We start from the raw sequence: 57,671 nt of genomic DNA on the forward strand, positions 1-57,671 counted from the left end.
CGTCGGACTTTGCATCAACACAAACACCACGTAGTAGGTAAACACGGCGTTAAAGACATCCTGCGCAATATAGCCACCCAGGTACATGCCAAGATGTTGACGGAAAATGCGGATGCGGAATGTTGAACTCAGTTCAATGATCAGTCGATGCAGGCTTTGACCGAGGGTCAGTTTTTGCGCCTGAGCAGCAAGCTCTTCCTCACTACGATCACGTTCCCAGGTAAAGCACCACACCAGCGTCAGCACGATGGCACACATGATGGAGAACACCAGGCTGGCGTAGAAGAAGGAGATCGCGTTGTCTTTACCGAAGTGGTTCAGCAATACGCCCGGCAGAAACGCCGCGAGGATCGCCGACAATTGCGCCATACCGATACGTGCGCCGGAAAATTTGGTTTTCTGTTTGAAATCATCGGTCATTTCCGGCACCAGTGTTTCATAAGGCACCAGAATCATTGTGTAAACCACATCAAACAGCAGATACGTCACCAGATAATACCAGTACCCCATATCGCCCATCCACATCAGGCTGTATGAAAAAACACAGGGAATGCCCAGTAAAATAAAGAACTTGCGGCGACCAAAACGCTTTCCTGCCCACGTATTGCCAAAGTTATCGGTAAGATACCCCATCAGCGGACTTACCACGGCATCCAGTATTCTTGCCATGGCAAAAATAAAAGTCGCCTCTATCGGCGTTAATCCGCAAAACGTTGTGTAGAAATAAAGTAACCATGCTGCGGTGAGCGCTGTCGTCCCTGCGCCCAGACAATCCCCTGAACCATAGGCCAGGTAATTGATAATACCAATTTTGCGCTTATTCATTTTTCTTTCCTGCTATATACGCAATAGAACCAGATACAGTGTCGTAACTTACTCGTTATTTAATAGCATCACGGGTCAGAAGTTATAACCAATCCCTACGCGATAACGGGTTTGTCGATCGGATGTCGTGGTGGTGTTATAGCCGGAAGAGACGTTGCCAATTTCAGCAAAGGGAACCCAGGAGCCAAATTTATAAGCAACGCGGAAGTTATATTCGTAATCTTCTTTTTTGTTGTTATATAAATCTTCGCTATCGGCAATTTTATAAATACCATTCAGCTCAAACATCCAGTTTGCGACGTTATAGCCGAGCCAGGCTTCAGGCCGGTACACCATACGGTCATCTTTGCCATCAGCGTTCCTGCGTGCATATTCCTGGCGATAGCGGAATGCGGTCCACCAGCTATCGTTAATGTTGTATTGTACGCGGATATAAGGCTTATAGATCGTGATGTTATCGCCTGTTTCAACCGCAACGCCAGGCTGCCAGACCAGATCCTGCCAGGTGAACTGATAGCTTGCCGTATACTCGTTACCATTACTTTCCATATTATTCCAGGCACTATTAGACTGTGCATCATCGGAACGAGAAATGGCTTCTACCGCAACACCGAATCCTGTTGCAAAACGATGGGACATATAAACACGGTCATAGTTACGTCCGTCATCGTAATATTCATGGCGGTAATCAACGTAACCAGCATGCGCGGCACAGGATAATACTGAAATAAGTAATAAGACATATTTTAATTTCATGACCAACCCTCTCAAAAAGTGAGATCCCAGCAATAGAATAAACCTGTGATTTACACCGAAGTGAAAATCACAAAGTCTGATTATAGAATTGAGTAGCGTCATGAACTTTATGGCAGCGCCATCATAAAAACCTTTTAAATTTTGCCACAAAATAAAATTGATGGCAGAAAACGAAAGATTACAAAGACGGAGATCAATAATAAAAACAATTTATCATAAAATGAGAAACATCGTTTCAATTAATAAAAATGAACGGTTTTATAACAGTTTCACTACAAAGACAGGAAAGGACCGTGACAGGAGGAAAAGCGGACACAAAAAAAGCGCCTTGCGGCGCTTTTTTCTGGGAGCAAAACTTATTTGCTGCCCGGGATGCTGAAACGCTTGTTGAAGCGGTCAACACGACCACCGGTTGCAACATCACGCTGCTTGCCAGTGTAGAACGGGTGGCAGTTGCTGCACACGTCCAGGTTCAGATCGTGACCCACGGTAGAATGGGTTTTGATCACATTACCGCAAGAACAAGTTGCAGTAATTTCTACATAATTCGGGTGAATACCTTTTTTCATGGGAAACCTCAGTTAAGGCCGCGTCGCTCTTCCAGCCCCAACGCCGGACACCACGCGATGTTAATAATATAGGTAGTTTAACGCGACTATTTCGCATTAAAGGCGGCGAATGATACAGAATTTAACCAGCGTATGCAAACTGATCCGCACTTCCCCTTCGTGTAATGTGTATACTAACGCGCCACTTTTCAAGTCAGGAAGATTCAATGCTCGTTGCTCACGTTGCCTTGCCCGTTCCGCTGCCCCGCACCTTTGACTATCTGCTGCCCGACAGCATGAGCGCCAAAGCCGGGTGTCGTGTACGCGTGCCGTTTGGCAAACAGGAGCGAATCGGCATTGTGGTATCGGTGAGTGACAACAGCGAGTTGCCGCTTGCTGAGCTGAAAAACGTGGTTGAGGTGCTGGATGGCGAATCCGTCTTTACCACTACCGTCTGGGGAATGCTGTTGTGGGCTGCGGAGTATTATCATCATCCTGTTGGTGATGTGCTTTTCCACGCGTTACCTGTCCTGCTGCGCCAGGGCAAACCGGCCAGCCATGCGCCGCTGTGGTACTGGTTCGCCACGGAACAGGGCCAGGCTATCGACATTTATAGCCTGAAGCGTTCGCCGAAACAGCAGCAGGCGCTGGCCGCACTTCGCCAGGGGAAAATCTGGCGCCATCAGGTGGCAGATCTGGAGTTTACCGACGCCACACTGCAAACGCTGAGAACAAAAGGATTGTGCGAACTGGCAAGCGAAACGCCGCCACTCGCCGACTGGCACAGTGAATATGCGGTGGCGGGCGAGCGTCTGCGGCTCAATACCGAGCAGGCCACCGCTGTTGGCGCCATCCACAGCGCGGCGGATCGTTTTTCCGCCTGGCTGCTGGCGGGCGTGACCGGCTCCGGCAAAACCGAAGTTTATCTGAGCGTACTGGAAAATGTGCTGGCGCAGGGGAAACAGGCGCTGGTAATGGTGCCGGAAATCGGTCTGACGCCTCAAACCATCGCCCGCTTTCGCCAGCGCTTTAACGCCCCTGTGGAAGTGCTGCATTCCGGCCTCAACGACAGCGAACGCTTGTCCGCCTGGCTGAAAGCCAAAAACGGCGAAGCGGCAATCGTCATCGGAACGCGCTCTTCCTTATTTACTCCTTTTAAAAATCTCGGCGTCATCGTCATCGATGAAGAGCATGACAGCTCCTATAAACAGCAGGAAGGCTGGCGCTATCACGCCCGTGATCTGGCGGTCTACCGTGCGCACAGCGAGCAAATCCCGATAGTACTCGGTTCGGCGACCCCCGCACTGGAAACCCTGCACAACGTTCGCCAGCGCAAATACCATCAGCTAAACCTGACAAAACGCGCCGGGAACGCGCGCCCGGCGAATCAGCATGTGCTGGATCTTAAAGGCCAGCCGCTGCAGGCCGGGCTGTCGCCGGCGCTGATGAGCCGCATGCGCCAGCATTTGCTGGCGAATAATCAGGTGATCCTGTTTTTGAACCGCCGTGGTTTTGCGCCTGCGCTGCTGTGCCACGACTGCGGCTGGATTGCCGAATGCCCGCGCTGCGACAGCTATTACACACTGCATCAGGCGCAACAGCAGTTGCGCTGCCATCATTGCGACAGCCAGCGTCCGGTGCCACGCCAGTGTCCGTCGTGCGGATCCACCCACCTGGTGTCGGTCGGGCTGGGGACGGAGCAACTCGAACAGGCGCTCGCGCCACTGTTTCCGGGTGTACCCGTCTCGCGCATTGACCGTGACACTACCAGCCGCAAAGGCGCGCTGGAGAAGTATCTGCAAGAGGTGCATCGCGGCGGCGCCCGCATTCTCATTGGTACGCAGATGCTGGCGAAAGGCCACCATTTCCCGGATGTCACGCTGGTGGCGCTGCTGGACGTCGATGGCGCGCTGTTCTCGGCCGATTTCCGCTCGGCGGAACGCTTTGCGCAGCTGTATACTCAGGTCTCCGGCCGCGCCGGTCGCGCCGGGAAACAGGGCGAGGTGATCCTGCAAACCCATCACCCGGAACACCCGCTGCTGCAAACGCTGCTGCATCAGGGTTATGACGCCTTTGCCCAACAGGCGCTGGCCGAGCGTCAGACCATGCAGCTCCCGCCATGGACCAGCCACGTACTGATCCGCGCGGAAGATCATAACAACCAGCTGGCACCGCTGTTTCTGCAACAGTTGCGCAATCTGATTCAGGCAAGCCCGCTGGCGGACGACAAACTGTGGGTGCTTGGCCCGGTGCCCGCGCTGGCGCCAAAACGCGGCGGTCGCTGGCGCTGGCAAATTTTGCTACAACACCCTTCCCGCATCCGCTTGCAACATATCGTGAGTGGCACGCTGGCGCTCATCAATACGCTGCCTGAATCGCGCAAAGTGAAATGGGTGCTGGATGTTGATCCGATTGAAGGCTAAGGCCTTTCCCTGCGAGCCAGATCGAGAAATTCAAGATTCATCACATTTTTCATGAAAATTCTGTAACTCTCATGACCCACTATCTGATAAAAATGTGAGCTGAAGTCAGAGACAGCGGATGTGTCTGCACCCGTCAGCGAGGAGAAACCAGGTGAAGCCTAAAAAAGAGGTCGTTGCTGCTACCATGAAGGACGTTGCCATCAAGGCCAACGTCTCAACGGCAACCGTGTCCCGTGCGTTAATGAATCCCGACAAAGTGTCGCAGGCAACCCGCAACCGGGTTGAACAGGCGGCGCTGGAAGTCGGCTATTTACCGCAGTCGCTCGGTCGCAACATGAAGCGCAACGAATCACGCACGATTCTGGTGATTGTCCCGGATATCTGCGATCCCTTTTTCAGCGAAACCATCCGCGGTATTGAAGTCACTGCCGCCAAACATGGCTATCTGGTGCTGATTGGCGACTGCGCGCATCAGAACCAGCAGGAAAAAACCTTCATTGATCTGATCATCACCAAACAAATTGATGGCATGCTGCTGCTGGGCTCACGGCTCCCCTTTGACGCCAGCATTGAAGAACAACGCAATCTGCCGCCAATGGTGATGGCCAACGAGTTCGCGCCTGAGCTGGAACTGCCAACCGTTCACATCGACAACCTGACCGCCGCCTTTGACGCCGTTAATTATCTCCACGAACTGGGCCATGAGCGGATTGGCTGCATCGCCGGCCCCGAAGAGATGCCGCTGTGCCACTACCGTTTGCAGGGCTACGTACAGGCGCTGCGTCGTAACGGCATCACAATTGATCCGCACTACATTGCGCGCGGTAATTTCACCTATGAAGCGGGCGGCCAGGCGCTGGAACAGTTGCTGGCGCTGCCGAAACCGCCCACGGCGGTATTCTGCCACAGCGACATCATGGCGCTGGGCGCGCTCTCATATGCGAAACGTCGGGGGCTGAAAATCCCGAATGATTTGTCTCTTATTGGCTTTGATAACATCTCGTTATCGGAGTTTTGCGACCCGCCGTTGACCACCGTCTCCCAACCGCGTTTTGATATCGGCCGCGAGGCGATGCTGCTGTTATTGGATCAGCTGCACGGGCAAAATGTCAGCAGTGGCTCGCGTTTACTTGACTGTGAACTGATCGTTCGCGGCACGACGCGTAAAATAAATCCCTAAAGCAAACGGCTTTCGGACACGGTCATCTGGTCAAAGCCCCGCCGCTTAAGTAACATGGCGGGCTGAGAAACGAATAAATACAGCGAAACGATAGTGGCACAACGAGATTATGTACGCCGCAGCCAACCGGCTCCTTCGCGGCGCAAAAAGAGCACCTCAAGGAAAAAGCAGAGCAGCTTTTCTTCCGTTTCACCCGCTATGGTCGCCATCGCTGCCGCTGTGCTGGTGGCCTTTATCGGTGGCCTGTATTTTATTACCCACCACAAAAAAGAAGATGCCGATACGTTGCAGAGCCGTCAGATGACGGGCAACGGTTTGCCGCCAAAACCTGAAGAGCGCTGGCGTTACATTAAAGAGCTGGAAAGCCGCCAGCCTGGCGTTCGCGCGCCAACAGAACCGTCTGCGGGCGGCGAAGTGAAAAATGCCGATCAACTGACGGATGAACAGCGCCAGTTGTTAGCGCAGATGCAGGCCGATATGCGCCAGCAGCCGACGCAGCTCACCGAAGTGCCGTGGAATGAGCAAACGCCGGAGCAGCGCCAGCAAACGCTGCAGCGTCAGCGTCTGGCTCAGCAACAGCAGCAGGCGCAACAGCAACAACAGTGGACGCAAACGCAGCCTGTCCAGCAGCCCCGTACGCAACTCCGCGTCGCGGAGCAGCCGCGCACCGCGCAAACGACCCAGCCGCCGCGTCAGACGCAGCAGCCGAAACAAACAACCTCCAGCCAGCAGCCTTATCAGGATCTGATCCAGACGCCGGCGCATACCACGGCGCAACAGCCGAAAACGCAGCAGGCAGCGCCGGTCACCCGTGAACCGGAAGCGCCGAAAGCGACGGCGGAGAAAAAAGACGAACGCCGCTGGATGGTACAATGCGGTTCGTTTAAAGGCGTCGACCAGGCCGAAACCGTGCGCGCCCAGCTCGCCTTTGAAGGCTTTGACTCCCGCATCACCACCAACAACGGCTGGAATCGCGTCGTTATCGGCCCGGTAAAAGGCAAAGATAACGCCGACAGCACCATCAACCGCCTGAAGCTGGCCGGTCACACAAACTGCATTCGTCTCGGCGCCGGGGGTTGAAACCCCCAAATTGCCCCCCATCTATAATTGCATTCTGCCCCGTACACTGTGCGGGGCGCGTATTCTGAATTGCAACCAAGGGGTCTGCTCGTGACAACAATAGTAAGTGTTCGCCGTAACGGTCATGTGGTTATCGCCGGTGATGGTCAGGCCACGCTGGGCAATACCGTCATGAAAGGCAACGTGAAAAAAGTCCGCCGTCTGTACAACGACAAAGTGATTGCTGGTTTCGCGGGTGGCACTGCAGACGCGTTCACGCTGTTCGAACTGTTTGAACGTAAACTGGAAATGCACCAGGGCCATCTGGTCAAAGCGGCCGTTGAGCTGGCAAAAGACTGGCGCACCGATCGCATGTTGCGCAAGCTCGAAGCCCTGCTGGCTGTCGCGGACGAAAACGCCTCTCTTATCATCACCGGTAACGGTGACGTCGTTCAGCCTGAAAACGATCTGATCGCCATTGGCTCCGGCGGCCCTTATGCGCAGGCTGCAGCTCGCGCGCTGCTGGAAAACACCGAAATGGGCGCCCGCGACATCGCGGTCAAAGCGCTGGATATTGCAGGTGATATCTGCATTTATACCAACCATTTCCACACCATCGAAGAATTACCCTCTAAAGCGTAAGGATCTCCCATGTCTGAAATGACCCCACGCGAAATTGTCAGCGAACTGAACAAACACATTATCGGCCAGGACGCGGCGAAGCGCTCCGTGGCTATTGCCCTGCGTAATCGCTGGCGTCGTATGCAGCTGGATGAAGAGCTGCGCCATGAAGTAACGCCAAAAAATATTCTGATGATCGGCCCGACCGGTGTCGGTAAAACGGAAATCGCCCGTCGCCTGGCGAAGCTGGCTAACGCGCCGTTTATCAAGGTCGAAGCCACTAAATTCACCGAAGTGGGCTACGTCGGGAAAGAGGTGGATTCCATCATTCGCGATCTGACCGATGCCGCCGTGAAAATGGTGCGCATGCAGTCGATCGAGAAAAACCGCTATCGCGCGGAAGAGCTGGCGGAAGAGCGCATTCTTGATGTGCTGATCCCCCCGGCGAAAAATAACTGGGGCCAGAACGAAGCGGCACAGGAACCGTCTGCCGCGCGTCAGGCATTCCGCAAAAAACTGCGTGAAGGCCAGCTGGACGACAAAGAAATCGAGATAAACCTGGCGGCAGCGCCGATGGGCGTTGAAATCATGGCGCCGCCGGGAATGGAAGAAATGACCAGCCAGTTGCAGTCCATGTTCCAGAACCTGGGCGGGCAGAAACAGAAACCGCGTAAGCTGAAGATCAAAGACGCGCTGAAACTGCTGGTGGAAGAAGAAGCCGCGAAACTGGTGAACCCGGAAGAGCTGAAGCAGGACGCCATTGATGCCGTTGAGCAGCACGGGATCGTATTCATCGACGAAATCGACAAAATCTGTAAGCGCGGCGGCAACACCTCCGGCCCGGACGTCTCCCGCGAAGGTGTGCAGCGCGACCTGCTGCCGCTGGTGGAAGGCTGCACCGTCTCTACCAAACACGGCATGGTGAAAACCGACCACATTCTGTTTATCGCCTCCGGGGCGTTCCAGGTGGCCAGCCCGTCTGACCTGATCCCGGAACTGCAGGGTCGTCTGCCGATCCGCGTTGAGCTGCAGGCGCTGACCACGGAAGATTTCGAGCGCATCCTGACAGAGCCAAACGCCTCCGTTACCGTGCAGTACAAAGCGCTGATGGCGACTGAAGGGGTCAACATCGACTTTACCGACGATGGTATCAAGCGCATCGCCCAGGCCGCGTGGCAGGTTAACGAATCCACCGAGAACATCGGTGCGCGTCGTCTGCACACCGTGCTGGAACGTCTGGTGGAGGAAATCTCCTTTGATGCCAGCGAACTGGGCGGCGAAACCATTACCATTGACGCAGATTATGTGAGCAAACATCTGGATGCGTTGGTGGCAGATGAAGATCTGAGCCGTTTTATTCTATAATCGCGGTAAATGCATTTTCATCTTTGTTGATGGGGGCTTTCGCCCCCATTTTTTTGGCTGGAACTATGACTGAAATTAGCCGCACTCAGGCCTGGCTGGAAAGCCTCCGCCCTAAAACGTTGCCCCTCGCGTTTGCCGCGATTGTCGTCGGTACTGCGCTCGCCTGGTGGCAAGGATATTTCGATCCGCTGGTCGCTGTGCTGGCGTTGATCACCGCGGGTTTACTGCAAATCTTATCCAACCTGGCAAACGACTACGGCGATGCCATGAAGGGCAGCGACAAGCCTGATCGCCTCGGGCCGTTGCGCGGTATGCAGAAAGGGATGATCACCCAGTCGCAGATGAAGCGGGCGCTGATTGTCACCGTCGCGCTGATTTGCCTCTCCGGTCTGGCGCTGCTGTTTGCCGCGTATCAGGGAATTGGCGACTTTATCGGCTTTCTGGTGCTTGGCGGGTTGTCGATCATCGCCGCCATCACTTATACCGTCGGCACGCGTCCGTACGGTTATATCGGGCTTGGCGACATTTCAGTGCTGATTTTCTTCGGCTGGCTGAGCGTGATGGGTAGCTGGTATCTGCAGGCGCATAACATCCACCCGGCGATTTTCCTGCCCGCCACCGCTTGTGGTCTGCTGGCGACGGCAGTGCTGAACATCAATAATCTGCGCGACATTACCAGCGACAGCGAAAACGGCAAGAACACGCTCGCCGTACGCCTCGGTCCGGTTAATGCGCGCCGTTATCACGTCTGTCTGCTGATGGGCGCCCTGCTCTGTCTGGCGCTGTTTAACCTGATTTCACTGCACAGCCTCTGGGGCTGGCTGTTTATTCTCGCCGCGCCACTGCTGGTGAAACAGGCCCGTTATGTGGTGCGTGAACGCGATCCGGCAGCCATGCGTCCGATGCTCGAACAGACGGTAAAAGCGGCACTGCTGACTAACCTGCTGTTTGTGATTGGGATTATCGGCAGCAGGCTCGCAGCGTAACTGACAAATATCAATTAACAATTGATGATTTTGCCAACAACGCACTTAGCGCGATATACTGAAAACTCTTGCAGCAACTGAACGTAAATCCTATGAAATACGATACTTCCGAGCTTTGTGACATCTATCAGGAAGATGTCAACGTCGTGGAACCGCTGTTCTCCAACTTTGGAGGACGTTCGTCGTTTGGTGGGCAGATCATCACGGTGAAATGTTTCGAGGATAACGGGTTGCTGTACGATATGCTCGAACAGAATGGCCGTGGCCGCATTCTGCTGGTCGATGGCGGTGGTTCTGTCCGTCGGGCATTACTTGATGCCGATCTCGCCCGTCTTGCCGTTCAGAATGAATGGGAAGGCATTGTCATCTATGGCGCGGTGCGTCAGGTGGATGACCTGGAAGAGATGGATCTGGGCATTCAGGCGCTGGCGGCAATCCCGGTGGGTGCTGCGGGTGAAGGCATTGGCGAAAGCGACATTCGCGTCAATTTCGGCGGTGTGACCTTCTTCTCTGGTGATCATCTGTATGCCGACAATACTGGCATTATCCTGTCCGAAGATCCCCTCGATATCGAATAATGACCGACAAAAAAGCCTTCTCAATGAGAAGGCTTTTTTTATTCTGCCGACAGGCTCAGCCCATCAGTACAATTTCTTCGCGCAGTCCAGCAGGTCAGTCTTGAACGGACGCTTCATATTTTCGATAGCATCGATGATGTCGTGGTGAACCAGTTTCTCGTTCTGGATACCAACGCAGCGACCACCGTAACCCTGCTGCAGCAGTTCAATGGCATAAGCGCCCATACGGGAAGCGAGAATACGGTCGTAAGGCACCGGAGAACCACCACGCTGGATGTGACCCAGAACGGTTGCACGGGTTTCACGGCCGGTTTCTTTCTCAATGAAATGCGCCAGTTCGTCAACGTCGCAAACGTGCTCAGTAATCGCCACAATCGCGTGTTTCTTGCCTTTCGCAATACCCGCTTTGATTTCAGCAACCAGATCGTTACGGTTGAATTCCACTTCCGGCACCACAACGAACTCACAGCCGCCAGCAATTGCCGCCGCCAGGGTCAGGTCGCCGCAGTAACGGCCCATCACTTCTACGATGGAAATACGCTGGTGAGAAGAAGAGGTGTCACGCAGGCGGTCAATCGCTTCAACCACGGTACCCAGTGCGGTGAAGAAACCGATGGTGTAGTCAGTGCCTTTGATGTCGTTGTCGATGGTGCCCGGCAGACCGATGCACGGGAAGCCCATTTCGGTCAGACGTTGCGCACCGAGGTACGAACCGTCACCGCCAATAACCACCAGCGCGTCGAGCCCGCGTTTTTTCATGTTTTCGATAGCCACAGCACGAATATTTTCATCGCGGAATTCCGGGAAACGCGCTGAACCGAGGAAGGTGCCGCCACGGTTGATCATATCGGAGACACTGTAACGGTCGAGCTGAACCATACGATCTTCATACAAACCCTGGTACCCGTCGTAGATACCAAAAATTTCCAGACCTTCTGACAAGGCTGCGCGCACAACGCCACGGATCGCCGCGTTCATGCCCGGAGCATCACCGCCACTTGTCAACACACCGATTTTTTTAATCATGACTACCTCTGAACTTAGGAATGCTAAAAATTAATTCTTTTGCCCGAAGCGCTCCCGGACCGGGGAGTGAACGACTCTATTAGTAGCAATAGTATATCAAGCTCTTCGTGCTGAATTGATTCAGGTCAGACCAAACGGCGGTAATTTATACAAAAAATGCCAGTCCGGCCGGTAAATTTACAACCGATTACGAAAGTTCAAACTGCCCCTGGTGGCCCTGAGGTACCACTGAGCAGGGATCCTGGTGAATAATCACATCAGACCCCGGGAAACGCTGCAAAATTGCCTGCTCCACCTGCTCAGCCACTAAATGCGCCTGAACTAATGGCAAGTTATCTTCCATTTCCAAATGAATCTGAATAAAGCGGGTCGGCCCTGACTGCCGCGTTCGAAGATCGTGCGCGCCGCTGACGCCGGGCCAGCTTGTCACGATACTGATTATTTCGCTACGTTCATCGTCCGGCAGCGCACGATCCAGCAGCGACTGCACCGCATCATAACCCATACGCAACGCGCTATATAAAATATAGATGCCAATGCCCAGCGCAAACAAGGCATCGGCGCGATGCCAGCCATGCCAGGCAAGCCCCAGCGCCACCAGAATCGCACCGTTCATCATAACATCAGACTGATAATGTAGCATATCGGCGCGAACGGCCTGGCTTTGCGTCTTGCGAACCACCCAGCGCTGAAACGTGACCAGCATCAGGGTGCTGATGAGCGCAATAATCGTCACAATCACCCCGATGCCCGGCTGGTTCATCGGCTCTGGTTGCACCAGATGCTGAATGCCGGTGAGGAACAAAAACAGCGCCGATCCGGAAATAAACATGCTTTGCGCCAATGCCGCCAGCGACTCCGCTTTGCCGTGGCCGAAGGTGTGCTCTTCATCTGCAGGCTGTAGCGAATAACGCACCACCAGCAGGTTGGTCAGCGAGGCGGCGATATCCACTAATGAATCTACCAGCGCCGCCAGAATACTGACGGACCCGGTAAACCACCACGCGAAAATTTTAATTACCAGCAGCACGGTAGCCATGATCGTCGCCGCGATCGCCGCCCTGCTGACAAGTCGTCCATAGGATTGGTTCATAGACACTCCAGCTCGTTTCTGCGGCTAGTATAGCGGATAGCGGTGAAGGATTAATTTCCTAATTAACAGGCAAAAAAAACCCCCTCATCATGAGGGGGAAGACAGGGATGGTGTCTATGGCAAGGAAAACAGGGTTTGTTACTGGTGACTCAGGGTACTACTGCTACTGGAAAGCGCCATGGCTGCGTTTTGCTGCATCCTGGCAATCTCTCGCAACTGGTCCATTCGTTGCTGATGCTTGTCATTTAAAACCGCCTGCTGCTCCGGGGTTAACAGGTGGTACATCTGATTTCGTACCTTCGCCATTTCGACCTGGCGAGCGACCTGTTCTTGCGCCATCTTTTCAGCCTGGGCGCGCACAGCGGTTTCATCAAAACGGTTTGCGGTGATAAGGCGATGCATTATCTCCTGTTCGCTAACATTAACGGGGGGCTGGTCATGCCGCGCTCGTTGCATAAGATCCCGCATCTGTTGGCGCTGATGTTCGGTTAAACTTATGCCGTCGAACATGTGGTTCTGACCGTTTCGCTGGGCGGGGCCGACATTCGGCTGCCCGTTAACGCTGGTGTCGACTTCAGCAGCCTGGCTATAAGCACTTAGCGCCAGCGTTGAGGCCATGACGGCAGCGATAACTTTGCGCATCACTTGCTCCCAAAAACTTTAATGTCGCGATTCAACGAGAGACAGTCTACGATTCAGGCTGCAAACATGCGTCAGGGGGTGTAAAACAACGTAAAGTCATGGATTAGCGAGCCTTGATGACGTACTTTCTGCCTCGGAGGTATTTAAACAATGAATAAAATCCTGTTAGTTGATGATGACCGGGAGCTCACCTCCCTGTTAAAGGAGTTGCTGGACATGGAAGGCTTCAACGTTCTGGTCGCCCATGATGGCGAACAGGCGCTGGCGCTGCTCGACGACAGCATCGACTTGCTTTTACTCGATGTGATGATGCCGAAGAAAAACGGTATCGACACACTTAAAGAGTTACGACAGACACACCAGACCCCCGTCATTATGCTGACCGCGCGCGGTAGCGAGCTGGATCGCGTGCTGGGCCTTGAGCTTGGCGCGGATGACTATTTACCGAAACCGTTCAATGATCGTGAACTGGTGGCGCGTATTCGCGCGATTTTGCGCCGTTCCCACTGGAGCGAACAGCAACAGAACAGCGACAACGGTTCGCCGACACTCGAAGTCGACGCATTAAGCCTCAACCCGGGGCGCCAGGAAGCGAGCTTCGATGGCCAGGCGCTGGAACTGACCGGCACCGAATTCACGCTGTTGTACCTGCTGGCGCAGCATCTCGGCCAGGTGGTTTCTCGCGAACATTTGAGCCAGGAAGTGCTGGGCAAACGCTTAACGCCGTTCGATCGCGCGATCGATATGCATATCTCCAACCTGCGCCGCAAACTACCTGAGCGCAAAGATGGTCATCCCTGGTTTAAAACCCTGCGTGGCCGCGGCTATCTGATGGTATCCGCTTCATGATAGGAAGTTTGACCGCACGTATCTTTGCCATCTTCTGGTTGACGCTGGCACTGGTGCTGATGCTGGTATTGATGTTGCCGAAACTGGATTCGCGTCAGATGACCGAATTGCTGGAAAGTGAGCAACGTCAGGGACTCATGATTGAACAGCACGTTGAAGCTGAGCTGGCCAACGATCCTCCTAATGACCTGATGTGGTGGCGCCGACTGTTTCGCGCTATCGATAAATGGGCGCCTCCGGGGCAGCGCCTGTTGCTGGTCACCAGTGAAGGACGTGTGATCGGCGCCGAGCGTAGCGAAATGCAGATCATCCGTAACTTCATCGGTCAGGCGGATAACGCCGATCACCCGCAGAAGAAAAAGTATGGTCGGGTAGAGCTGGTCGGGCCCTTTGCCATCCGCGATGGGGAGGATAATTACCAGCTCTATCTGATTCGCCCTGCCAGCAGTTCGCAATCCGATTTTATCAACCTGCTGTTTGACCGCCCGCTGCTGTTGCTGATTGTCACCATGCTGGTCAGCTCACCGCTGTTGCTGTGGCTGGCGTGGAGCCTGGCGAAACCCGCCCGTAAGCTGAAAAATGCGGCGGATGAAGTGGCGCAGGGGAATTTACGCCAGCACCCGGAACTGGAAGCCGGACCGCAGGAATTCCTGGCGGCTGGCGCCAGTTTTAACCAGATGGTGACCGCGCTGGAACGCATGATGACCACCCAGCAGCGTTTGCTGTCGGACATCTCCCACGAGCTTCGCACGCCGCTGACGCGCTTACAGCTCGGCACAGCGCTTCTGCGTCGCCGTGCGGGCGAGAGCAAAGAGCTGGAGCGCATTGAAACGGAAGCGCAGCGTCTGGACAGCATGATCAATGATCTGCTGGTGATGTCGCGCAATCAGCAGAAAAACGCGCTGGTCAGTGAAACGCTGAAAGCAAACCAGTTGTGGAGCGAAGTGCTCGACAACGCCGCGTTCGAAGCGGAACAGGTCGGCAAATCCTTCACCGTGGAATACCCGCCGGGCCCGTGGCCGCTGTACGGTAACCCGAATGCGCTGGAGAGTGCATTTGAAAATATCGTTCGCAATGCGCTGCGCTATTCGCACACCAAAATCTCGGTGGCGTTTGCGGTGGATAAAGACGGCATCACCATTAACGTGGATGATGACGGCCCGGGCGTGAGCCCGGAAGACAGAGAGCAGATTTTCCGTCCATTCTACCGTACCGACGAGGCGCGGGATCGTGAATCCGGCGGTACCGGTCTGGGGCTGGCGATTGTGGAAACCGCCATCCAGCAGCATCGCGGCTGGGTAAAAGCGGACGACAGCCCGCTCGGGGGTTTACGTCTGACGATCTGGCTGCCGCTGTACAAGCGCGCGCCGTAATAAAACCCCTCTCTCCATCGGAGGGAGGGTTATTTCCCCGTCAATCGCCGCGAATTATCCTCAATCTCACCGCTTAAACGCCGCTTCTGCATTGTCCTCGCCCAACTGACCGATAACCCCGCCGCCGACAGCAAACGGTGATACTGTTCATCATCAAACGGCAGATGCCAGGCAATGGCCGCCGCCTCATAAACTGATATTTCGCTCAGCCGCGATACCAGCTCCAGCGGCGATTCACTGGAGACCTTTCCCGGCGCAATCACCCGATACAGCCAGCCCACGTTGCCGCTGCTCTGCATCTGCGACGCCATGTCGCTGATATTAAAGTGATAATTCAGCTTGTAACAGGGAGAGCGCGGCTGCGTGATTTGAATCAGCGCATCACCCCAGCGAAAAATATCACCGATAAAGGCGTTCTGCTCAGTCAGCCCCTCGGTCGACAAATTCTCGCCAAACGCCGGGGCGCAGAACTGCTCTGCCAGTTCGGGAAACTGCCGCGCCCAGTCGGCGTAATGCTCACGCGGATAATGGCACAGCGCGCGATCGGGCCCGCCGTGATACTTCTTTTCAGCCTGCTCGTCGCCTTCCAGCCCCAGCTCCGTCAGCATCAGTTCGCCGTCGAGCTGAATCTTGGCGATAGCACTCGGCCCGCTACCTGCGTAGTCGCGGATCCTGCCTGTAAAAACCTCCACCGGATATCGCATGTGTTCTCCCTTCCGTTTTGTCGTCGCAGACGATAGTAGAACACATTTTTTTGTTCATTGACTAAGCAAAATGCGACCGGCGTAAACCTTATGTTTCAATGTTCGTGCTATTCATGAAGATTATTTGAAACGCCATTTCACAACAAGGAGTCAACGACATGACCACGCATTCTCGTTTTTCTGGCGTCTGGTGCCCTTCGATAACGCCGATGGATGCACAGGGCGCGCTCGACATGAACGGTCTCTCTCAACATCTCGCTCGCCTGACTGCGGCGAGAATTGACGTCATTTTGCTGATGGGCAGTATCGGTGAATTTGCCTCGCTCAGCCTTGAGGAGCGCCTGCAGCTCATCCGCGAGGCGCGCGCCATGTCGCCGCTGGCAATGGTTGCTAACGTCTCTTCCACCTGCGTGGCGGATATCGTGCGCATGGCGGAGGAAGCGTTCCGCACCGGCTATGATGGCGTGATGGTGCTGCCACCATACTATTACGGGCAGACGTCAAATCAGCTGTTGAGCTATTTCAGAGCGCTCGGCAAGCAGTTCAGCGGTAAATGGTTCGCCTACAATTTCCCGGCGCGTACCGGCTGCGATATCACCCCGGAAATCACCGCTACGCTGGCGAAAGAGTTCCCGAATTTCGCCGGGATTAAAGACACAGTGGATTGCCAGTCGCACACGCGCAATATCATTATCGCCACCGAAGCTGTACGTAACGATTTCGCGGTGCTCTCCGGTTATGACGAATACTTCATTCCTAACCTGCTGGCGGGCGGTGCGGGGATTATTTCCGGGCTGAATAACATCATGCCGGAGCTGTTCGTGCAGGCGCGGGAAGCCTGGGCAGCAGGCGATTTCCAGACGCTGCATAATGTCCAGCGGGAGATTGGCCGCTTCATGTCGATCTATTCGATTGGCGACGATTTTGTCACCACCATCAAAACCGTAGTATCACGTAAGTTTGGCTACTGTCAGCCCCACTCCCGCAACTTTGGCGGCGAGCTTAGCGCCGCACAGTGTCAGCACATCGACAGCGTGTTCGGCATCCAGTAACGACAAAAAGCCCGGCAATGCCGGGCTCCTTTATGTTCCATAACAAACAGTTATTTAACCGTTTCGCGGATCTCCGCTACCGCCGCCTGGCCTTTCACTTTACGCGACCAGATGGAGGTCAGGATAGGCACCAGAATAGAGGTCACAATCACCGAGGTTGCGACCAGCGAGGTAGCTGCCGGTGCCATCGGTTTGAATGCCGGGATCATTTCCGCAATCAGTACCGGTGTTGCCACCGCCGCACCTGCGGAGCTGGACGCGGCAAGACCCGCGGTACCGTCGCCGCCACCGATGTACTTGTCAGCGATAATCAGCGGAATACCCGTCACCACAATGACCGCCAGACCCAGCAGGACACCCAACAGACCGGTCTGTGCAATCACGGTCAAATCGATAGTGTTACCCAGCGCGAAGGCGAAGAAAGGGATCAGCGTATGGACGGCGTTACTGAAGAAATCGCGCAGATCAGGGTCAAGGTTGCCCAGCGCGAAACCGACCAGGAACGGCAGTACCGCACCGACAAACACATGTGGTTCAAAGGAGGCGATGCCCGCGGTACCGAGGATAATCATGGTCATCAGCGGACCAGACTCCAGCGACATCAGAACAAACGCGCCCGCTTCTTCTTTGGTGCCGTACTGCTGCATGATAGACGCGTACAGACCACCGTTGGTCATATCCATTGCCGCCACCAACGCCAGCGTGGACATCCCGGCAAAGAACCCGACCTCAACACCATGTTCCGGAATAATGCGTGACGCAATAGCAGCCACTACCCACGCCACGGCAATTTTGGTCACCACCAGCGTCCCGGATTTACGTAATACCGTACCGGTCGCGCTCAGTTTGATGGACGCCCCCATGCAGAAGAACCAGACGGCCAGAATTGGCACGGTGCCGGTGATCAACCCATTGGTAAAGGAACCAAAATATTTGCCCGCACCGGGGGAGAAGGTATGGCAGAGCGCGCCCAAAAACAACGGAACAAGCATCATACCACCCGGTATTTTTTCTATCGCACGTTTGATCTGCATATTCTCACCTTAACTCACTGAATTATAAATTGTTGCCGCCGATTTCTGCTTTCCACACACCCATCAGCAGTATTTGATGCAGCCACAATAGACATTCTTGCAAGAGAGAAAAGTGATCTAAATTACAAATTGAAACTCCATTTTAAATTTATCAGATCAATGTTTCTAAAGGTGATAAACATCACATGAGACAGGCTTCAGGCAATAAAAAACCCCGCCGTGAAAGGCAGGGTTTCGTTCATGCCCGAAGGCAATGAAAACTTATTTTTTCGCCGCGAAACGGGCAGCAGCCTCGTCCCAGTTGACGACGTCCCAGAACGCTTTGATGTAGTCCGGACGGCGGTTCTGGAATTTCAGGTAGTAAGCGTGTTCCCACACATCCAGACCCAGGATCGGGAAACCGGACGTGCCAGAAATGGTTTCACCCATTAACGGCGAGTCCTGGTTCGCGGTAGAAACCACCGCCAGTTTGTCGCCTTTCAGCACCAGCCACGCCCAGCCAGAGCCGAAACGGGTGGCAGCCGCTTTCTCGAATTCTTCTTTAAATTTCTCAACAGAGCCGAAATCACGCTCGATAGCCGCTTTCAGATCGCCCTGCAGGGAGGTACCTTTTTTCAGACCTTTCCAGAACAGGCTATGGTTGGCGTGACCGCCCGCGTTGTTACGCAGTACGGTTTTTTTGTCCGCTGGCAGCTGATCCAGTTTGGTGATCAGTTCTTCAACCGGCAGGCTGGCGAATTCCGGCAGGCTTTCCAGTGCCGCATTCGCATTGTTCACATAGGTCTGATGATGCTTGGTGTGATGGATTTCCATCGTTTGTTTGTCGAAATGCGGTTCCAGTGCATCATAAGCGTATGGCAGCGATGGTAATGTATAGCTCATAGTCATCTCCATTATTGTCGGGCGGCAGAGGTGTTAACGCCGCGTAATCAGTTGGTTCATTATAGTTAATTAAATGATATTGAAAATGTTTATCAATGCCGTAGTTTTAATAAGGTTATAACTTTTGGTTATGACGTTGTTTTTGTGAGGCCGCTCACCCCCATCATGCGCTCATTGCCAGTGTGGCGCGTATCGCGGCAACCGGTCGAAGGTTAATGCGCTGTACAATTTTTACACTCATCCCGTCAGATGAAGATTCATCGACTTCAACGGTGAGGATAAAAACAATGAGTCACGCGATTACGATGGGTATTTTTTGGCATTTGATAGGCGCAGCCAGTGCGGCCTGTTTCTATGCCCCGTTTAAAAAAGTCAAACACTGGTCCTGGGAAACCATGTGGTCAATCGGGGGTATCGTCTCCTGGCTGCTCCTGCCCTGGGCCGTCAGCGCCATGCTGCTTCCTGATTTCTGGGCCTATTACGGCTCCTTCTCCTCCTCCACGTTGCTGCCGGTATTCCTGTTTGGCGCCATGTGGGGCGTGGGTAACATCAACTATGGCCTGACCATGCGCTATCTTGGCATGTCGATGGGGATCGGTATCGCCATCGGCATCACCCTGGTGGTCGGGACACTGATGACGCCGATTATTAACGGCAACTTTGATGTGTTGATTCACACCCCCGGCGGTCAGATGACGCTACTGGGTGTTCTGGTTGCGCTCATCGGCGTGGGAATCGTGACCCGCGCAGGGCAGCTAAAAGAGCGCAAAATGGGCATCACGGCGGAAGAGTTCAATCTGAAGAAAGGCCTGGCGCTGGCGATCATGTGCGGGATTTTCTCAGCAGGCATGTCATTTGCCATGAACGCCGCCAAACCGATGCATGAAGCCGCCGCCGCATTAGGCGTCGACCCGCTGTATGTCGCATTGCCGAGCTATGTCGTTATCATGGGCGGCGGGGCGATCATCAACCTGGGTTTCTGCTTCATTCGTCTGGCAAAAGTGAAAGAACTGTCGGTAAAAGCCGATTTCTCGCTGGCAAAACCGCTGATCATCAGCAACGTTCTGCTCTCCATGCTGGGCGGTCTGATGTGGTATTTCCAGTTCTTCTTTTATGCCTGGGGCCACGCCCGCATTCCGGCACAGTATGACTATATGAGCTGGATGCTGCACATGAGTTTCTATGTGCTGTGCGGCGGTCTGGTGGGGCTGGTGCTGAAAGAGTGGAACAATGCAGGACGCCGTCCGGTGGGCGTACTGAGCCTCGGTTGTGTGGTGATTATCATCGCCGCCAATATTGTGGGCCTCGGTATGGCGAACTAAGCGGCACGACTGCGATGACGCCACTGCCCTGGCGTCATCCCCACTTCCCGGTTAAACACCACTGAAAAATAGTTACTGTCTTCAAAGCCGCACAGCATCGCGATGTCGCTGATCATCTGCTCGGTATGCTGGAGCAGATACTGCGCGTGGCAAATCCGCAACTGACGCAGATACTGGCTGATGGTCATGCCAGTCTGGCTGCGAAACTGCTGGCGTAATCCCCGCTCGCTACACCCTTCCTGAACACAAAACGCGTCCAGCACGAATGGCCTGTTGAGACTGCCCGCCAGTGCGGTAATCAGTTTATCCAGCAGCGCTTCGCGGTGCGTCGCGGCGAGGTTATCCGTGGCATAGCGGTGACGACTCAGGGTGAATACCAGTTGTGCAAACAGCAGTTCCGCCATTCCGCCGGACAACACATCCTGCCGGTTGCTTTCGTGTTCGAGCTGGCTAATCACCTGCCGGGCCTGCGCCATCCCGCTGCTGCCGATCCGCCAGTGCGGCGACCAGCGCGAGCCATGCAGACCGGGAATATGTGCCGCCCAGTCGAGATTCAGCGTCAGCCTTTCCGGACAGTAGATGATGTTCTGTAAAACCAGATCGTGCACTGAGGCGTACGCATGTTTGTCTTCGGCACGGATATAAAACAGATCGCCGCGGGTGATGCGGTAAGGACGGTCGTTGAGGATATGCAGGCCGTTGCCACGCCACACCAGCACCAGCTCGCAAAATTCATGGGTATGTTCGGCAAACACGTTTTGCGGATAACGGTCGGCCACCGCCACCGCCTGGTCGGGCGACGCAAAAAAGTCCGCTTTGCGAAGAATAAGCTCACCAGGCATGATGCCACCTCATTGCTAACCACCCGCCATTATTGACTTTTTCACTAGCAAAAAACGGTGACTGGTTTCGCGTTACTGGAGGCTGGCGTCTCGCCCCTGGCGAATATCCCGCGGTGACCAGTTAAATTCCCGGCGAAACAGCGTCGAAAAGTGGTTACTGTCGCCGAAACCGCAGCGAAAAGCGATATCCGTCACGCTCTCGTCACTGTGACGCAACAGATGGCGCGCTTTCGTCAGACGCACCCGGTTCAGATAGCGCTGCGGCGTCAGTCCGGTATGCTGTTTGAGCTGCCGGTGCAGCGTGCGCAGCGACAACGAAAAGCGCCCGGCGACGCCTTCCCAGCAGACCTCTTCTGCAAAATGGTCGTCCAGCCAGGCGATCAGCTGATTCAGGCGGGCATCGTTATTGGTGGCCTCCGCCGCGAGACTGCTTTTGCGCAGCTGGATCAGCAACTGCATAAACAGAATTTCGCGATTGGCGATGGTATGCGCGTCGTTGTCCTCGTCCTGCCTTTCCATTTGCGCCACGATCTGCCGCACCTGTTGCAACGCGCTCTGATTAACCCGCCAGTGGGAGGGATACACGCCGTCCTGTTCCTGGGGTAACAATCGGTGCAGCCCGGCGAGAAACTGGAACGCTTCCGGCGAGCGGTACAGCACGTTGGTCAGGCAGAGGTTATCGGTGTGCTCATAAAGATGCCGGTCGTGATCACGCACAAAGCAGACCGTCCCACCGCTGATGGTGTAGGGCTGACCGTTAAAAACGTGAATGCCCGTACCATGCTCAACGATAACAATTTCATGAAAATCATGGTGATGCTCGGGAAATTCGGGCTGGGGGAGCCGCGGCTCGATCGCCACCGAAGAGATGCCCGACGGGAAAAAATCCACACAGTGCAACACGGTCATAACGCCTCCCACCCGATGAGAAAAGTTATCAGGATAATAAGTGTGGTGCGGCAATCTCACCTTGAATTTTTGACAACAAAGCGCGCAAAGCCTGCCGTTTTTTCAAGAAACGTCCGGAAAAATCAGGAAATGCGGCGACCGTCACACCAGGCCAGATCAGGCTCAAAACTGGAAACTGTGAGCTATCTCACCTTCACCTTTGCTTTCTTGCCAGCGCCAATTTTCGTCTGTCAGTAACGAGAAGGTAGCGCCGTTGCGCTCTTTTTAGACTGGATGCACTGATTATCTGAAGGACCCCTGAGATGACTTTTCGCCATTGTGTCGCCGTAGATTTAGGCGCTTCCAGCGGGCGTGTGATGCTTGCCAGTTACGACCGCGAACAACGTACGTTGTCGCTTCGCGAGGCGCATCGCTTTGTGAACTGCCTGCAAAAAAGAGACGGCTTTGACTGCTGGGATATCGACAGTCTCGAGGCGGGCATTCGTTGCGGGCTGGAAAACGTCTGTGCCGAGGGCATTCTCATCGACAGCATCGGCATCGACACCTGGGGCGTCGACTATGTCCTGCTGGATAAGCAAGGCCAGCGCGTCGGGCTGCCGGTTTCCTATCGCGACAGCCGCACGCAGGGCGTGATGCAGCAAGCGCAAACGCAATTGGGTAAAGCCGATATCTACCAGCGTAGCGGCATTCAGTTTCTGCCGTTTAATACGCTCTATCAGCTCCATGCGCTGGCAGCACAACAGCCGGAACTGCTCGACCGCGTCGCCCATGCCCTGTTGATCCCCGATTATTTCAGCTACCGCCTGACCGGCAAGCTGAACTGGGAATATACCAACGCCACCACCACGCAACTGGTCAACATCAACACCGACAGTTGGGATGAGAAGCTGCTCGACTGGACAGGCGTTCCACGCCACTGGTTCGGTACGCCGACGCATCCTGGCAACGTCATCGGCCACTGGCGCTGCCCGCAAGGAAATGCCATTCCGGTGGTGGCGGTCGCCAGCCACGATACCGCCAGCGCGGTCATCGCCTCGCCGCTGAACGGCAACGATGCGGCGTATCTCTCTTCCGGCACCTGGTCGCTGATGGGTTTTGAGAGCAAAACACCCTGCACCAGCGATGCGGCCTTGCAGGCCAACATCACCAATGAAGGCGGAGCGGAAGGTCGCTATCGCGTGCTGAAAAACATTATGGGCCTGTGGCTGCTGCAACGCGTGCTGCGGGAACAAAACGTTAAGGATCTGCAGGCGCTAATCACCGAAACCGCAGCGCTTCCGGCCTGCCGCTTTGTGATCAATCCCAACGATGATCGCTTCATTAACCCCGACAACATGAGCGTGGAAATCCAGGCTGCCTGCCGCGAAAGCCAGCAGCCGGAACCCACCACGGCGGCGCAACTGGCGCGCTGTATTTTCGACAGTCTGGCGCTGCTGTATGCCCGCGTGCTGGCAGAACTCACCGCCCTGCGCGGCCAGCCATTCAGCCAGTTACACATTGTTGGCGGCGGCTGCCAGAACCCACTGCTTAACCAGCTGTGCGCCGACGCCTGCGGCATCACCGTGATCGCCGGACCAACAGAAGCATCGACGCTCGGCAACATCGGCATTCAGCTGATGACGCTGGATGAGCTGAATAACGTCGACGATTTCCGCCAGGTGGTGAGCAAGAACTACGACCTGACCACTTTTACGCCCAATCCGAACCATGAAATTGCCCGCTATGTTGCGCAGTTTCAGCGGCAACCACAGACAAAGGAGCTTTGCGCATGACCACTCAAACAGAACAGGCATGGGAACTGGCTAAACAGCGTTTTGCCGCCGTCGGCGTGGATGTCGAGCAGGCGCTGCGCCAGCTCGATCGTTTACCAGTTTCAATGCACTGCTGGCAGGGCGACGACGTGGCCGGTTTCGAAAACCCGACCGGCGCATTAACCGGCGGGATCCAGGCCACCGGCAACTATCCCGGGAAAGCGCGCAACGCCACGGAACTTCGCGCCGATCTCGAACTGGCGTTAAGCCTGATCCCCGGGCCAAAACGCCTGAATCTGCACGCGATTTATCTTGAAGCCGACGCACCGGTCGCCCGTAACGACATTAAGCCAGAGCATTTCGCTAACTGGGTGAAATGGGCGAAGGCCAATCAGTTGGGTCTGGACTTCAACCCCTCCTGCTTCTCGCATCCGCTGAGCGCCGATGGCTTCACTCTCGCCCACGCCAATGACGAGATCCGCCAGTTCTGGATTGACCACTGCAAGGCCAGCCGCCGCGTGTCGGCGTATTTTGGCGAGCAACTGGGCACCCCGTCGGTGATGAACATCTGGATCCCGGACGGTATGAAAGACCTTACCGTTGACCGCTTCGCACCGCGCCAGCGTTTGCTGAATGCGCTGGACGAGATCATCAGTGAGAAACTGAACCCGGCGCACCACATCGACGCCGTGGAGAGCAAGTTGTTCGGTATTGGTGCCGAGAGCTACACCGTGGGCTCGAACGAGTTCTACATGGGGTACGCCACCAGCCGCCAGACCGCGCTGTGTCTCGATGCGGGCCACTTCCACCCGACGGAGGTCATCTCCGACAAAATCTCTGCCGCGATGCTGTTTGTGCCGCGCCTGTTGTTGCACGTCAGCCGCCCGGTGCGCTGGGACAGCGACCATGTGGTGCTGCTGGATGACGAAACCCAGGCCATCGCCAGCGAGATCATCCGTCACGATCTGTTCGACCGCGTTCATATCGGTCTGGATTTCTTCGACGCTTCCATCAACCGCATCGCGGCGTGGGTCATTGGTACCCGCAACATGAAGAAAGCGCTGCTGCGTGCGCTGCTGGAGCCGACCGCCGAACTGCGTCAGCTGGAGCTGGACGGCGACTACACCGCGCGTCTGGCGCTGCTGGAAGAGCAGAAATCGCTGCCGTGGCAGGCGGTATGGGAAATGTACTGCCAGCGCCATGACACGCCGGCAGGCAGCCAGTGGCTGGAAAACGTCCGCGCGTATGAGAAAGACGTACTGACCAATCGCAAGTAAACACATTGCCCGGCGGCGCTTCGCTTGCCGGGCCTACAAGTACAGAGTCACCCGGCATTTTCAAAGGAACCACAAGACTATGCAGACCATTATCAATTCCTGGTTCGTCCAGGGCATGATCAAAGCCACTTCTGACGCCTGGCTGAAAGGCTGGGACGAACGCAACGGCGGCAACCTGACGCTGCGTCTGGACGATGCGGATATCGCGCCGTACCGCGCTGATTTTCACCCACAACCGCGTTACATCGCGCTGAGCCAGCCGCTGCCGCAGCTCGCTGGGATGCCGTTTATCGTTACCGGTTCCGGTAAATTTTTCCGCAATGTGCAGCTCGACCCGACAGCGAATCTCGGCGTGGTGAAAGTCGATAACGACGGCGCCGGTTATCACATTTTTTGGGGACTGACGGACGACGCCGTACCGACATCGGAATTACCCGCACATTTCCAGTCCCATTGTGAGCGTATTATCGCCACAGGCGGTAAAGACCGCGTCATTATGCACTGTCACGCTACCAATCTGATTGCGCTGACCTACGTCCTGGAAAACCGGACTGACCTTTTCACCCGTAAGCTGTGGGAAGGCAGTACCGAGTGTCTGGTGGTGTTCCCTGACGGTGTTGGCATTCTGCCGTGGATGGTGCCGGGCACGGACGACATCGGTCAGGCCACTGCGAAGGAAATGCAAAAACACGCGCTGGTGCTGTGGCCCTTCCACGGTGTCTTTGGCAGCGGCCCGACGCTGGATGAAACTTTTGGCCTGATCGACACCGCCGAGAAATCCGCGCAGGTGTTAGTCAAAGTCTATTCGATGGGTGGCATGAAGCAGACCATCACCCGCGAGCAACTCATCGCGCTGGGTAAACGCTTTGGCGTCACCCCGCTGGCAAGCGCACTCGAACTCTATCAATAACCACGCGCCTGCTGCCGGAAAAATCACAGCAAACATTAAGGAGAGTTACATGAGTTTTATGCTGGCACTACCCAAAATCAGCCTGCATGGCGCGGGCGCTATTGGCGATATGGTGAACATGGTGGCAGGCAAGCAGTGGGGCAAAGCGCTGATTGTCACCGACGGGCAACTCGTCAAACTGGGGCTGCTCGACAGCCTGTTTGCCGCGCTGGATGCCCATCAGATGTCGTATCACCTGTTTGACGAGGTTTTCCCGAACCCAACAGAAACGCTGGTGCAACAAGGCCTTAGCGCCTATAAGGCGTCGCAGTGCGATTACCTGATCGCCTTCGGCGGCGGCAGCCCGATTGATACCGCCAAAGCCATTAAGATCCTGACCGCCAACCCCGGCCCGTCAACGGCCTATTCCGGCGTGGGTAAAGTGAAAAACCCGGGCGTACCGCTGGTGGCGATCAACACCACCGCCGGTACTGCGGCGGAGATGACCAGCAACGCGGTGATCATCGACAGCGAACGGCAGGTCAAAGAAGTGATCATTGATGCGAATATTATCCCGGATATTGCCGTTGACGATGCCAGCGTGATGCTGGAGATCCCGGCGTCCGTGACCGCAGCCACTGGCATGGACGCGCTGACGCACGCGATTGAAGCGTATGTCTCTGTTGGCGCGCATCCACTGACCGATGCTAACGCGCTGGAAGCGATTCGCCTGATCACCCTCTGGCTGCCGAAAGCTGTCGACGATGGCCACAACCTTGAAGCGCGTGAACAAATGGCGTTTGGCCAGTATCTGGCGGGAATGGCCTTTAACAGCGCGGGTCTGGGGCTGGTTCACGCGCTGGCGCATCAGCCGGGCGCCACGCACAACCTGCCGCACGGCGTCTGCAACGCCATCCTGCTGCCGATCATCGAAAACTTTAACCGCCCGAACGCTGTGGCGCGCTTTGCCCGTGTGGCACACGCCATGGGCGTGGAAACGCGCGGTATGAGCGACGAAGCCGCCAGCACAGAAGCCATCAACGCGATTCGTCAGTTAAGCGCCAGGGTGGGTATTCCGTCCGGCTTCAGCAAACTGGGCGTCACCCGAGCGGATATCGAGGGCTGGCTGGACAAAGCGCTCGCCGATCCGTGCGCACCGTGTAACCCACGCACCGCCAGCCGCGACGAAGTTCGTGACCTGTATCTGGAGGCGTTATGATCCGCAAAGCGTTCGTCATGCAGGTCAATCCTGACGCGCATGAAGAATATGCGCGCCGCCACAATCCGATCTGGCCAGAGCTGGAAGCCACGCTGAAGGCGCATGGCGCGCACCACTACGCGATTTACCTCGACAAAGCACGCAACCTGCTGTTCGCCAGTGTTGAGATTGAATCAGAAGAACGCTGGGATGCCGTCGCCAGCACTGAGGTTTGCCAGCGCTGGTGGAAACATATGCGTGATGTCATGCCCGCCAACCCGGACAACAGCCCGGTCAGCGCGGAACTGAAGCCAGTGTTTTATCTGGCGTAATACCCTACGCCGGGCAACATGATGTTTGCCCGGCGTTTTCTCATCAGAAGTAGTACTTAAAGCGCACGCGCCCGCCATAACGATTGTCATCGCTGCTACTGGCATTATCACCCTGCAGTTTCGACCAGTAAGCCCCCAGGTAGATATTAAAATTCTCCATATCCATCACATTCGGGATTTGGTAAGACGCATGAATGGTATGAATGTCATAGGTACCGGCATCATCAAACCAGACATCGTCATCGCGCGGGATATCACCGACCTCTTCCACTTTGTTGTGTGCATAGATATAGCCCAGCTCAAACCGTTTCCACAGCGCGTTCACCGCCGCCGTGAAGTCTTTTTCATCACTGGCATCCATGTAAGCCGTATTAAGATTGACCACCACACCGTTGTCCGGATCGTTCTGCAAACCGTTCCAGGTCATGGTCATGCCATAACCGGTGCGATCAGACTGATCGACAAAGTTGCCCTGACTGTCGGTGTATCCGTAGGCGTTACTGACCACGTTGGATTCCATAGCTGCCGCCACGGAGAAAGCCCCCTGCGACCAGGCCACCACCGGACGCAGATACGCGACGTTTCTCTGCTGTTCCATATCGCGGCCATGATAAGCGTTATCCTGATACAGTGAGGTTCCGTCTTCGAGCAATGTGTTCAGTTCGAAATACCAGTCGCCCATCTGTTTGCTCATCAGGAAGTTGCCACCGGCATCGGAGCGTCCGCGCCCTTCTTTCATCATGTAGATATAACCGCTGCCATCATCATAAAGATCGTTCGCTGTATTCCCGGAGTGTTCAACAAACGTATCCTGATTCAGCGGGAACATATCATAAGCTTCGAATCGCCCCACTTTTATTTGCCAGTCTTTCTCCTGACCGAAAAAGAAAACGGCATCATCGAGATCCATCGACCCTGTCATATCCGCCAGCGGCTGCGCGGAAAAGCCAGCAAAATAACCGTTGTCGAGTTTTCTTATTCCGTCAAACCCTAACAGAATTCGCCCATTGAGATCCCACCGTTCATTGCTGTTATCGGCATTAGAAATAAGCGAACCCTGACGGCTTTCGGCATCCATATTGAATTCAACGTCGCCATAGACTTTCAGATCACCATAACCGGATAGCGTTAATGTCGGTGGCGTACTGTTTTTTGCTGTTTCTTGTGGCGGCGTTTCACTGCGCGTGGCGATCGGGTTCTGCGCCACCTGTTCCGCTTTAAGTTGCTGCACCTCTTTCTCCGCCTGCGCCGCACGATTTTCCGCGGCTTCCAGCCTGTCTTCGAGCTGCTGCAGACGTTGTTCCAGCGTCAGTGACGATGTTTTTGCCAGACCTGTATTTGCCGCCAGTAATAACCCGACAGCCACTGCCAGTATTGATTTATTCATTACCCGTCTTCCTCGAGGTAATAGAGTGGATAACGGAATCCATGTTCCGCCGTGAAATAAAACATAATGGCGATGAATAAATTATTGTTTTAATTGTTTAGCGCAAAGACGTTGCGCCACAGGCGTGGAAATAATAAGGAGAGAATAAAAATAATGAAAAGAAGGTTAACGCAATAACGTGAGCAAGATAACAGCGTTTTTTATTTGTATAAGTTTACTGAATAGAGCCGCAAAATAATTATGAGGCATGTTATTCGCGATAAATTTCCCAGATGTTTATTTAATTAAAAACCTTCTTTATATTGATGGTGGAATTATATCCATAAGTCTTATCACCACGCTTTATCCTTACTCAGAACTCAAAAGCGAAAGTGTGTTTCAGGACACAAAAAACGTGGTCAGATAGGCGGCGTCTTGTCACCGACCTCTGACATATTCCCGCTCATTTCCTGACCATCGCCCCGCTACAATCTAAAAGATAATCTGAGACGGAGTGACCCAATGGCTGTACTGACCCCTTCCTGCATCGACCTGAATATTCGTGGCAACACAGCTTATTCGATCCTCAAACAACTGGCTGAAATGGCCGAAGAAAATGGCTTCGTCAACGACAGAAATCGCTTCCTGCAAACGCTCCTGCTTCGCGAAAAATTGCACTCCACCGGATTCGGTTCCGGCGTAGCGGTGCCTCACGGCAAAAGCGCTTGCGTAAAACAGCCTTTTGTTTTGTTTGCCCGTCAGTCGCACGGCGTGGACTGGAAAGCCAGCGATGAAGCGCCGGTCACCTGCTGGATCTGCCTCGGCGTACCGCAGGAAGGCGAAGAAAACCAGATACAGCTAATTGGTGCCCTGTGCCGAAAAATCATTCACGCGGAATTCATTGAGAAACTCAAAAATGGCGACGTCAGCCAGATAGTTGCTCTGTTAAATCAAACGATTAGCGAATAAGGAGCCGTCTATGGAACCAACATTACGTCTGGTGGCGATAACCAACTGCCCCGCGGGGATCGCGCATACTTATATGGTCGCCGAAGCGCTGGAGCAGAAAGCGCGCGCGCTGGGCCATACCATTAAAGTCGAAACACAGGGGTCGAGCGGGGTGGAAAATCGCCTCAGCGCGCAAGAGATTGCCGATGCCGATTATGTCATTTTAGCTACCGGTCGCGGGCTCAGCGCGGACGACCGCAGCCGCTTCGCCGGGAAACAAGTGTATGAAATTGCCATTTCCCAGGCCCTGAAGAATATCGACCAGATTTTCACGCAGTTACCGACGCATTCGCACCTTTTCGCTGCCGAAAGCGGCGTGAAACTCGGCCAGCAGGAAGTGCAACAGGGTAGCGTGATGAGCCACCTGATGGCGGGCGTGTCCGCCGCGTTGCCGTTCGTGATCGGCGGCGGTATCCTGGTGGCCATCGCCAACATGCTGGTGCAACTCGGCTTGCCTTATACCGACATGGCGAAAGGCGCACCGTCGTTTACCTGGATTGTCGAGTCGATCGGTTATCTGGGCTTTACCTTTATGATCCCGATAATGGGTGCGTATATCGCCCTGTCGATTGCCGATAAACCCGCCTTCGCACCGGCGTTCCTGGTCTGCTATCTGGCTAACGATAAAGGCCTGCTGGGCACGCAGTCCGGCGCAGGCTTTCTTGGCGCCGTCGTGCTGGGTCTGGCGATTGGTTACTTTGTGCTGTGGTTTCGCAAAATCAAACTGGGTAAAGCGTTACAACCACTGCTGGGCTCGATGCTCATCCCTTTCGTGACGCTGTTTATCTTCGGCGTGCTGACGTATTACGTCATCGGTCCATTGATGTCAGACGTCATGGGCGGACTACTGCATTTTCTGAACACCATTCCACCGTCAATGAAGCTGGGCGCCGCGTTTCTGGTGGGCGCAATGCTGGCTTTCGATATGGGCGGCCCGATCAACAAAACCGCCTGGTTCTTTTGCTTTTCGCTGCTGGAAAAACATATCTACGACTGGTACGCCATTGTGGGCGTCGTCACGCTGATGCCGCCGATGGCTGCCGGGATCGCCACCTACATTGCGCCTAAACTGTTCACGCAACAGGAAAAAGCCGCCGCCAGCAGCGCGATTGTGGTGGGTGCGACAGTGGCGACCGAGCCGGCTATTCCTTATGCCCTGGCCGCGCCGCTACCGATGATTACCGCCAATACGCTCAGCGGTGGGATCACCGGCATGCTGGTGATCGCTTTTGGCATCAAACGTCTGGCGCCGGGCCTCGGTATATTCGATCCGTTAATCGGGCTGATGTCGCCCGCCGGGTCGTTTTATCTGGTGTTAGGCATCGGGCTGGTGATGAATATCGCCTTGATTATCATCCTGAAAGGACTGTGGATGAAGCGTAAAGCGGCAAAACCGGAGTTGGTTCATGAACAGTGAGTTGCTGGAAACGTTGTGTAACGCATGCGCGGTCAGCGGTGACGAGCAGGAAGTCCGCCAGATCCTGCTCAAGACGCTCGAACCGCACGCTGATGAGATCACCTTTGACGGGCTTGGCAGCATTATCGCCCGCAAAGGGTCGCGCGGGCCGAAAGTCGCCCTCGTCGGCCATATGGATGAAGTTGGTTTTATGGTGACCCACATCAGCGACGCGGGATTCATCCGTTTTGAGACAATCGGCAGTTGGTGGAATCAGTCGATGCTCAACCACCGGGTGACGATCCGCACCCGCAGCGGCAACAAAATCCCCGGAATTATCGGCTCCGTGGCACCTCATGCGCTTAGCGAAAAACAGAAGCAGCAGCCGCTTAATTTTGACGAGATGTTTATCGATATCGGCGCGAACTGTCGCGAAGATGTGGTTAATGCGGGCATTGCGTTCGGCGATTTTGTCAGCCCGGAAGCTAATTTTGCCCGCTGGTCGGCCGATAAAATAACAGGAAAGGCGCTGGATAATCGCGTCGGCTGTGCATTAATGGCTGAGCTGTTGCAAACGGTTGATAATCCAGAGATTACACTTTTCGGCGTAGGTAGTGTGGAAGAAGAGGTGGGTTTGCGCGGCGCGCAAACCTCCGCAGAGCACATCAAACCGGACATCGTTATTGTTCTGGATACCGCCGTGGCGGGCGATGTTCCCGGCATTGATGCCATTAAGTACCCACTCAAACTTGGCGAGGGACCGGCAGTCATGCTATTCGATAAGCGTTATTTCCCCAATCAGAAGCTGCTGGCAGCACTGAAAACCAGCGCGGCACGGGCTGAAGCACCCATCCAGTTCTGCACGATGAAAACCGGTGCCACCGACGGCGGCCGCTACAATGTGATGGGCGGCGGACGTCCGGTGATTTCGCTGTGCCTGCCAACCCGCTATCTGCATGCTAACAGCGGCATGATTTCGGTGCAGGATTACACGGCAACGCTGTCCATTCTTCGCGAGCTGTTACAGTCGCTGGATAAAAACAGCGCCCGCGTGCTGGGCGATTTTCGCTAAGGAGAATTATGCTCAATGAACGCCAGCTGACGCTGCTTGCCAGACTCGAACAACAGCCTTGTTCACTCAACGTGCTGGCGCAGCTCACCGGCGTTTCCGGGCGAACGATCCTGCGCGACATTGATTACCTCAACTTTACCCTGAGCGGGAAAGCGCGGGTCATGGCCGTCGCCAGCGTCGGTTATCAACTGGAAATTTTCGACAGGCGTAGCTATTTCGAACTTTTACAGCGGCATGATAATGATGACCGGTTGCTGGCGATGCTGCTGCTTAACGCGTTCGTCACGCGCACGCAACTGGCAAACACGCTGAATCTGCCAGAAACCTGGATTGCGGAACGGCTGGTGCGCCTGAAAGCGCGCTATGAAAAAGCGTTTAGTATTCAGAGTCGCCCTGGCGCAGGCCATTTTATTGATGAGCCGGAAGAGAAATGCCTTGTTTTACTGGCGAATCTGCTGAAAAAAGACCCGCTACTTTTTCCTCTCCCCGGTATCGATCCGGATTCCCTTGCGCGGTTACAGGATGCCTGCAGCCGCGCCCGCGACTGGCCAGCCATTCCTGCGGATTATCTGGCGAGTATTATTCTGGCGGTGTATGCGTTACGTAACCGGCTGTCGCCGGATCTGCCGCATTTCCACAATGAGACGCTGCAGCGCATTGCTGATGACGTGGGGTTATGGCTGGGAGCAGACGCCTTCAGCGCAGCGGTGCATTTTCTCGACAACCACCAGCAGCGCGCGGAAACCATCACCACGAATTATATTGCCGGGTTGCTGCGCAGCCTGCCAGAACTGACGCCGCTGCATGTTATTGATCCCCAGTTGATTGAAGATTTAACCGGGCATATCGCCCGCTGTAGCGCCTCGCCGGTCTGGTTGCCGGAAAACCGTCAGGGCAGTATGAATAACCTGAAAGCCGCGTGGCCTGCGGCATTCGATTTAGGTCTCCAGTTTATTAATAAGCTGCGCGAGGAGCAGGACATTCCGGTGTTTGACAGCGATCTGGTCGGGCTGTACTTCGCCTGCGCGCTGGAACGTCATCAACAGGATCGCTATCCGGTCATTCTGCTGGCCGATCAAAACGCCATTGCGACGATCAACAAGCAGGCCATTGAACGCGATGTGATGAGCTGCCGGGTAATCATTGCGCGAACCCCGGGAGAATTACGTAACCTGTGCGCCGATGTTGAACCGGCGCTGATCGTGAACAACAGCCATCACTTTCTTGACGAGATGCCCGGCGAGGTGTTGATCGTGAAGAATATTATTACACCCGCCGCGATCGGCCAGATCAAAGATCTGTTGGCGTCGGCCTTTATTCGCCAGCGGCCAGAGCGTTTTTTCCTGTCGCAGGGCAGCTTTCATTACGCCAATGACCGCAATGAAGAATGGCAAAGCGTGATTGCGCATATCTGCAAGCGGCTGACGGACGGCGGTCATCTGACGGTGGACGAAGCGTGGCGTATTGAACAACGCGAGCGGGAAGGTGAAAACCTGATCGTTAATCAGCTCGCCATCCCGCACTGCTGGAGTGAACGGCAAACCCATTTCCGCGGCTACTTTATTACCCTTGCTCAGCCGGTATCGGTGAATAACGAACCGGTAAGCCACGTGCTGATTGCCTGCGCCTCAGCGAGTGCGCGGCATGAACTGAAGATTTTTAGCTATCTGGCGAGTGTCCTGTATCGCTATCCACAAACGACGATTTCAGGCCTGAGTAATTACGATGATTTTCTGGCGCTGCTGCGCGGATAAACAAAAAAAGCGCCCGGAGGCGCTCTTTCGACAATAACACTGTGTTTATTTGTTCAGTTCAGCCGTCATGTGAACACGGTTGCCGCTGAAAGCTTCGGTGATGGTGTAAGACGATGCGCCAGCGGCCTGAGCCTGGGCGGCGATTTTCGCTTCTGCGCCATCAAGCGTTGAGCTGGTTGCAGTCACGTTCTGTGCAGCGAAAGAACCGAAAGTAGTAGCGAGAGCGATAACTGCGACAAAAGTTTTGATGCTTTTCATGATATAAACCCTTCAATTTCATTGTTGAGATAAGGCGCCGTGCCTTGATGTGATAAATAATAGCGCCATGACTCATCAACGAAAAGCGGAAGGATTTGCTCTCTTCTTTCAAAAAAACTGACTAACATTTAACCCGCAATCAGACGTTCCGGGTGGGTATAAATCGTCGCGCGACCGGGCTTGCAGAAGCCCACCAGCGTCAGGTTACAGCGCTCCGCCACTTCGACCGCCAGCGTGGTCGCCGCAGAAACCGCAAACAGGATCTCCACGCCGCACATGGCCGACTTCTGCACCATTTCATAACTGGCGCGACTGGACACCAGCGCCGCCCCTTGCGTCCAGCGATCGTCTTCCATCGCCCGGCGCCCGAGTAGTTTATCCAGCGCCACATGCCGCCCGACATCTTCATGACCGCCCGCCAGTTCGCCCGATGGCGTTACCCAGGCGGCAGCATGCGTACAGCCGGTGAGTCTGCCGATCGGTTGCACATCGTTCAAATGCTCAAGCGCCAGATCAAGATGATTGAGATCGAACGTCTGGGTGAACGGCAATGGCGAAACCGGTTTTCCGATGTCGTTCAGTTGCTCAACGCCGCAGACACCGCACCCGGTGCGTCCCGCCAGCGCGCGACGATGCGCTTTCAGCCCCATAAACCGGCGGCTGGAGAGCTCAATCTGTACCTCCAGGCCATTGCAGGCTTGCACCACATCCATCCCGTAAATTTCCCGTCGATTTTCGATAATCCCTTCAGATAATGAAAAACCGAGAGCAAAAAGCTCCAGATCCTTCGGAGAGGCCATCATCACCACATGGGAAATACCGTTATATACCAGCGCAACCGGAACCTCTTCGGCTAACTCGTCTGGCTGAGGATGTTGCAAATCCTGCCGCTTCCAGAGGGCGATTTGGCGCATCCCCGTGACTTCCGTCACACTATTGACTTGTTTTGGATAGATCTTGTTCACTTTGTATTAACCGTATTGGAACAGGTATACCGACAATGTGGTATTCTGGTGCAATTCCCTCCATGGATGAGGGAAATAACTCCAATTTTGAACCTTTGTGGCGTTATCCGCAAAGGCTAATAACTACACGTGACAATGTCTAAAAGAAACAAGGAGCAAACCATGCAGGTCAGCAGAAGGCAGTTCTTTAAGATCTGCGCTGGCGGTATGGCAGGCACCACGGCGGCGGCACTGGGATTCGCACCCGGCGCCGCACTGGCGGAAACGCGGCAGTACAAGCTGTTGCGCACCCGCGAAACCCGTAATACCTGTACATACTGTTCCGTGGGCTGTGGGCTGTTAATGTATAGCCTCGGCGACGGTGCTAAAAACGCCAAAGCATCCATCTTCCATATTGAAGGGGACCCGGACCATCCGGTAAGTCGTGGTGCGCTCTGTCCGAAAGGCGCCGGGCTGGTTGATTTTATCCATTCTGAAAGTCGTTTGAAGTATCCGGAATATCGCGCTCCGGGTTCTGATAAATGGCAGCAAATTAGCTGGGAAGACGCTTTCGATCGCATCGCTAAGCTGATGAAAGCCGACCGCGATGCCAACTTTATCGCGCAAAACGCGGAAGGCACGACGGTTAACCGCTGGCTCTCCACCGGCATGCTGTGTGCGTCTGCCTCCAGCAACGAAACCGGTTATTTAACCCAGAAATTTACCCGCGCGCTCGGTATGCTCGCGGTCGACAACCAGGCGCGTGTCTGACACGGACCAACGGTAGCAAGTCTTGCTCCAACATTTGGTCGCGGTGCGATGACCAACCACTGGGTCGACATGAAGAATGCCAACCTGATCGTGGTGATGGGCGGTAACGCCGCTGAAGCGCACCCGGTAGGATTCCGCTGGGCGATGGAAGCGAAGATCCACAACGGCGCGAAGCTAATTGTGATCGATCCGCGTTTCACCCGTACGGCATCCGTGGCCGATTTCTATACGCCGATTCGTTCCGGTACTGACATTGCCTTCCTGTCAGGCGTGTTGCTGTACCTGATCACCAATAACAAAATTAACCGTGAATATGTCGACGCCTATACCAACGCCAGCCTGATCGTGCGTGAAGATTACGGATTCGAAGACGGCCTGTTCACCGGCTATGACGCGGACAAACGCAAGTACGATAAAACCAGTTGGAACTACGAGTTGGATGAAAACGGTCACGCAAAACGCGACCTGACCTTAAGCCATCCGCGTTGCGTCTGGAATTTACTGCGAGAGCACGTTTCCCGTTATACGCCAGAAATGGTTGAAACCATCTGCGGTACGCCGAAAGCGGATTTCCTGAAAGTATGCGAATACATTGCAGAAACCAGCGCGAAAGATAAAACCGCGTCGTTCCTCTACGCCCTCGGCTGGACGCAACACTCCATCGGTGCGCAGAACATCCGTACGATGGCGATGGTTCAGTTGCTGCTGGGCAACATGGGGATGGCAGGCGGCGGTGTGAACGCCCTGCGCGGTCACTCCAATATTCAGGGTCTCACCGATCTCGGCCTGCTGTCGCAAAGCCTGCCGGGCTACATGACACTGCCGAACGAAAAACAGGCTGACCTGCAGACGTACCTCACCGCCAACACGCCGAAACCGCTGCTGGAGGGCCAGGTTAACTACTGGGGCAACTATCCGAAATTCTTCGTCTCAATGATGAAGTCGTTCTATGGCGACAAAGCGACGGCTGAAAACAACTGGGGCTTTGACTGGCTGCCGAAGTGGGACAAAGGCTACGACGTCCTGCAGTATTTCGACATGATGTATAAGGGCCAGGTCAACGGCTATCTCTGCCAGGGCTTTAACCCGGTGGCCTCGTTCCCGAACAAGAACAAGGTGGTTGCGGCACTGTCGAAACTGAAATTCCTGGTAACAATCGATCCGCTCAATACCGAAACGTCGACGTTCTGGCAGAACCACGGCGAGTCGAACGACGTTGATCCATCGAAAATCCAGACCGAAGTGTTCCGTCTGCCATCCACCTGTTTTGCCGAAGAGAACGGTTCTATCGTTAACTCCGGTCGTTGGCTGCAGTGGCACTGGAAAGGCGCGGACGCCCCGGGGATCGCCAAAACCGACGGTGAAATCCTCGCCGGTATTTTCTTGCGTCTTCGTAAGATGTATGCCGCCGAAGGCGGTCCGGTGCCTGAGCCGGTGCTCAATATGACCTGGAACTACTCAACGCCTGAGGAACCGTCATCTGAAGAAGTGGCGATGGAGAGCAACGGTAAAGCGCTGGCGGATATCACCGACCCGGCAACCGGCGCAGTGATCGTTAAGAAAGGCCAGCAGTTAAGCTCGTTTGCCCAACTGCGTGATGACGGCACCACGTCCAGTGGCTGCTGGATTTTCGCCGGTAGCTGGACGCCGAACGGCAACCAGATGGCTAACCGCGACAACGCCGACCCGTCAGGGCTGGGCAATACACTTGGCTGGGCATGGGCATGGCCGCTCAACCGCCGCATCCTGTACAACCGCGCCTCCGCTGATCCGCAGGGCAACCCGTGGGATCCGAAGCGTCAGTTGCTGAAATGGGATGGCGCGAAATGGGGCGGTGTGGATATTGCGGACTACAGCACCGCGGCACCAGGCAGTGATGTCGGGCCGTTCATCATGCAGCCGGAAGGGATGGGTCGCCTGTTCGCCGTGGATAAAATGGCGGAAGGGCCGTTCCCGGAACACTACGAGCCGTTTGAAACGCCGCTGGGCACCAACCCGCTGCATCCGAAGGTTATCTCTAACCCGGCAGCCCGTATCTTTAAAGATGATATGGAAGCATTGGGCAAAGCAGATAAGTTCCCGTACGTCGGTACAACCTATCGTCTGACCGAGCATTTCCACTACTGGACCAAGCATGCGCTGTTGAACGCCATCGCGCAGCCGGAGCAGTTTGTGGAGATCGGCGAGAAACTCGCCGGCAAGCTTGGCATCAGCCAGGGCGATACCGTGAAAGTCTCCTCCAACCGTGGCTATATCAAGGCCAAAGCGGTGGTGACCAAGCGCATTCGCACGCTGAAGGCAGATGGTAAAGATATCGATACTATCGGCATTCCGATCCACTGGGGCTATGAAGGTGTGGCGAAAAAAGGCTTTATTGCCAATACGCTGACACCGTTCGTCGGTGATGCGAATACGCAGACGCCGGAGTTCAAGGCCTTCCTCGTGAACGTGGAAAAGGTGTAACGGAGACGACTTATGGCTTATCAATCGCAAGACATTATTCGTCGTTCCGCGACTAACGGTTTCACCCCCGCGCCACAGGCGCGGGATCACCAGCAGGAAGTGGCGAAGCTCATCGACGTCACAACCTGTATCGGCTGTAAAGCCTGTCAGGTGGCCTGTTCGGAATGGAACGACCTGCGTGATGAAGTGGGACACAACGTCGGGGTGTACGATAACCCCGCCGATTTGACCGCCAAATCCTGGACGGTGATGCGCTTCTCGGAAGTGGAGCAAAACGACAAACTGGAATGGCTCATCCGTAAGGATGGCTGTATGCACTGTGCCGATCCAGGCTGTCTGAAAGCCTGCCCGGCTGAAGGCGCTATCATTCAGTACGCTAACGGTATCGTCGATTTTCAGTCTGAGCAGTGCATTGGCTGCGGCTACTGCATCGCCGGTTGTCCGTTCGATGTGCCGCGCCTCAACCCGGAAGACAACCGCGTCTATAAATGTACGCTGTGCGTTGACCGTGTGGTGGTGGGCCAGGAACCGGCCTGCGTGAAAACCTGCCCGACAGGTGCTATCCACTTTGGCTCGAAAGAAGCCATGACAACACTTGCCGGTGAGCGTGTGAGCGAGCTGAAAACCCGTGGTTATGATAACGCGGGCCTGTACGATCCGGCGGGGGTTGGCGGTACGCACGTCATGTACGTCCTCCATCATGCCGACAAGCCGAATCTGTACCACGGCCTGCCGGAAAACCCGGCCATCAGCGAAACCGTGAAGTTCTGGAAAGGGGTCTGGAAACCGCTGGCTGCTATTGGCTTTGCGGCCACCTTCGCCGCCAGCATCTTCCACTACGTTGGTGTCGGTCCGAACCGTGCGGAAGAGGAAGACGATAACCTCCACGAAGAGAAAGACGAGGTGCGCAAATGAAAAGACGTGACACCATCGTGCGCTACACGGCGCCGGAGCGTATCAACCACTGGGTAACCGCCTTCTGCTTCGTTCTGGCGGCGGTAAGCGGACTGGGCTTTTTCTTCCCGTCCTTCAACTGGTTGATGCACATTCTCGGTACGCCGCAGCTGGCGCGTATTCTGCATCCGTTCGTTGGCGTGGTGATGTTTGCCTCATTCATCATCATGTTCTTCCGTTACTGGCATCACAACCTGATCAATCGTGACGATATCTTCTGGGCGAAGAACATTCGCAAGATCGTGGTCAACGATGAGGTGGGCGATACCGGGCGGTACAACTTCGGTCAGAAATGCGTTTTCTGGGCGGCGATCATCCTGCTGGTGCTGTTGCTGGTCAGCGGTGTGATTATCTGGCGTCCGTATTTTGCGCCAGCGTTCTCCATTCCTGTGATCCGATTTGGGTTAATGCTGCATTCATTTGCGGCCGTGGCGCTGATTGTGGTTATCATGGTGCATATCTACGCCGCTCTGTGGGTGAAAGGCACCATTACTGCGATGGTTGAAGGCTGGGTCACCAACGCGTGGGCAAGGAAACATCACCCCCGCTGGTTCCGTGAAGTGCGTGAAAAACAGGATAAAACCATCCCGTAAACTGTGCAGTGAAAGAGCATGGCGTGGCGCCGGAGACGTTCGTGTCCGGCGCCATTTTCGTTTCTGAATCGCGATTTTTGACAACTTTTTGACAACTTTATACAGATAACAGACCAACCGGGTTTCTGAACGCATGAGAATGGATTCGATTCTTTTGACAAGGAGACGTATCGTGAATCTCAAACACCTCTTCACCTCTCTGGCGCTGGGTCTGCTGGTCATGACGACGGGCGCAAGCGTACAGGAACCCGTCCAGAAAGTGGCGATCAAATCGGAGCTGGCCTCCCCTGTGGTGCTGGAAAACGCGCAGGATAAAAACTATCTGAAAGTGTCGCTGGTGGGTTTTCCGCTTAACGCCAGCAAACGCAGCCCGATTAACCTCGCGCTGGTCATTGACCGTTCCGGCTCGATGGGCGGCGATCGTATCGAGCAAGCCAAAGACGCTGCCGTGATGGCGGTGAATACCCTCAGTAGTCAGGATACGCTGTCGGTGGTGATTTATGACGACGTGGTGGACGTCATTGTGCCACCCGCCAAAGTGGGCAATAAAGCGGCCCTGATTAGCCAGATCCGCGAACGCGTGACCGCCCGTGGCGGCACCGCGCTGTTTGCAGGCGTCAGTCGTGGCATTAATGAAGCCAGTCAGTACCTGAAAAAAGAGCAGGTAAACCGCATTATTCTGCTCTCCGACGGTCAGGCGAACGTCGGCCCGTCAACCACCGGAGAGCTGGCGGAACTGGGAAAAATCGCCGCCCGCAAAGGGATTGCCATCACGACGATGGGCATTGGCGACGGTTACAATGAAGACCTGATGGCGGCGATTGCCCAGTACAGCGACGGCAACCATGTTTTCGTACAGAACACGAGCGATCTGGAAAAAGCCTTCGCCCATGAGTTTGGCGATGTGATGTCTGTTGTTGCGCAGGATGTGGTCGTCGAAATCAAAATGGCCGATAACGTTAAACCGCTGCGCCTGCTGGGTCGCGAAGGCGAAATTCGCGGCGATACGGTCACCGTGAAGCTGAATCAGCTGTACGCGAATCAGGAAAAATACGTGATGCTGGAAGTGCTTCCGGCAAAAGGCAGCGCCGCACAGAGCAAGCCGCTGGCCGACGTGAATGTCAGCTATAACAACCTGGCCACGAAGCAGAAAGATCGCTGGGATGAAAAACTGGCGATGCGCTATACCGCCTCGGTCAGTGAAGTCCAGAAAGAACAAGTAGATGACGTGATTGTGGATTCCGCGATTCAGAAATCGGCGATTGAGAACGAACGGGCGCTGGAGCTTATCGACGAAGGAAAAATGGATGAAGCAAAAGCAGTCTTGCGCCAGAGCTCAGATGCCCTGAACGCCCTGCCTGTCAGCGCACCTGCCGCGAGGATGAAAGCGCAAGCCAGCGCGCAGGAAAACCTCGAAGTACTCGGAAAAATGGAAACCGAAAGCAAAGAGGTGTCTCGTAAGTCGCTGAAAGAGCAGAGTTACAACACCAAGAACCAGAAGTCGAAATCGAACTGATCCACAAGGAGTGCCGGATGCTCAGAAGCAAGCTGATCTATCTCATCGCCACCGTGATGTTTTTTATCCTGCTTGCTTACCTGGGCATCCGTACGCTGGAACATGAAGTACTGCTGCGTCACTACCAGACGCAGACCCTTGCTGAAGCAGAGACCGCCCGCGTCGCTGCGGACATTGAAAACCTCCTGCAACAAAAAGCCTCGCGACTGCATGCGATCAGCGACTTTATCGATCCTGACGATGCCGCGGCTCTCACCGCGCTTAACGACCAGGACAGCGACATCAACGCTGTGTTTACCCTGCGCAAAAATCAACTACTCTACCCCGATGAACGCCAGCCCCTGAGCAATGAGGAGCGGGAATGGGTACGGCAGCTCACACCGCTGGTTAACGATCCCAGCCTGCTCACCAGCCATATCCCCCACGCAGAACAGGAAACGCCGCAGGCCGGATGGTTTATCACCAATGAAACTCAGGAGCCGTTGCTGATCTACTGGCGGCAGAAAGGCGACATGATCATTGGCTTTCGCCTCTCCTATGTGCAGCTGATGATGGACATCGCCAACAACGTTCAGGCGAGCGCTGCGGAAAACGACCCGGTCGTACGCGTGACTGAGAACGGCCGTCAGCTTTATCAGAACAAAGAAACACAACAGCAACAGTTAACAGAACGGGATACCCGCACACTGGAATACCCGCTGACCACATGGCAAATCAGCGTTTATGGTGTGAAGGCACCGCTTTATCACGTCTGGCTGTGGGGCAGCGCGTTAATTGTTCTGCTACTGGCTGTGGTGGCTCTGCTGGGTTATTCCCTGTGGCGGGAATATACCCGCTCTGCCCGCCAGGCGCGCCAGCAGGTGGATTTTGTCAGCCAGGTATCGCATGAGCTGAAAACCCCACTGACCAACATCACGCTGTATGCCGAACTGCTGCGCGAAGGGCTGGACGATGAGCAAACGCACGAACAGCGCTATCTGGATGTCATCACCCAGGAAGGGCAGCGGTTATCACGGCTCATCCAGAACATCCTGACCTTTACGCGAGCGCCCAAAACGCATATCCAGAAGGTGGATATCCCGCGTCTGATTGCGGAGATCGCCCATATCTTCACTCCGGCGTTTCAGGCGAAGGGAATGGCGATTGAGATTACCTGTCCGCCGGATATCACGTTGCATTCTGATCGTGACGCCATCACGCAAATTGTCAGCAACTTCCTGAGCAATGCCGAAAAATACGCAGCACAGGGCAAGCGGGTGGATATTGACGTGCAGGCGTTAACAGACCGCGTCGAGATCGCCGTTCGCGATTATGGGCCGGGCATTACGGAAAAAGAGATGAAGATGATTTTTCGTCCGTTCTACCGGGTAAAATCATCGATTACCGAAGGGGTTTCTGGCACAGGCATTGGGCTGACCATTGCCTCGCAACTGGCGCAGCGCCTGCACGGAGAGATCCGCGTCACACAGGAAAACCCCGGCGTCTGTTTTACCCTGACCTTACCGCAAGGATGACATGATGAAGATATTGATTGCGGAAGATGACACCCATATTCGCCAGGGCCTGGTGGATGCGCTGTCGCGCGAGGGCTATACCCTCATTGCCGCGCCTGATGGCCGGGCGGCGCTGGAATGTTACCATCGCGACAAACCAGACTTTGTGCTGCTGGACATCATGATGCCCGAAATGGACGGCTATTCGGTCTGCCGGGAAATACGCCGCCATGACGAACATATCCCGATTGTGTTTCTCTCTGCCAAAGATGAGGAGATTGACCGCGTCGTGGGGCTTGAACTGGGTGCGGATGATTACATCAGTAAACCGTTTGGTATTCACGAGCTGCGGGCGCGAATTAAAACCATTGCCCGGCGCTGTCTGAGCCATAACGCCACCCAGCCAAACATCAGCTTTCCTTTCGGTGATTTAACCGTCTACCCCAACGAGTTGTGCGCGTGGCGCGGCGAACAAAAGCTGGAGCTGACACTGCGGGAAGTGCATATTCTGTGCTGTCTGCAACGGCATAAAAATCAGGTGGTAACGCGCGACATGCTGTTTGACGCCGCGTGGGGCTACGATTACTTGCCTAACAGCCGCACGCTGGATCAGCATATTTCCCGGTTACGTAAAGTGATAGAAGTGGATGCCAATCACCCGCAGCTAATCCGAACGGTGCATGGTCTCGGATACCGTTATCAGGTATCGTGAACACGCATTGAGATGCATTGGGTATCTCCTGCAGACCAATTGCGGTTATCATTATGACATTCACCTGGCCAGGCCTACGATCCCTGGCTTGCCATAACACCAGGCGGATTTCGCGAATTCGCCGAAACCAGGAAGTGACTGAATGAGCATTCGCATCATCCCGCAAGATGAGCTGGAGAAGAGCGAGAAACGCACCGCGGAAGCAATTCCGCCCTTATTATTCCCCAGACTGAAAAATCTTTATAACCGTCGTGCAGAGCGCCTGCGCGAACTGGCGGAGAATAACCCGTTGGGTGATTTCCTGCGCTTTGCGGCGCTCATCGCTCACGCCCAGGAAGTGGTGCTTTACGATCACCCACTGCAAATGGATTTAACCGCGCGGATCAAAGAAGCCGCCGCCCAGGGCAAACCGCCGCTGGATATTCACATTCTGCCGCGTGACAAACACTGGCATACGCTGCTGCACTCAATGATTGCCGAGCTGAAGCCCGAGATGAGCGGTCAGGCGCTGGCGGTGATTGAAAACCTCGAAAAAGCCTCTGAGCAGGAGCTGGAGCAGATGGCGAGCGCGCTGTTTGCCTCTGATTTTGCGTCAGTCAGCAGCGATAAAGCTCCGTTCATCTGGGCCGCGCTGTCGCTCTACTGGGCGCAAATGGCCAGCCTCATTCCCGGCAAAGCGCGCGCAGAATATGGTGAAGCGCGTCAGTATTGCCCGGTCTGCGGTTCGATGCCGGTTTCCAGCATGGTGCAAATCGGTACAACGCAAGGTCTGCGCTATCTTCATTGCAATCTGTGTGAAACCGAATGGCACGTGGTGCGCGTGAAATGCAGCAACTGCGAACAGAGCCGCGAACTGCATTACTGGTCGCTGGATAACGAGCAGGCGGCGGTAAAAGCGGAAAGCTGCGGTGACTGCGGGACTTACCTGAAGATCCTGTATCAGGAAAAAGACCCGAATGTCGAAGCAGTCGCGGACGATCTCGCCTCGCTGGTGCTGGACGCGCGGATGGAGCAGGAAGGCTTTGCCCGCAGCTCCATCAACCCGTTCCTGTTCCCGGGCGAAGGGGAGTAACGGCCATTGTGTTAGCCGGGCGGCGCAAGGTTGCCCGGCTAAAGCTGGTAAGGCGTCACAACACCTGGAATACCGGCAAAATCTTTAGTATTACGGGTGACCAGGCTGCGATTGTTGACCTGTGCAGTGGCAAGGATCAGCGCATCAGGCAATCGCATGCCATGGGTACGGCGCAGTTCGATGCTTTTTGCCGCAATGTCGCGGTTTATATCGATAATGTCGAATAATTCCAGCACCGCTTTGGTTCTCTCTTCATCACCATATTTCGGCACACCCACCATCACCTCAATCCAGGTAATGAGGCTAATCGCCCGTTGTGAGGGATATGCTTCAAGTGCGGCTATCGCAGCCTGCCGCCCGCTGAACAAATCAATCAAAATGTTGGTATCGAAGAGCGCTGAGCCGGACATGGTTACCACTCCTCACGCAGCTTTCGTTCGTACTCGAGACCATCCACCACGCCGTCGCCCCATAACCCGAGCGCATCGCTCAGCGCGGTACGGTTTTGCCTTTCCAGATATTGTTCCACCGCCTCCCGCAGCAGCTCTGCCCGTGGCAGTTTGCGTCGCTGTTTGAGATCGTCGAGCCGCTTAATAACATCATCAGAAAGATCCAGAAGAATTCTGCCCATATCGATTCCTGCAACCATGCTCATATATCACTCCAGTATATCATCTGTGTTTAATTTTCAGACAAGATACTGAGCGAAAAACAGGAAAAGAAGCGTTCTGCATAATAAAATTCGCTTCTGCGAGGCGCTTTCCAGAATTCCGCCTGTCACTCCTCTTCGTTACCGCCCTCTTCCAGCGGCCCAAAGGGTTTTGCGGGCAGTACGATGTAAATCCCTTCAAAAATGGCGCCGAGTTTGTCGTCTCCGTACATTTCTACCTGCAGTTGTACGCGCGCTTTGCGGCCACGCGCCAGACGATCGAGATCGCCGCTGAGTGAGCCGAGATCAGCAATCGACATCGGGCGGCCGCTGATCGGCTGGCTGTAACGAATATGCGCGTCGGCCAGAATGATGGTTCCGCCGAGGTGGCGCTCGCGCAGCATCAGCCAGATGAGCCCCCAGCCGGTCAGTGTCGCGAGGGAGAACAGACTGCCGGCAAACAGCGTGTGGTGCGGATTCTGATTGCCGGTTTCCGGCATGGTGGTGATAAATTTCTGCCCGGTGTATTGATGAATGCGCACACCCATTTTCTCGCTGAGCGGAATGTGTTGATACCATGCCTGCTGCAACTGCCCGCACCAGTCACCACGATGCAGAATATCATCCAGCGTGGCGACCGGTTTGATCATCAAAAAGTGGCGAACCGGCGTGGTTTGCGGCGTCGTGATCTCACCCTGATTAACAAAACCGAGCTTCGCGAAAAACGCGACGGCATCTTCTCTTGCGCTACAGGTGACGCGCTTGACCCCTTCCTGACGGGCCACCGATTCCAGCGTCATCGCCATCAGCGTGCCCAGGCCTTTATCCTGTACGGAAGGATGCACAGCCATAAAGCGGATCGACGCTTCGTTATCCGCATTGATATAAACGCGCCCGACGGCGACCAGTTTGCCATCCTCATCGACAACCATTTGATGATGCGCCATGGCATCCCAGGCGTCTCGTTCTGAGCCTTTCGGCTGATGCAGCGGCTTGCGCAGCATTTCCCAGCGGAACTGGTAGTAGCTTTCTAATTCTTCTTCTGTTTGCGGTACACGAAGGTGATACATAGCGGCACTCTCTTTTGCGGCCCGCGACCAGCCAGTAAGCTGGCTCATATCTGCAACCAGAACGTCACGGGACCATCGTTGACCAGCGAAACCTGCATATCCGCAGCAAATCGCCCGGTTTGCGTATTCATTTCCTGCTGGCGGCAGCGCGCCACAAAATACTCATACAGGGCTTCTGCGCGCTCCGGCGAAGCGCCTTTCGAGAAACCCGGACGCATCCCGCGTTCTGTATCGGCAGCCAGCGTAAACTGCGACACGACCAGCACGCTGCCCCCCGCCTGTTGTACATTCAGATTCATTTTGCCGTCCGCATCGCTGAAGATGCGGTATCCCAGGACGCGCTCACATAAGCGGTTCGCTTTTTGCTCGTCGTCTTCCCTTTCGACACCGAGCAGCACCAAAAGTCCTGGGCCGATTTCACCCGTCACTTCATCCTCCACGGTGACGCTGGCACGGGTTACGCGTTGAATTAATGCGATCATGGTTCTTCTGCTTCTTGTTGTTCTGCGGCTAATTTAAGTTTGCGATACTCACCGAGAGTGACAGTAATTTCTGCGCCAAGCAAGACGATACACCAGGTCCAGTAAACCCAGACAAAGAGGATCGGCACGACGGCAAGCACGCCATAAATCAGCTGATACGAGGGAAACATGGTGATGTAAAGGGCAAATCCTTTCTTGCCAAGCTCAAACAGGAGCGCGGCGACAAACGCCCCCGCAATCGCATCGCGATTGGGAACGCGCGTGGTCGGGACGACACTGTACAGCAGCCAGAAAGCGAGCCATGAAAGGATGAGCGGGAAAATCCGCAGGACATCATCAATCACGCTGTTGAAATCGCTGGCCCAGCGCAGCGACAGCAAATAGGAGCTGATGGCAAGGCTGGCGCCAGCCAGCAGCGGGCCGAGCGTTAAAATCATCCAGTAAATTGCGAACGAATAAACACGAGGCCGCACGCGTGTGCTGCGCCAGATGACATTGAGCGCGCTGTCGATGGAATACATCAACAGTAAGGAGGTGACGATCAAACCACAGGCGCCAACGGCGGTCATCTTGTTGGAGTTCGCCACGAACTGTTCGATATAGCGCTGAATGACATCACCGGTCGTCGGCAGGAAGTTGGCAAAAATGAAATGGCGCAACTGGATACTGACGTCGGAGAACATGGGAAATGCCGCGAACAGCGCGAACACAACCGCGACGAGCGGTACCAGAGAAAGCAAAGAGACATAAGCGAGGTTCCCCGCCAGTGTCGTCATATTATCTTCATCAATACGATGCCAGAGCAGCCTGAGCCATGCGGTCAGCGGCCCTGTTCGTGCTTTGGCTTTTTGATGAACGGTTTTTAACATAGCTGTTTCGCAAAATAGTGCGGGATAGTTTCTTTGTCGGTAACCAGGATGGTGGTGATCCCCAACTGGTCGGCCCCTTCTATATTATCGGCGTTATCATCAAAGAAGACCGCATCGGCAGCCGCATAGCCTTCCAGTTCCAGCACTTTCTGGTAGATCCGCGCTTCAGGTTTGCGCATCCCCATTTCCTGGGAGAGATAAATGTGGTCTGCTGCCTGGCGGACTTCCGGATATTCATCTGGCCAGAACGTGGTATGTAACCGGTTAGTGTTGGACAGCACCACCACACGATGCCCCTGCTCGCGCAGCTTATGCATAATCTCAATTACTTCCGGGCGAAGCGCGACAAAGATAGCCTGCCAGCCATGGGAAAACTGCTCATAGCTGAGCGGCAGATCCATTTCGAGACATAGTTTCTCAGCAAACACTTCATCGCTGATTTCACCGCGTTCATGCTGGTGAAATGCCTCACCCATCGTAAATTTCTGCTTGATCGTTGCCAGCGGAACACGCGTGAAATCGCTCCAGGCCCCCATAACACGGTTGAAGTCGATATCGACAATCACGTTTCCTAAATCAAAGATATAGAGCATTTTTGTCCCCTTTCACGCCGTGGAAGATTAACTGTAGCGGGAAAGAGAGGGTTTGACTATGCACTACCCGATACGGTGAAAGATTTTACTTTCCAGAAACAAACTTGCAGGCAAAGCATGCCCGGTGTTTACTCGTCACAACGCACAGATGGTTGAATAACACTCATTATTGCGAAAACTTACACAACACCCTTCTGTTTAGTAAAACTGATAAATGCATCCTTCGTTGTCTCGGTTCAGCGCAAAGAAATTGTGCAACTGGTTCTGAGGATTCCCGGAATAGTGTGAAAAAAACGTATGCTCTCAGCGCAGAATAAACATTACTGTTACATTGAAATTCAGATAACCATTTAAGATCGCTGCTTATATTATCAACTTTTCTCCATTTAAGAAATACAATAAATTGCTTAAAATACAATAGATTAGATGTGAAATTCTGTATTTAAAATTTATTTCATGTTTAATAATAAGAATTCATTACAGCTTTTTATTTTTTAAATTTATATTGATTACCGACACAGAGAGAGGCAACGTCAAAACATGATGTCTGTCGCAGTCCTGTCGCTATCTACGATATTATTTTTAGCAATTAGTGCTATTGCACGATTTAATCAAAATCAGGCAATTTTGTATAAAATTCCTGGGTAAGAGGGGAAAATTCCTGCATCAAAGACAGGTAATAACCTATTAAAACATTGTATACCGCTTCATATTTAAGAAGTGGCATGAGAATTTCTTTCTTTAGTGATTGCAATCCGTAATTAACCATCGAGCGAATAAAATGTATCTGGATTGACACATTTATTTGCCAATGAAATATTTGAAACCTAAGAAACGACAGGAGTCGCTTTGAATGATGAAAAAGTCGAATCAAACTGTTCGCTGTATTAGTTGTGAATTGTCCTGTCAATTATATCCGGATAATACAGTTCGATCACATTATTGCAGCAATGCAACATTTTCTATTTGGCCAGAGGGCAATAACTTCCTGAAGTCAGGTGTTATTGGTAAATTATTACTTGAGAATCAAAATCATTTATCCAGTGGTTTTGTGTTTGTTGATTTTTCGTTCCCTAATCTACGCTATTTTGCCGATCAGGAGTGGGTCGACCATCTGGCAGAGACAGGGATGCACATTGTCATTATTGCTGATAAGAGTCTGATGCCGCTTGCGAACTACTGGCTGACGAAGAGCAATAAAATACAGGGGATAATCTATGCTGACGATGATGAATTCATCCAGCAGCAAAAGATCCGTCGCCTGTTTACGGGACGACTTGCCAACACCAAGCGTGGGCGTACGCTCAATTTCGCTGAGTTTACCCTGCTCAAACGCTTTATGTCGGGTGCAAGCATCCAACAGATCATCAGGATTGATAATATCGATGTGAAGAAAGTTTATGTTCATAAACTTCGTCTTGAGCAAAAGCTGGGGCACAGCATCCATAAAATCATCTCTCATGTCCTGTAGGGTTCAGCATTCGCATCTCCCATCGGCGCTTGAATAGCGCTTAAGCAATCCTTTGCTTAGGCGCTATCCCGCTGAGTCCTTTAGCAAATAGTGCTATGTTAAGCGTTATTTACTAATCAGAATTTATAGAGAATATATCCAGTATATGGAAATAAATTCCTATCTGTTTTTAACCGATGGCAGATAAAACATGCATATATCATCACCACCAGGAAAAAAGATAAGAATTTATATCAGTGTAAAGTTTTAGCTTCACTAGCCTGATGCGAAATATTTATTAAGCATATTGACACATTCTTTTACCGATGAAATATTGCGCTTAAGGAACTAAGTAAATCACTTATAGCGATTTACACAGATTTTTATAAAATTAGTCCGATAAGGATTAATAGCATTCCGTTTGGAATTTAGTAAGAACCCTCGGCATGTTATTAATCCACTGATTTCTCTTACTATTATTAATAACTATTCTGCGTGGTGCATCGCTACCGCGTGGGTAAGTATTTGCCTAATAAACCAGGATATCAAATTCAACGAGCATCGTTCACTTAATTCGATCACTGCTAATTAAACAACTGGAATACCACATGTTTTCAACGTGGTGAAACCCTACATTGGAAGGCTAGAGGTAATTATGCCGTATCCTAAGAAATATTCTCGAATTGCTGTTGCAATCTCAACAGCGCTTGCGTCTATGGTCTTTTCCGCGCAAGCGTCATATATAGATTTTGACAGTTTACCGACCTCTGGGTCGATAACCGATTTGCCCGCTGAGATTCAGGCACTGATCCCGACGGGTGCGAACTCGCAATTTACCAAAATCACCACGCCGCCCTCTAACTATGTCTATAAATGGGACATGGAGGCGATTCCTGTTTATGGTGATGGTGTGACGCTGACTGGGCCAGGGATGGAGGCTTTTGAACATACCATTATGGTGCTCCAGAACTCCGCGTCGGGAAGCCCTGGTGTGATTTTTGGTGATGATCTGACCATCAAAACCCAGTCCAAAAACGCTGCAAACAACGGTACAGATGTTGACGGTATCCGTACGCATGGTGCAAACACACCAAACAACCCGGTGTTCATCATTACTGGTGATCGGACCCAAATCTTCGTGGATGGTCAATCCGGTGACGGCATCAACGCCGGTTACAACGCACGTAACCAGGGCGAGATTGGCTCAGCGAATATTTATGTCGGCAATGAATTATATATAAAAACGACAGGTTTTCAGGGGCGAGGCATCACAGCAAACGCGATGAAAGATGCCAGTCAGGCGAAAAACCAGATTATCGTCGGCGATCATGCGCACATTGTCACCACCGGTGGCAGCGCTGAAGGCATTCGAACAGGGCAGAGTGGCTCTTCTGTTCGTCTGGGTAATGATGCAATCATTGAAACATCAGGATCCTCCTCAAACGCTGTTTATGCTGCCACATCGTCAAAAATAGACATTGGAAATAGTGCAACTGTTGATACAACAGGAGATTACGCAAACGCTGTAAATGCGGTTTCCGCTTCAATGATCAACATTGGAAATGATGCCACAATTACGACGCTCGGTCAGAATGCATCCGCAGCTTACTCATCAGGCACTTCATCTACTGTTTCGTTGGGAGAAAACGCAACATTATCCGTGGATGGTGCCAGTTCACATGGGGTCTATGCTTACACGGGAACGGTGAATGTCGGAAATAACGCCAATATCACCGTTAAAGGGACAACCAAAGCCAGTGGCTTTGCCACCAAATCCCCGTCAGGGTTATATGCCATTTCCCGCGGCAAAATTAACCTGGCCGGCGGCGCAGCGATCACCATGGCGGGCACCAATAGCGATCAAGTCTATGCCATGAACGCAGAAACCGGTGGGGTGATTGATGCCTCAGTCGGAGGTCAATTTACGATCAAGGGTGACATTCTGGCAAATGGCGGTGTTGTCGCCAGTGGAGCAAACCCTGCACAAAACAGTACCATCACACTGAACATGATGGATGGCTCCCTGTGGAACGGGGCTTCCTATATTACTGACGCTGCCGCCGGAACCGGGGTGATTGATCTCTCCATGACCAACGCCAGCTGGAACATGACTGACAGTTCCACCGTGACCAACCTGACGCTTAACGACGGCAGTACGGTGAACTTCCAGCATGCGGCAGACAGTGCGACCTGGCAAACGCTGACAGTCAATAAAGATTTTGTCGGTAACGGCGGTACGGTTCGCTTTAATACGGTGCTGTTTGACGATGATTCGAAAACAGACCTGATGCATGTGAAGGGCAATACCTCCGGTAATGCAAAAGTCGCTGTGGAAAACATCGGCGGTACCGGCTCGCAAACCATTGAAGGGATCAAGGTTATTAAAGTTGATGGTTCCTCCGATGGCGTATTCGCCAAAGCAGGTCGTATCGTTGCCGGTGCCTATGATTATGACGTGGTGAAAAAAGGCAACGACTGGTTCCTGACCAGTGCGCTGACACCAGATGATCCGGTACCACCAGAACCACCGGTACCACCAGAACCACCGGTGCCGCCCGAACCACCGGTACCACCAGAACCACCGGTGCCGCCAGAACCGCCAGTACCACCAGTACCACCTGCACCGCCAGCACCACCGGAAGGTCCGCGTCAGGTGCGTCCGGAAGGAGGCAGCTATCTGGCCAACAACTATGCGGCTAATACGCTGTTTATGACCCGACTGCATGATCGCCTGGGTGAAACCCAGTATACCGATGTGCTGACTGGCGAAGAAAAAGTCACCAGCATGTGGATGCGTAACGTCGGTAACCATAACCGCTTCAAAGACAGCAGCGGCACGTTAACCACCCGAAGCAACAGCTATGTCCTGCAGATGGGTGGTGACCTGGCGCAGTGGAGCACCGACGGTCTCGACCGCTGGCATCTGGGGGCAATGGCAGGCTACGCGAACAGCTCTAACCACACGAAGTCGAAGCTGAATGGCTACGCTTCACGTGGTGAAGTGTCGGGTTATAGCGTTGGGCTGTACGGCACCTGGTATGCCAACGAAGCGGATAAAACCGGTACCTATGTGGATACCTGGGCGCTGTACAACTGGTTTAATAACAAGGTTACTGGTCAGGACAGACCGACCGAAGAGTATGATTCCAGTGGTCTCACCGCCTCTGTTGAAGCCGGTTACAGCTTCCGGGTCGCTGAAAGCGAGAACTTCAGCTACTGGATCCAACCGAAAGCGCAGCTGGTGTGGATGGACGTGCAGGCTGACGATCATCGCGAGAAAAACGGTACCCGCATTAAGGACGAAACTGACGGTAATCTGATGACCCGTCTGGGCGTCAGAGCACAGATGAACAGCAAACAACCTGAAGGCGTTGAAAATGCACGCGGCTTCCAGCCGTTCATTGAAGCGAACTGGATCCACAACACGCAGGATCAAAGCGTGCGGATGGATGACACGAGCGTCGATATGCGCGGTGCGAAAAACATTGGTGAGCTGAAAATCGGTGTGGAAGGGCAGATTACGCCACGTCTGACGATGTGGGGCAACGTTGCTCAACAGGTCGGTGAGAAGAGCTACAGCAATACCCAGGGCATGCTGGGCATTAAATACAGCTTCTGATTGCCGCGAGACCGCTAAAAGAAAACCCCAGGCATTGCCTGGGGTTTTTTATCTGAGAGCGTGTTAATTACTCTTCTTTCGCGCCACGGTTAGCACGGCGACGATCGTTTTCCGTCAGATGACGTTTACGAATACGGATAGACGTCGGGGTGACTTCAACCAGTTCATCATCATCAATGAACTCCAGCGCCTGCTCGAGCGTCATTTTAATCGGCGGAACCAGCACGGTGGCTTCATCCGTCCCTGACGCACGCATGTTAGTCAGTTTCTTACCCGTCAGGCAGTTAACCGTCAGGTCGTTAGAACGGCTGTGAATACCGATGATCTGGCCTTCATACACTTCTGCACCGTGACCCAGGAACAGCTTACCGCGATCCTGCAGACCGAACAGCGCAAACGCAACCGCTTTACCCTGACCGTTGGAGATCAGTACGCCGTTCTGACGCTGGCCCACATCGCCCGCACGAATATCATCGTAGTGGCTGAAGGTGGAATACAGCAGACCGGTACCAGAAGTCATGGTCATGAACTCAGAGCGGAAGCCGATCAGGCCACGGCTTGGGATCACGTAGTCGAGACGTACGCGGCCTTTACCATCCGGATTCATATTTTTGAGATCGCCTTTACGCTCGCCGAGCGCCTGCATCACAGAACCCTGATGCTGCTCTTCAACATCCAGCGTGACGTTTTCGAACGGTTCCTGACGACGACCGTCGATTTCGCGGAAAATCACTTTCGGACGGGAAACCGCCAGCTCGAAACCTTCACGGCGCATGTTTTCAATCAGAACGGACAGGTGCAGTTCACCACGGCCAGACACGCGGAACGCGTCTGCGTCTGCGGTTTCTTCAACGCGCAGCGCAACGTTGTGCACCAGTTCTTTGTTCAGACGGTCCAGAATCTGACGGGACGTAACGTATTTACCTTCTTTACCGCAGAACGGTGAGGTGTTTACGCAGAAGAACATAGAAACGGTCGGTTCATCAACGGACAGTGCCGGCAGCGCTTCCACCGCCTGCGTATCGCAGATGGTATCGGAGATGTTCAGTTCGCCAAGACCGGTGATCGCGATGATATCGCCAGCTTCCGCAACATCGGCTTCAATACGTTCCAGACCCAGATGGCCCAGCACTTTACCGACTTTACCGTTACGGGTTTTACCTTCGCTATCAACGATAGTGACCTGCTGGTTCGGCTTCACTTTACCGCGCTTAATACGACCGATGCCGATAACACCCACATAGTTGTTGTAATCAAGCTGGGAGATCTGCATCTGGAACGGACCGTCAAGGTCAACGTTCGGCGACGGTACGTGATCGACAATCGCCTGGTACAGCGGGGTCATGTCTTCAGCCATGTCTTCGTGATCCAGACCGGCAATACCGTTCAGCGCAGAGGCGTAAACGATAGGGAAGTCCAGTTGCTCGTCGGTGGCGTCGAGGTTAACGAACAGGTCGAACACCTGATCCACAACCCAGTCAGGACGCGCGCCAGGACGGTCAACTTTGTTGATAACGACGATAGGTTTCAGGCCATGGGCAAAGGCTTTTTTGGTCACGAAGCGCGTTTGCGGCATCGGGCCGTCAAAAGCGTCAACCACCAGCAGCACAGAGTCAACCATGGACATTACACGCTCAACCTCACCTCCGAAGTCGGCGTGCCCGGGGGTATCAACGATGTTGATACGGTAATCATTCCATTTGATTGCGGTGTTTTTCGCGAGGATGGTAATCCCACGCTCTTTCTCCAAATCGTTGGAGTCCATCACACGCTCTTGTGTTTCAGCACGTTCGTCGAACGTACCAGATTGCTGCAGCAGCTTGTCAACCAGGGTCGTTTTACCATGGTCAACGTGCGCAATGATGGCGATGTTACGCAGATTTTCGATCACAACTTTGCCTCAGGCATTAGAAATAGCGCGTTATTGTACACGTATTAATCGAAGGACTAAACAGGATCACAAACATCCTCCGCAAACAAGTATTGCAGAGTTGCTTTGTGATCGCTTTCACGGAGTAGTAAAAGGGCGTTAAAACACAAATTGCACCAATATGGTGCTTAATGTTCACATTGAAGCACTATACTGGTGCAATCCAACGGTCATGGTGCAACCCTTTTGCACTATGGTGCGCATGATACAGCCTTTTGGGGGGTATTTAAAAGTTGGCACAGTTTTCGCTTTGATATTTTTACGGCAACAACGCCATTTAGACGCAGTGTTATGTAGTTCGTTACCACGACGACAATGACCAATCCGGGAGAGTTTAAGTATGTCCGCTGAACATGTATTGACGATGCTGAATGAGCACGAAGTGAAGTTTGTCGATCTGCGCTTCACCGACACCAAAGGTAAAGAACAGCACGTCACCATTCCGGCTCATCAGGTAAATGCTGAATTCTTCGAAGAAGGCAAAATGTTTGATGGCTCCTCGATTGGCGGCTGGAAAGGCATTAACGAATCAGACATGGTGCTGATGCCTGACCACACCACCGCGGTCATTGACCCGTTCTACGAAGAACCGACACTGATCATCCGTTGCGATATCCTCGAACCAGGCACACTGCAGGGTTACGATCGCGACCCGCGTTCCATCGCCAAGCGCGCTGAAGAATACCTGCGCTCCACGGGCATCGCAGACACCGTGCTGTTCGGGCCAGAGCCGGAATTCTTCCTGTTTGACGACGTCCGCTTCGGCAGTTCCATCTCCGGTTCTCACGTGTCTATCGACGATATCGAAGGCGCCTGGAACTCCGCCACCAAATATGAAGGTGGTAACAAAGGTCACCGTCCTGGCGTGAAAGGCGGTTACTTCCCGGTTCCGCCGGTAGACTCTTCACAGGACATCCGTTCCACCATGTGTATGGTGATGGAAGAGATGGGCCTGGTGGTTGAAGCGCACCATCATGAAGTCGCAACCGCAGGTCAGAACGAAGTGGCGACCCGCTTTAACACCATGACCAAAAAAGCGGACGAAATTCAGATCTACAAATATGTTGTGCACAACGTTGCGCACCGTTTCGGCAAGACCGCGACCTTTATGCCAAAACCGATGTTTGGCGATAACGGCTCCGGTATGCATTGCCATATGTCACTGGCTAAAAACGGCACCAACCTGTTCTCTGGCGACAAATACGCTGGTCTGTCTGAAACCGCGCTGTACTACATCGGCGGCGTAATCAAACACGCAAAAGCGATCAACGCCCTGTCTAACCCGACCACCAACTCCTACAAGCGTCTGGTCCCGGGTTATGAAGCACCAGTGATGCTGGCCTACTCCGCACGTAACCGTTCTGCTTCCATCCGTATTCCGGTGGTAGCCAGCCCGAAAGCACGTCGTATCGAAGTGCGTTTCCCGGATCCGGCTGCAAACCCGTACCTGTGCTTCGCTGCACTGCTGATGGCAGGCCTTGACGGTATCAAGAACAAAATCCATCCGGGCGAAGCCATGGATAAAAACCTGTACGACCTGCCGCCGGAAGAGGCGAAAGAGATCCCACAGGTTGCTGGCTCTCTGGAAGAAGCACTGAACGAACTGAATGCAGACCGTGAATTCCTGACAGCGGGCGGCGTGTTCACCGATGAAGCCATCGATGCCTACATCGCGCTGCGTCTGGAAGAAAACGATCGCGTTCGCATGACACCGCACCCGGTTGAGTTTGAGCTGTATTACAGCGTTTAACAGTATCTTAAAAATCTGATGAATTTTGCGTTGCTACGCGAAAGACACAGAGAATTTTTAGTTGCCGTGGAAACTTTTAGCCCATCTCATGATGGGCTTTTTTCACCACCAACGAGCTGATATCACGCGCTTTTTATCCATTAAACGCTATACTGCACTAAAATGGTGCACACTCCTGGAGGACTGCTGAATGGCAACAGGCATGCTGCCCGATGCTGGGCAGATCCTTAATTCGTTAATCAACAGCATATTACTGGTTGATGACGACCTGGCGATACATTACGCCAACCCGGCGGCACAACAGCTGCTGGCCCAAAGCTCACGCAAGCTCTTCGGTACGCCGCTGCCGGAATTGCTGACCTGGTTCTCAT

At 53.9% G+C, this 57,671-nt stretch carries 52 protein-coding genes (2 of these 52 cut by a window edge); 31 read left to right on the forward strand and 21 right to left on the reverse strand.

Translation table 11 applies throughout. The features are described 5' to 3' along the window. The 3 genes from QMG90_RS21530 to rpmE form a co-directional block, all read right to left on the reverse strand. On the reverse strand, positions 1 to 825 hold the 5' portion of the coding sequence (locus QMG90_RS21530) for an MFS transporter (protein WP_283281812.1). It extends 699 nt beyond the left edge of the window; 825 of the gene's 1,524 nt are visible here — the first part of the coding sequence; the start codon lies at positions 823 to 825; its stop codon lies beyond the left edge, outside the window. Positions 826 to 900: 75 nt separating this feature from the next. After that, positions 901 to 1,581, reverse strand: a complete 681-nt coding sequence (locus tag QMG90_RS21535; RefSeq protein WP_283281813.1) for an oligogalacturonate-specific porin KdgM family protein — start codon at positions 1,579 to 1,581, stop codon at positions 901 to 903. A 356-nt stretch (positions 1,582 to 1,937) separates the two neighbouring features. Continuing rightward, positions 1,938 to 2,150, reverse strand: coding sequence for a 50S ribosomal protein L31 (rpmE, locus tag QMG90_RS21540; RefSeq protein ID WP_049847383.1), 213 nt, complete (start codon positions 2,148 to 2,150; stop codon positions 1,938 to 1,940). Positions 2,151 to 2,356: 206 nt separating this feature from the next. Here rpmE and priA point away from each other — a divergent pair, with 206 nt between their 5' ends. The 7 genes from priA to rraA all read left to right on the forward strand — a co-directional run bounded on the left by priA (position 2,357) and on the right by rraA (position 10,341). Continuing rightward, entirely contained in the window at positions 2,357 to 4,552 is a 2,196-nt protein-coding gene (gene priA, locus QMG90_RS21545) for a primosomal protein N' (protein WP_283281816.1), read from the forward strand. A gap of 151 nt (positions 4,553 to 4,703) precedes the next feature. After that, positions 4,704 to 5,732: a DNA-binding transcriptional regulator CytR gene (cytR, locus tag QMG90_RS21550; protein WP_283281818.1), complete on the forward strand. Its 1,029-nt coding sequence runs from the start codon at positions 4,704 to 4,706 to the stop codon at positions 5,730 to 5,732. Between the two features lie 93 nt (positions 5,733 to 5,825). After that, the gene (gene ftsN, locus QMG90_RS21555) at positions 5,826 to 6,812 is read left to right on the forward strand and encodes a cell division protein FtsN (RefSeq protein ID WP_283281820.1); all 987 of its coding nucleotides are present in this window, start codon (positions 5,826 to 5,828) and stop codon (positions 6,810 to 6,812) included. 90 nt (positions 6,813 to 6,902) lie between these two features. Further along, positions 6,903 to 7,433 (forward strand): ATP-dependent protease subunit HslV, encoded by a 531-nt coding sequence (hslV, locus tag QMG90_RS21560; protein WP_038160233.1) that lies wholly within the window; start codon positions 6,903 to 6,905, stop codon positions 7,431 to 7,433. A gap of 9 nt (positions 7,434 to 7,442) precedes the next feature. Then, positions 7,443 to 8,777, forward strand: a complete 1,335-nt coding sequence (gene hslU, locus QMG90_RS21565) for an ATP-dependent protease ATPase subunit HslU (RefSeq protein ID WP_283281822.1) — start codon at positions 7,443 to 7,445, stop codon at positions 8,775 to 8,777. A 65-nt stretch (positions 8,778 to 8,842) separates the two neighbouring features. Then, positions 8,843 to 9,763 (forward strand): 1,4-dihydroxy-2-naphthoate polyprenyltransferase, encoded by a 921-nt coding sequence (menA, locus tag QMG90_RS21570; RefSeq protein ID WP_283281823.1) that lies wholly within the window; start codon positions 8,843 to 8,845, stop codon positions 9,761 to 9,763. 92 nt (positions 9,764 to 9,855) lie between these two features. Then, positions 9,856 to 10,341 carry a ribonuclease E activity regulator RraA gene (rraA, locus tag QMG90_RS21575; protein WP_038160224.1) on the forward strand — a complete coding sequence of 162 codons (486 nt, stop codon included), beginning with the start codon at positions 9,856 to 9,858 and terminating at the stop codon, positions 10,339 to 10,341. 63 nt (positions 10,342 to 10,404) lie between these two features. Here rraA and pfkA read toward each other — a convergent pair whose 3' ends face one another. The 3 genes from pfkA to cpxP form a co-directional block, all read right to left on the reverse strand. After that, positions 10,405 to 11,367: a 6-phosphofructokinase gene (pfkA, locus tag QMG90_RS21580; protein WP_054180918.1), complete on the reverse strand. Its 963-nt coding sequence runs from the start codon at positions 11,365 to 11,367 to the stop codon at positions 10,405 to 10,407. Between the two features lie 187 nt (positions 11,368 to 11,554). Then, positions 11,555 to 12,460: a CDF family cation-efflux transporter FieF gene (gene fieF / locus QMG90_RS21585; RefSeq protein WP_283281827.1), complete on the reverse strand. Its 906-nt coding sequence runs from the start codon at positions 12,458 to 12,460 to the stop codon at positions 11,555 to 11,557. Between the two features lie 138 nt (positions 12,461 to 12,598). Continuing rightward, positions 12,599 to 13,102 carry a cell-envelope stress modulator CpxP gene (cpxP, locus tag QMG90_RS21590; RefSeq protein ID WP_283281829.1) on the reverse strand — a complete coding sequence of 168 codons (504 nt, stop codon included), beginning with the start codon at positions 13,100 to 13,102 and terminating at the stop codon, positions 12,599 to 12,601. A 150-nt stretch (positions 13,103 to 13,252) separates the two neighbouring features. On the opposite strand from cpxP, the gene cpxR reads away from it, so the two are divergent. Continuing rightward, positions 13,253 to 13,951 carry an envelope stress response regulator transcription factor CpxR gene (gene cpxR, locus QMG90_RS21595; RefSeq protein ID WP_038161537.1) on the forward strand — a complete coding sequence of 233 codons (699 nt, stop codon included), beginning with the start codon at positions 13,253 to 13,255 and terminating at the stop codon, positions 13,949 to 13,951. Continuing rightward, on the forward strand, positions 13,948 to 15,324 hold the full coding sequence (gene cpxA, locus QMG90_RS21600; protein WP_038161535.1) for an envelope stress sensor histidine kinase CpxA: 1,377 nt from the start codon (positions 13,948 to 13,950) through the stop codon (positions 15,322 to 15,324). Before cpxR ends, cpxA begins: the two co-directional genes overlap by 4 nt. Before the next feature lie 29 nt (positions 15,325 to 15,353). On the opposite strand, the gene yiiM is transcribed toward cpxA, so the two are convergent. Beyond that, on the reverse strand, positions 15,354 to 16,028 hold the full coding sequence (gene yiiM, locus QMG90_RS21605) for a 6-hydroxyaminopurine reductase (protein ID WP_283281831.1): 675 nt from the start codon (positions 16,026 to 16,028) through the stop codon (positions 15,354 to 15,356). Between the two features lie 158 nt (positions 16,029 to 16,186). Here yiiM and QMG90_RS21610 point away from each other — a divergent pair, with 158 nt between their 5' ends. Next, positions 16,187 to 17,080: a dihydrodipicolinate synthase family protein gene (locus QMG90_RS21610; protein ID WP_283281833.1), complete on the forward strand. Its 894-nt coding sequence runs from the start codon at positions 16,187 to 16,189 to the stop codon at positions 17,078 to 17,080. A gap of 50 nt (positions 17,081 to 17,130) precedes the next feature. On the opposite strand, the gene kdgT is transcribed toward QMG90_RS21610, so the two are convergent. Together kdgT and sodA are read right to left on the reverse strand one after the other, a co-directional pair. Further along, positions 17,131 to 18,114, reverse strand: a complete 984-nt coding sequence (gene kdgT / locus QMG90_RS21615) for a 2-keto-3-deoxygluconate transporter (protein WP_283281835.1) — start codon at positions 18,112 to 18,114, stop codon at positions 17,131 to 17,133. Positions 18,115 to 18,375: 261 nt separating this feature from the next. Continuing rightward, positions 18,376 to 18,996, reverse strand: coding sequence for a superoxide dismutase [Mn] (gene sodA, locus QMG90_RS21620; RefSeq protein ID WP_283281837.1), 621 nt, complete (start codon positions 18,994 to 18,996; stop codon positions 18,376 to 18,378). A 287-nt stretch (positions 18,997 to 19,283) separates the two neighbouring features. Here sodA and rhaT point away from each other — a divergent pair, with 287 nt between their 5' ends. After that, entirely contained in the window at positions 19,284 to 20,318 is a 1,035-nt protein-coding gene (rhaT, locus tag QMG90_RS21625; protein ID WP_283281838.1) for an L-rhamnose/proton symporter RhaT, read from the forward strand. Here rhaT and rhaR read toward each other — a convergent pair. Then, positions 20,315 to 21,160, reverse strand: a complete 846-nt coding sequence (rhaR, locus tag QMG90_RS21630; protein WP_283281840.1) for an HTH-type transcriptional activator RhaR — start codon at positions 21,158 to 21,160, stop codon at positions 20,315 to 20,317. The genes rhaT and rhaR overlap by 4 nt on opposite strands. A 72-nt stretch (positions 21,161 to 21,232) precedes the next feature. Beyond that, positions 21,233 to 22,069 carry an HTH-type transcriptional activator RhaS gene (rhaS, locus tag QMG90_RS21635; protein ID WP_283281842.1) on the reverse strand — a complete coding sequence of 279 codons (837 nt, stop codon included), beginning with the start codon at positions 22,067 to 22,069 and terminating at the stop codon, positions 21,233 to 21,235. A gap of 302 nt (positions 22,070 to 22,371) precedes the next feature. Here rhaS and rhaB point away from each other — a divergent pair, with 302 nt between their 5' ends. The 5 genes from rhaB (at position 22,372) to rhaM (ending at position 27,516) form a co-directional block, all read left to right on the forward strand. Continuing rightward, complete coding sequence (gene rhaB, locus QMG90_RS21640) at positions 22,372 to 23,841, forward strand: rhamnulokinase (RefSeq protein WP_283281844.1); 1,470 nt, start codon at positions 22,372 to 22,374, stop codon at positions 23,839 to 23,841. Then, positions 23,838 to 25,097 (forward strand): L-rhamnose isomerase, encoded by a 1,260-nt coding sequence (gene rhaA / locus QMG90_RS21645; protein WP_283281846.1) that lies wholly within the window; start codon positions 23,838 to 23,840, stop codon positions 25,095 to 25,097. The genes rhaB and rhaA overlap by 4 nt, the downstream gene beginning before the upstream one ends. Before the next feature lie 79 nt (positions 25,098 to 25,176). Further along, positions 25,177 to 26,007: a rhamnulose-1-phosphate aldolase gene (gene rhaD, locus QMG90_RS21650; protein ID WP_283281848.1), complete on the forward strand. Its 831-nt coding sequence runs from the start codon at positions 25,177 to 25,179 to the stop codon at positions 26,005 to 26,007. 49 nt (positions 26,008 to 26,056) lie between these two features. After that, positions 26,057 to 27,205, forward strand: a complete 1,149-nt coding sequence (fucO, locus tag QMG90_RS21655) for a lactaldehyde reductase (protein ID WP_283281850.1) — start codon at positions 26,057 to 26,059, stop codon at positions 27,203 to 27,205. After that, complete coding sequence (rhaM, locus tag QMG90_RS21660; RefSeq protein WP_283281852.1) at positions 27,202 to 27,516, forward strand: L-rhamnose mutarotase; 315 nt, start codon at positions 27,202 to 27,204, stop codon at positions 27,514 to 27,516. Before fucO ends, rhaM begins: the two co-directional genes overlap by 4 nt. Positions 27,517 to 27,559: 43 nt before the next feature. Here the strand turns inward: rhaM and QMG90_RS21665 are convergent, their stop codons facing one another. Then, on the reverse strand, positions 27,560 to 28,903 hold the full coding sequence (locus QMG90_RS21665; protein ID WP_283281854.1) for a carbohydrate porin: 1,344 nt from the start codon (positions 28,901 to 28,903) through the stop codon (positions 27,560 to 27,562). Positions 28,904 to 29,404: 501 nt separating this feature from the next. On the opposite strand from QMG90_RS21665, the gene QMG90_RS21670 reads away from it, so the two are divergent. The 4 genes from QMG90_RS21670 to QMG90_RS21685 are packed head-to-tail and all read left to right on the forward strand — an operon-like array spanning position 29,405 to position 34,112. Then, entirely contained in the window at positions 29,405 to 29,851 is a 447-nt protein-coding gene (locus tag QMG90_RS21670) for a PTS fructose transporter subunit IIA (RefSeq protein WP_283281857.1), read from the forward strand. A 10-nt stretch (positions 29,852 to 29,861) separates the two neighbouring features. After that, positions 29,862 to 31,307, forward strand: a complete 1,446-nt coding sequence (locus tag QMG90_RS21675) for a PTS fructose-like transporter subunit IIBC (RefSeq protein WP_283281859.1) — start codon at positions 29,862 to 29,864, stop codon at positions 31,305 to 31,307. Further along, on the forward strand, positions 31,297 to 32,358 hold the full coding sequence (locus tag QMG90_RS21680; RefSeq protein ID WP_283281861.1) for an aminopeptidase: 1,062 nt from the start codon (positions 31,297 to 31,299) through the stop codon (positions 32,356 to 32,358). The genes QMG90_RS21675 and QMG90_RS21680 overlap by 11 nt, the downstream gene beginning before the upstream one ends. An 8-nt stretch (positions 32,359 to 32,366) precedes the next feature. Then, positions 32,367 to 34,112: a putative frv operon regulatory protein gene (locus QMG90_RS21685; protein WP_283281863.1), complete on the forward strand. Its 1,746-nt coding sequence runs from the start codon at positions 32,367 to 32,369 to the stop codon at positions 34,110 to 34,112. Between the two features lie 45 nt (positions 34,113 to 34,157). On the opposite strand, the gene QMG90_RS21690 is transcribed toward QMG90_RS21685, so the two are convergent. Further along, on the reverse strand, positions 34,158 to 34,370 hold the full coding sequence (locus tag QMG90_RS21690) for a YdgH/BhsA/McbA-like domain containing protein (protein WP_038161483.1): 213 nt from the start codon (positions 34,368 to 34,370) through the stop codon (positions 34,158 to 34,160). Positions 34,371 to 34,498: 128 nt separating this feature from the next. Beyond that, on the reverse strand, positions 34,499 to 35,284 hold the full coding sequence (gene fdhD, locus QMG90_RS21695; protein WP_419098641.1) for a formate dehydrogenase accessory sulfurtransferase FdhD: 786 nt from the start codon (positions 35,282 to 35,284) through the stop codon (positions 34,499 to 34,501). Between the two features lie 213 nt (positions 35,285 to 35,497). On the opposite strand from fdhD, the gene fdnG reads away from it, so the two are divergent. The 7 genes from fdnG (at position 35,498) to fdhE (ending at position 44,888) form a co-directional block, all read left to right on the forward strand. After that, a complete protein-coding gene (fdnG, locus tag QMG90_RS21700; RefSeq protein WP_283281869.1) occupies positions 35,498 to 38,548 on the forward strand; it encodes a formate dehydrogenase-N subunit alpha in 3,051 nt (1,016 codons plus the stop codon). A gap of 12 nt (positions 38,549 to 38,560) precedes the next feature. Beyond that, positions 38,561 to 39,463 carry a formate dehydrogenase subunit beta gene (fdxH, locus tag QMG90_RS21705; protein WP_049849290.1) on the forward strand — a complete coding sequence of 301 codons (903 nt, stop codon included), beginning with the start codon at positions 38,561 to 38,563 and terminating at the stop codon, positions 39,461 to 39,463. Further along, a complete protein-coding gene (gene fdoI / locus QMG90_RS21710; protein ID WP_283281872.1) occupies positions 39,460 to 40,095 on the forward strand; it encodes a formate dehydrogenase cytochrome b556 subunit in 636 nt (211 codons plus the stop codon). Before fdxH ends, fdoI begins: the two co-directional genes overlap by 4 nt. A 172-nt stretch (positions 40,096 to 40,267) precedes the next feature. Then, on the forward strand, positions 40,268 to 41,611 hold the full coding sequence (locus QMG90_RS21715; protein ID WP_283281874.1) for a vWA domain-containing protein: 1,344 nt from the start codon (positions 40,268 to 40,270) through the stop codon (positions 41,609 to 41,611). A 17-nt stretch (positions 41,612 to 41,628) separates the two neighbouring features. Beyond that, entirely contained in the window at positions 41,629 to 43,125 is a 1,497-nt protein-coding gene (locus QMG90_RS21720) for a sensor histidine kinase (protein ID WP_283281876.1), read from the forward strand. 4 nt (positions 43,126 to 43,129) lie between these two features. After that, entirely contained in the window at positions 43,130 to 43,816 is a 687-nt protein-coding gene (locus tag QMG90_RS21725) for a response regulator transcription factor (RefSeq protein ID WP_283284021.1), read from the forward strand. Between the two features lie 142 nt (positions 43,817 to 43,958). Then, the gene (gene fdhE / locus QMG90_RS21730; protein WP_283281877.1) at positions 43,959 to 44,888 is read left to right on the forward strand and encodes a formate dehydrogenase accessory protein FdhE; all 930 of its coding nucleotides are present in this window, start codon (positions 43,959 to 43,961) and stop codon (positions 44,886 to 44,888) included. 38 nt (positions 44,889 to 44,926) lie between these two features. Here fdhE and QMG90_RS21735 read toward each other — a convergent pair whose 3' ends face one another. From QMG90_RS21735 to yihX, 6 genes are all read right to left on the reverse strand, one after another. After that, complete coding sequence (locus tag QMG90_RS21735) at positions 44,927 to 45,298, reverse strand: type II toxin-antitoxin system VapC family toxin (protein ID WP_283281879.1); 372 nt, start codon at positions 45,296 to 45,298, stop codon at positions 44,927 to 44,929. A 2-nt stretch (positions 45,299 to 45,300) separates the two neighbouring features. Further along, positions 45,301 to 45,543: a ribbon-helix-helix domain-containing protein gene (locus QMG90_RS21740; RefSeq protein WP_283281881.1), complete on the reverse strand. Its 243-nt coding sequence runs from the start codon at positions 45,541 to 45,543 to the stop codon at positions 45,301 to 45,303. Positions 45,544 to 45,665: 122 nt separating this feature from the next. Next, positions 45,666 to 46,607, reverse strand: a complete 942-nt coding sequence (gene fabY / locus QMG90_RS21745) for a fatty acid biosynthesis protein FabY (RefSeq protein WP_283284022.1) — start codon at positions 46,605 to 46,607, stop codon at positions 45,666 to 45,668. A gap of 44 nt (positions 46,608 to 46,651) precedes the next feature. Then, a complete protein-coding gene (gene dtd, locus QMG90_RS21750) occupies positions 46,652 to 47,089 on the reverse strand; it encodes a D-aminoacyl-tRNA deacylase (RefSeq protein WP_283281883.1) in 438 nt (145 codons plus the stop codon). Then, positions 47,086 to 47,958 carry a virulence factor BrkB family protein gene (locus tag QMG90_RS21755; RefSeq protein ID WP_283281885.1) on the reverse strand — a complete coding sequence of 291 codons (873 nt, stop codon included), beginning with the start codon at positions 47,956 to 47,958 and terminating at the stop codon, positions 47,086 to 47,088. The genes dtd and QMG90_RS21755 overlap by 4 nt, the downstream gene beginning before the upstream one ends. Continuing rightward, on the reverse strand, positions 47,952 to 48,551 hold the full coding sequence (gene yihX / locus QMG90_RS21760) for a glucose-1-phosphatase (RefSeq protein WP_054180954.1): 600 nt from the start codon (positions 48,549 to 48,551) through the stop codon (positions 47,952 to 47,954). The genes QMG90_RS21755 and yihX overlap by 7 nt, the downstream gene beginning before the upstream one ends. Positions 48,552 to 49,404: 853 nt before the next feature. On the opposite strand from yihX, the gene QMG90_RS21765 reads away from it, so the two are divergent. Both QMG90_RS21765 and QMG90_RS21770 read left to right on the forward strand, forming a co-directional pair. Further along, positions 49,405 to 50,022 carry a helix-turn-helix transcriptional regulator gene (locus tag QMG90_RS21765; protein WP_038161452.1) on the forward strand — a complete coding sequence of 206 codons (618 nt, stop codon included), beginning with the start codon at positions 49,405 to 49,407 and terminating at the stop codon, positions 50,020 to 50,022. Positions 50,023 to 50,656: 634 nt separating this feature from the next. Continuing rightward, complete coding sequence (locus QMG90_RS21770; protein ID WP_283281889.1) at positions 50,657 to 53,620, forward strand: autotransporter outer membrane beta-barrel domain-containing protein; 2,964 nt, start codon at positions 50,657 to 50,659, stop codon at positions 53,618 to 53,620. Between the two features lie 67 nt (positions 53,621 to 53,687). On the opposite strand, the gene typA is transcribed toward QMG90_RS21770, so the two are convergent. Beyond that, the gene (gene typA, locus QMG90_RS21775) at positions 53,688 to 55,511 is read right to left on the reverse strand and encodes a ribosome-dependent GTPase TypA (RefSeq protein ID WP_283281890.1); all 1,824 of its coding nucleotides are present in this window, start codon (positions 55,509 to 55,511) and stop codon (positions 53,688 to 53,690) included. Positions 55,512 to 55,890: 379 nt separating this feature from the next. On the opposite strand from typA, the gene glnA reads away from it, so the two are divergent. Together glnA and glnL are read left to right on the forward strand one after the other, a co-directional pair. Continuing rightward, positions 55,891 to 57,300 carry a glutamate--ammonia ligase gene (glnA, locus tag QMG90_RS21780; protein ID WP_283281892.1) on the forward strand — a complete coding sequence of 470 codons (1,410 nt, stop codon included), beginning with the start codon at positions 55,891 to 55,893 and terminating at the stop codon, positions 57,298 to 57,300. A gap of 190 nt (positions 57,301 to 57,490) precedes the next feature. Continuing rightward, a protein-coding gene (glnL, locus tag QMG90_RS21785; RefSeq protein ID WP_283281894.1) for a nitrogen regulation protein NR(II) crosses the window boundary here: on the forward strand, positions 57,491 to 57,671 show its 5' portion. It continues 869 nt past the right edge of the window; 181 of the gene's 1,050 nt are visible here — the first part of the coding sequence; the start codon lies at positions 57,491 to 57,493; the stop codon falls past the right edge of the window.

Source organism: Trabulsiella odontotermitis (genome assembly GCF_030053895.1).
Classification (GTDB): domain Bacteria; phylum Pseudomonadota; class Gammaproteobacteria; order Enterobacterales; family Enterobacteriaceae; genus Trabulsiella; species Trabulsiella odontotermitis_C.

Bases quoted from the DNA above. Each gene is read 5' to 3' on its own strand.
- QMG90_RS21535 (WP_283281813.1), bottom strand. From the start codon at position 1,581: ATGAAATTAAAATATGTCTTATTACTTATTTCAGTATTATCCTGTGCC.
- rpmE (WP_049847383.1), bottom strand. From the start codon at position 2,150: ATGAAAAAAGGTATTCACCCGAATTATGTAGAAATTACTGCAACTTGT.
- priA (WP_283281816.1), top strand. From the start codon at position 2,357: ATGCTCGTTGCTCACGTTGCCTTGCCCGTTCCGCTGCCCCGCACCTTT.
- hslU (WP_283281822.1), top strand. From the start codon at position 7,443: ATGTCTGAAATGACCCCACGCGAAATTGTCAGCGAACTGAACAAACAC.
- menA (WP_283281823.1), top strand. From the start codon at position 8,843: ATGACTGAAATTAGCCGCACTCAGGCCTGGCTGGAAAGCCTCCGCCCT.
- rraA (WP_038160224.1), top strand. From the start codon at position 9,856: ATGAAATACGATACTTCCGAGCTTTGTGACATCTATCAGGAAGATGTC.
- pfkA (WP_054180918.1), bottom strand. From the start codon at position 11,367: ATGATTAAAAAAATCGGTGTGTTGACAAGTGGCGGTGATGCTCCGGGC.
- fieF (WP_283281827.1), bottom strand. From the start codon at position 12,460: ATGAACCAATCCTATGGACGACTTGTCAGCAGGGCGGCGATCGCGGCG.
- cpxP (WP_283281829.1), bottom strand. From the start codon at position 13,102: ATGCGCAAAGTTATCGCTGCCGTCATGGCCTCAACGCTGGCGCTAAGT.
- cpxR (WP_038161537.1), top strand. From the start codon at position 13,253: ATGAATAAAATCCTGTTAGTTGATGATGACCGGGAGCTCACCTCCCTG.
- cpxA (WP_038161535.1), top strand. From the start codon at position 13,948: ATGATAGGAAGTTTGACCGCACGTATCTTTGCCATCTTCTGGTTGACG.
- yiiM (WP_283281831.1), bottom strand. From the start codon at position 16,028: ATGCGATATCCGGTGGAGGTTTTTACAGGCAGGATCCGCGACTACGCA.
- QMG90_RS21610 (WP_283281833.1), top strand. From the start codon at position 16,187: ATGACCACGCATTCTCGTTTTTCTGGCGTCTGGTGCCCTTCGATAACG.
- kdgT (WP_283281835.1), bottom strand. From the start codon at position 18,114: ATGCAGATCAAACGTGCGATAGAAAAAATACCGGGTGGTATGATGCTT.
- sodA (WP_283281837.1), bottom strand. From the start codon at position 18,996: ATGAGCTATACATTACCATCGCTGCCATACGCTTATGATGCACTGGAA.
- rhaT (WP_283281838.1), top strand. From the start codon at position 19,284: ATGAGTCACGCGATTACGATGGGTATTTTTTGGCATTTGATAGGCGCA.
- rhaR (WP_283281840.1), bottom strand. From the start codon at position 21,160: ATGCCTGGTGAGCTTATTCTTCGCAAAGCGGACTTTTTTGCGTCGCCC.
- rhaS (WP_283281842.1), bottom strand. From the start codon at position 22,069: ATGACCGTGTTGCACTGTGTGGATTTTTTCCCGTCGGGCATCTCTTCG.
- rhaB (WP_283281844.1), top strand. From the start codon at position 22,372: ATGACTTTTCGCCATTGTGTCGCCGTAGATTTAGGCGCTTCCAGCGGG.
- rhaA (WP_283281846.1), top strand. From the start codon at position 23,838: ATGACCACTCAAACAGAACAGGCATGGGAACTGGCTAAACAGCGTTTT.
- rhaD (WP_283281848.1), top strand. From the start codon at position 25,177: ATGCAGACCATTATCAATTCCTGGTTCGTCCAGGGCATGATCAAAGCC.
- fucO (WP_283281850.1), top strand. From the start codon at position 26,057: ATGAGTTTTATGCTGGCACTACCCAAAATCAGCCTGCATGGCGCGGGC.
- rhaM (WP_283281852.1), top strand. From the start codon at position 27,202: ATGATCCGCAAAGCGTTCGTCATGCAGGTCAATCCTGACGCGCATGAA.
- QMG90_RS21665 (WP_283281854.1), bottom strand. From the start codon at position 28,903: ATGAATAAATCAATACTGGCAGTGGCTGTCGGGTTATTACTGGCGGCA.
- QMG90_RS21670 (WP_283281857.1), top strand. From the start codon at position 29,405: ATGGCTGTACTGACCCCTTCCTGCATCGACCTGAATATTCGTGGCAAC.
- QMG90_RS21675 (WP_283281859.1), top strand. From the start codon at position 29,862: ATGGAACCAACATTACGTCTGGTGGCGATAACCAACTGCCCCGCGGGG.
- QMG90_RS21680 (WP_283281861.1), top strand. From the start codon at position 31,297: ATGAACAGTGAGTTGCTGGAAACGTTGTGTAACGCATGCGCGGTCAGC.
- QMG90_RS21685 (WP_283281863.1), top strand. From the start codon at position 32,367: ATGCTCAATGAACGCCAGCTGACGCTGCTTGCCAGACTCGAACAACAG.
- QMG90_RS21690 (WP_038161483.1), bottom strand. From the start codon at position 34,370: ATGAAAAGCATCAAAACTTTTGTCGCAGTTATCGCTCTCGCTACTACT.
- fdhD (WP_419098641.1), bottom strand. From the start codon at position 35,284: ATGCGCCAAATCGCCCTCTGGAAGCGGCAGGATTTGCAACATCCTCAG.
- fdxH (WP_049849290.1), top strand. From the start codon at position 38,561: ATGGCTTATCAATCGCAAGACATTATTCGTCGTTCCGCGACTAACGGT.
- fdoI (WP_283281872.1), top strand. From the start codon at position 39,460: ATGAAAAGACGTGACACCATCGTGCGCTACACGGCGCCGGAGCGTATC.
- QMG90_RS21720 (WP_283281876.1), top strand. From the start codon at position 41,629: ATGCTCAGAAGCAAGCTGATCTATCTCATCGCCACCGTGATGTTTTTT.
- QMG90_RS21725 (WP_283284021.1), top strand. From the start codon at position 43,130: ATGAAGATATTGATTGCGGAAGATGACACCCATATTCGCCAGGGCCTG.
- fdhE (WP_283281877.1), top strand. From the start codon at position 43,959: ATGAGCATTCGCATCATCCCGCAAGATGAGCTGGAGAAGAGCGAGAAA.
- QMG90_RS21735 (WP_283281879.1), bottom strand. From the start codon at position 45,298: ATGTCCGGCTCAGCGCTCTTCGATACCAACATTTTGATTGATTTGTTC.
- QMG90_RS21740 (WP_283281881.1), bottom strand. From the start codon at position 45,543: ATGAGCATGGTTGCAGGAATCGATATGGGCAGAATTCTTCTGGATCTT.
- fabY (WP_283284022.1), bottom strand. From the start codon at position 46,607: ATGTATCACCTTCGTGTACCGCAAACAGAAGAAGAATTAGAAAGCTAC.
- dtd (WP_283281883.1), bottom strand. From the start codon at position 47,089: ATGATCGCATTAATTCAACGCGTAACCCGTGCCAGCGTCACCGTGGAG.
- QMG90_RS21755 (WP_283281885.1), bottom strand. From the start codon at position 47,958: ATGTTAAAAACCGTTCATCAAAAAGCCAAAGCACGAACAGGGCCGCTG.
- yihX (WP_054180954.1), bottom strand. From the start codon at position 48,551: ATGCTCTATATCTTTGATTTAGGAAACGTGATTGTCGATATCGACTTC.
- QMG90_RS21765 (WP_038161452.1), top strand. From the start codon at position 49,405: ATGATGAAAAAGTCGAATCAAACTGTTCGCTGTATTAGTTGTGAATTG.
- QMG90_RS21770 (WP_283281889.1), top strand. From the start codon at position 50,657: ATGCCGTATCCTAAGAAATATTCTCGAATTGCTGTTGCAATCTCAACA.
- glnA (WP_283281892.1), top strand. From the start codon at position 55,891: ATGTCCGCTGAACATGTATTGACGATGCTGAATGAGCACGAAGTGAAG.